Source organism: Vibrio sp. B183 (assembly GCF_000740665.1).
Classification (GTDB): Bacteria; Pseudomonadota; Gammaproteobacteria; order Enterobacterales; family Vibrionaceae; genus Vibrio; species Vibrio coralliilyticus.
In genome coordinates this window covers 115,344-173,014 of record NZ_JPQB01000013.1, presented here as the reverse complement: position 1 = coordinate 173,014, position 57,671 = coordinate 115,344, and the positions used below count along the sequence as shown (strand labels likewise).

Annotated in this window: 52 protein-coding genes (2 of these 52 cut by a window edge); 44 read left to right on the top strand and 8 right to left on the bottom strand. The window is 46.3% G+C overall.

What is annotated here, in order from left to right; genetic code table 11:
* From IX95_RS14500 to flhB, 27 genes are all read left to right on the top strand, one after another.
* Positions 1-164, top strand: the 3' end of a protein-coding gene (locus IX95_RS14500) for a DUF2919 domain-containing protein (protein WP_038161163.1). The gene continues 295 nt to the left of window position 1, outside the view; 164 of the gene's 459 nt are visible here — the last part of the coding sequence; its start codon lies off the left edge, out of view; its stop codon occupies positions 162-164.
* Between the two features lie 82 nt (positions 165-246).
* Complete coding sequence (locus tag IX95_RS14495) at positions 247-1,149, top strand: Dyp-type peroxidase (RefSeq protein ID WP_019274545.1); 903 nt, start codon at positions 247-249, stop codon at positions 1,147-1,149.
* 144 nt (positions 1,150-1,293) lie between these two features.
* A complete protein-coding gene (locus IX95_RS14490; protein WP_038161161.1) occupies positions 1,294-2,427 on the top strand; it encodes a flagellin in 1,134 nt (377 codons plus the stop codon).
* A gap of 247 nt (positions 2,428-2,674) precedes the next feature.
* Complete coding sequence (locus IX95_RS14485; RefSeq protein ID WP_006959527.1) at positions 2,675-3,808, top strand: flagellin; 1,134 nt, start codon at positions 2,675-2,677, stop codon at positions 3,806-3,808.
* Between the two features lie 229 nt (positions 3,809-4,037).
* Positions 4,038-5,171 (top strand): flagellin, encoded by a 1,134-nt coding sequence (locus IX95_RS14480; RefSeq protein WP_006959526.1) that lies wholly within the window; start codon positions 4,038-4,040, stop codon positions 5,169-5,171.
* 70 nt (positions 5,172-5,241) lie between these two features.
* On the top strand, positions 5,242-5,670 hold the full coding sequence (gene flaG / locus IX95_RS14475; protein ID WP_006959525.1) for a flagellar protein FlaG: 429 nt from the start codon (positions 5,242-5,244) through the stop codon (positions 5,668-5,670).
* Between the two features lie 20 nt (positions 5,671-5,690).
* Positions 5,691-7,715: a flagellar filament capping protein FliD gene (gene fliD, locus IX95_RS14470; protein WP_038161158.1), complete on the top strand. Its 2,025-nt coding sequence runs from the start codon at positions 5,691-5,693 to the stop codon at positions 7,713-7,715.
* A complete protein-coding gene (locus tag IX95_RS14465) occupies positions 7,699-8,022 on the top strand; it encodes a flagellar protein FliT (protein ID WP_019274548.1) in 324 nt (107 codons plus the stop codon). The genes fliD and IX95_RS14465 overlap by 17 nt, the downstream gene beginning before the upstream one ends.
* An 11-nt stretch (positions 8,023-8,033) precedes the next feature.
* Positions 8,034-8,444, top strand: a complete 411-nt coding sequence (gene fliS, locus IX95_RS14460; protein WP_019274549.1) for a flagellar export chaperone FliS — start codon at positions 8,034-8,036, stop codon at positions 8,442-8,444.
* Between the two features lie 257 nt (positions 8,445-8,701).
* Positions 8,702-10,168 carry a sigma-54 dependent transcriptional regulator gene (locus IX95_RS14455; RefSeq protein ID WP_006959521.1) on the top strand — a complete coding sequence of 489 codons (1,467 nt, stop codon included), beginning with the start codon at positions 8,702-8,704 and terminating at the stop codon, positions 10,166-10,168.
* A 122-nt stretch (positions 10,169-10,290) separates the two neighbouring features.
* Positions 10,291-11,352, top strand: a complete 1,062-nt coding sequence (locus IX95_RS14450) for a sensor histidine kinase (protein WP_019274550.1) — start codon at positions 10,291-10,293, stop codon at positions 11,350-11,352.
* Positions 11,352-12,752 (top strand): sigma-54-dependent transcriptional regulator, encoded by a 1,401-nt coding sequence (locus IX95_RS14445; protein WP_006959519.1) that lies wholly within the window; start codon positions 11,352-11,354, stop codon positions 12,750-12,752. Before IX95_RS14450 ends, IX95_RS14445 begins: the two co-directional genes overlap by 1 nt.
* A gap of 98 nt (positions 12,753-12,850) precedes the next feature.
* Positions 12,851-13,162, top strand: a complete 312-nt coding sequence (gene fliE / locus IX95_RS14440) for a flagellar hook-basal body complex protein FliE (protein ID WP_006959517.1) — start codon at positions 12,851-12,853, stop codon at positions 13,160-13,162.
* 76 nt (positions 13,163-13,238) lie between these two features.
* Complete coding sequence (fliF, locus tag IX95_RS14435) at positions 13,239-14,927, top strand: flagellar basal-body MS-ring/collar protein FliF (RefSeq protein ID WP_216603155.1); 1,689 nt, start codon at positions 13,239-13,241, stop codon at positions 14,925-14,927.
* Positions 14,920-15,978, top strand: coding sequence for a flagellar motor switch protein FliG (fliG, locus tag IX95_RS14430; RefSeq protein WP_006959513.1), 1,059 nt, complete (start codon positions 14,920-14,922; stop codon positions 15,976-15,978). The genes fliF and fliG overlap by 8 nt, the downstream gene beginning before the upstream one ends.
* 20 nt (positions 15,979-15,998) lie before the next feature.
* Positions 15,999-16,799 carry a flagellar assembly protein FliH gene (gene fliH / locus IX95_RS14425; RefSeq protein ID WP_019274553.1) on the top strand — a complete coding sequence of 267 codons (801 nt, stop codon included), beginning with the start codon at positions 15,999-16,001 and terminating at the stop codon, positions 16,797-16,799.
* Positions 16,799-18,124, top strand: a complete 1,326-nt coding sequence (gene fliI / locus IX95_RS14420) for a flagellar protein export ATPase FliI (protein WP_038161154.1) — start codon at positions 16,799-16,801, stop codon at positions 18,122-18,124. Before fliH ends, fliI begins: the two co-directional genes overlap by 1 nt.
* A gap of 3 nt (positions 18,125-18,127) precedes the next feature.
* Complete coding sequence (gene fliJ / locus IX95_RS14415) at positions 18,128-18,568, top strand: flagellar export protein FliJ (RefSeq protein WP_038161149.1); 441 nt, start codon at positions 18,128-18,130, stop codon at positions 18,566-18,568.
* A gap of 138 nt (positions 18,569-18,706) precedes the next feature.
* Positions 18,707-20,749, top strand: coding sequence for a flagellar hook-length control protein FliK (locus IX95_RS14410; protein WP_038161146.1), 2,043 nt, complete (start codon positions 18,707-18,709; stop codon positions 20,747-20,749).
* 37 nt (positions 20,750-20,786) lie between these two features.
* Entirely contained in the window at positions 20,787-21,284 is a 498-nt protein-coding gene (fliL, locus tag IX95_RS14405; protein ID WP_006959503.1) for a flagellar basal body-associated protein FliL, read from the top strand.
* Positions 21,285-21,291: 7 nt separating this feature from the next.
* A complete protein-coding gene (fliM, locus tag IX95_RS14400) occupies positions 21,292-22,347 on the top strand; it encodes a flagellar motor switch protein FliM (protein WP_006959501.1) in 1,056 nt (351 codons plus the stop codon).
* A 24-nt stretch (positions 22,348-22,371) separates the two neighbouring features.
* The gene (gene fliN / locus IX95_RS14395) at positions 22,372-22,782 is read left to right on the top strand and encodes a flagellar motor switch protein FliN (protein WP_006959499.1); all 411 of its coding nucleotides are present in this window, start codon (positions 22,372-22,374) and stop codon (positions 22,780-22,782) included.
* A 3-nt stretch (positions 22,783-22,785) separates the two neighbouring features.
* Complete coding sequence (fliO, locus tag IX95_RS14390) at positions 22,786-23,205, top strand: flagellar biosynthetic protein FliO (protein ID WP_038161144.1); 420 nt, start codon at positions 22,786-22,788, stop codon at positions 23,203-23,205.
* Complete coding sequence (gene fliP / locus IX95_RS14385; protein WP_021457334.1) at positions 23,192-24,067, top strand: flagellar type III secretion system pore protein FliP; 876 nt, start codon at positions 23,192-23,194, stop codon at positions 24,065-24,067. Before fliO ends, fliP begins: the two co-directional genes overlap by 14 nt.
* A gap of 12 nt (positions 24,068-24,079) precedes the next feature.
* Positions 24,080-24,349, top strand: coding sequence for a flagellar biosynthesis protein FliQ (fliQ, locus tag IX95_RS14380; RefSeq protein WP_019274559.1), 270 nt, complete (start codon positions 24,080-24,082; stop codon positions 24,347-24,349).
* Positions 24,350-24,360: 11 nt separating this feature from the next.
* Complete coding sequence (fliR, locus tag IX95_RS14375) at positions 24,361-25,143, top strand: flagellar biosynthetic protein FliR (protein WP_019274560.1); 783 nt, start codon at positions 24,361-24,363, stop codon at positions 25,141-25,143.
* Between the two features lie 9 nt (positions 25,144-25,152).
* On the top strand, positions 25,153-26,283 hold the full coding sequence (gene flhB / locus IX95_RS14370; RefSeq protein WP_038161138.1) for a flagellar biosynthesis protein FlhB: 1,131 nt from the start codon (positions 25,153-25,155) through the stop codon (positions 26,281-26,283).
* Between the two features lie 28 nt (positions 26,284-26,311).
* Here flhB and smrB read toward each other — a convergent pair whose 3' ends face one another.
* On the bottom strand, positions 26,312-26,842 hold the full coding sequence (gene smrB / locus IX95_RS14365; RefSeq protein WP_038161135.1) for an endonuclease SmrB: 531 nt from the start codon (positions 26,840-26,842) through the stop codon (positions 26,312-26,314).
* A 62-nt stretch (positions 26,843-26,904) separates the two neighbouring features.
* Here smrB and prmB point away from each other — a divergent pair, with 62 nt between their 5' ends.
* Complete coding sequence (prmB, locus tag IX95_RS14360; RefSeq protein WP_019274562.1) at positions 26,905-27,837, top strand: 50S ribosomal protein L3 N(5)-glutamine methyltransferase; 933 nt, start codon at positions 26,905-26,907, stop codon at positions 27,835-27,837.
* Positions 27,838-28,023: 186 nt separating this feature from the next.
* Positions 28,024-29,109: a chorismate synthase gene (aroC, locus tag IX95_RS14355; protein WP_038161131.1), complete on the top strand. Its 1,086-nt coding sequence runs from the start codon at positions 28,024-28,026 to the stop codon at positions 29,107-29,109.
* 38 nt (positions 29,110-29,147) lie between these two features.
* Here the strand turns inward: aroC and IX95_RS14350 are convergent, their stop codons facing one another.
* Both IX95_RS14350 and IX95_RS14345 read right to left on the bottom strand, forming a co-directional pair.
* Complete coding sequence (locus tag IX95_RS14350; protein ID WP_038161129.1) at positions 29,148-31,160, bottom strand: DUF885 domain-containing protein; 2,013 nt, start codon at positions 31,158-31,160, stop codon at positions 29,148-29,150.
* A gap of 430 nt (positions 31,161-31,590) precedes the next feature.
* A complete protein-coding gene (locus tag IX95_RS14345; RefSeq protein WP_006959475.1) occupies positions 31,591-32,214 on the bottom strand; it encodes a trimeric intracellular cation channel family protein in 624 nt (207 codons plus the stop codon).
* A gap of 221 nt (positions 32,215-32,435) precedes the next feature.
* Here IX95_RS14345 and IX95_RS14340 point away from each other — a divergent pair, with 221 nt between their 5' ends.
* Positions 32,436-32,966, top strand: coding sequence for an elongation factor P hydroxylase (locus IX95_RS14340; protein ID WP_006959474.1), 531 nt, complete (start codon positions 32,436-32,438; stop codon positions 32,964-32,966).
* 34 nt (positions 32,967-33,000) lie between these two features.
* On the opposite strand, the gene IX95_RS14335 is transcribed toward IX95_RS14340, so the two are convergent.
* Both IX95_RS14335 and IX95_RS14330 read right to left on the bottom strand, forming a co-directional pair.
* Positions 33,001-33,477: a hypothetical protein gene (locus tag IX95_RS14335; RefSeq protein ID WP_038161126.1), complete on the bottom strand. Its 477-nt coding sequence runs from the start codon at positions 33,475-33,477 to the stop codon at positions 33,001-33,003.
* A 13-nt stretch (positions 33,478-33,490) separates the two neighbouring features.
* Positions 33,491-35,629 (bottom strand): LruC domain-containing protein, encoded by a 2,139-nt coding sequence (locus tag IX95_RS14330; protein ID WP_038161124.1) that lies wholly within the window; start codon positions 35,627-35,629, stop codon positions 33,491-33,493.
* 158 nt (positions 35,630-35,787) lie between these two features.
* On the opposite strand from IX95_RS14330, the gene IX95_RS14325 reads away from it, so the two are divergent.
* Together IX95_RS14325 and IX95_RS14320 are read left to right on the top strand one after the other, a co-directional pair.
* A complete protein-coding gene (locus IX95_RS14325) occupies positions 35,788-36,051 on the top strand; it encodes a YfcL family protein (RefSeq protein ID WP_006959471.1) in 264 nt (87 codons plus the stop codon).
* Between the two features lie 136 nt (positions 36,052-36,187).
* A complete protein-coding gene (locus tag IX95_RS14320) occupies positions 36,188-36,712 on the top strand; it encodes an NADPH-dependent FMN reductase (protein ID WP_038161122.1) in 525 nt (174 codons plus the stop codon).
* A 52-nt stretch (positions 36,713-36,764) separates the two neighbouring features.
* Here IX95_RS14320 and mnmC read toward each other — a convergent pair whose 3' ends face one another.
* Positions 36,765-38,783 carry a bifunctional tRNA (5-methylaminomethyl-2-thiouridine)(34)-methyltransferase MnmD/FAD-dependent 5-carboxymethylaminomethyl-2-thiouridine(34) oxidoreductase MnmC gene (gene mnmC / locus IX95_RS14315; protein ID WP_038161275.1) on the bottom strand — a complete coding sequence of 673 codons (2,019 nt, stop codon included), beginning with the start codon at positions 38,781-38,783 and terminating at the stop codon, positions 36,765-36,767.
* A gap of 128 nt (positions 38,784-38,911) precedes the next feature.
* Here mnmC and fabB point away from each other — a divergent pair, with 128 nt between their 5' ends.
* From fabB to purF, 10 genes are all read left to right on the top strand, one after another.
* Positions 38,912-40,123 (top strand): beta-ketoacyl-ACP synthase I, encoded by a 1,212-nt coding sequence (gene fabB / locus IX95_RS14310; protein ID WP_006959468.1) that lies wholly within the window; start codon positions 38,912-38,914, stop codon positions 40,121-40,123.
* Between the two features lie 231 nt (positions 40,124-40,354).
* Positions 40,355-41,488: a 4-phosphoerythronate dehydrogenase gene (locus IX95_RS14305; RefSeq protein ID WP_038161120.1), complete on the top strand. Its 1,134-nt coding sequence runs from the start codon at positions 40,355-40,357 to the stop codon at positions 41,486-41,488.
* Complete coding sequence (locus IX95_RS14300) at positions 41,485-42,498, top strand: aspartate-semialdehyde dehydrogenase (protein ID WP_038161116.1); 1,014 nt, start codon at positions 41,485-41,487, stop codon at positions 42,496-42,498. The genes IX95_RS14305 and IX95_RS14300 overlap by 4 nt, the downstream gene beginning before the upstream one ends.
* A 201-nt stretch (positions 42,499-42,699) precedes the next feature.
* The gene (locus IX95_RS14295; RefSeq protein WP_038161113.1) at positions 42,700-48,135 is read left to right on the top strand and encodes a FimV/HubP family polar landmark protein; all 5,436 of its coding nucleotides are present in this window, start codon (positions 42,700-42,702) and stop codon (positions 48,133-48,135) included.
* A 91-nt stretch (positions 48,136-48,226) separates the two neighbouring features.
* Positions 48,227-49,021, top strand: a complete 795-nt coding sequence (truA, locus tag IX95_RS14290; protein WP_021458533.1) for a tRNA pseudouridine(38-40) synthase TruA — start codon at positions 48,227-48,229, stop codon at positions 49,019-49,021.
* 176 nt (positions 49,022-49,197) lie between these two features.
* Positions 49,198-50,124, top strand: a complete 927-nt coding sequence (gene accD, locus IX95_RS14285; RefSeq protein WP_019277831.1) for an acetyl-CoA carboxylase, carboxyltransferase subunit beta — start codon at positions 49,198-49,200, stop codon at positions 50,122-50,124.
* 44 nt (positions 50,125-50,168) lie between these two features.
* A complete protein-coding gene (gene folC / locus IX95_RS14280; RefSeq protein ID WP_038161110.1) occupies positions 50,169-51,434 on the top strand; it encodes a bifunctional tetrahydrofolate synthase/dihydrofolate synthase in 1,266 nt (421 codons plus the stop codon).
* A complete protein-coding gene (locus tag IX95_RS14275) occupies positions 51,435-51,989 on the top strand; it encodes an SPOR domain-containing protein (protein WP_019277833.1) in 555 nt (184 codons plus the stop codon).
* Between the two features lie 62 nt (positions 51,990-52,051).
* Positions 52,052-52,543: a CvpA family protein gene (locus tag IX95_RS14270; RefSeq protein ID WP_006959459.1), complete on the top strand. Its 492-nt coding sequence runs from the start codon at positions 52,052-52,054 to the stop codon at positions 52,541-52,543.
* Between the two features lie 33 nt (positions 52,544-52,576).
* Entirely contained in the window at positions 52,577-54,091 is a 1,515-nt protein-coding gene (purF, locus tag IX95_RS14265; RefSeq protein WP_038161107.1) for an amidophosphoribosyltransferase, read from the top strand.
* A 72-nt stretch (positions 54,092-54,163) separates the two neighbouring features.
* Here purF and znuB read toward each other — a convergent pair whose 3' ends face one another.
* Together znuB and znuC are read right to left on the bottom strand one after the other, a co-directional pair.
* Positions 54,164-54,949: a zinc ABC transporter permease subunit ZnuB gene (gene znuB / locus IX95_RS14260; RefSeq protein ID WP_038161105.1), complete on the bottom strand. Its 786-nt coding sequence runs from the start codon at positions 54,947-54,949 to the stop codon at positions 54,164-54,166.
* Positions 54,942-55,727: a zinc ABC transporter ATP-binding protein ZnuC gene (znuC, locus tag IX95_RS14255; protein WP_038161102.1), complete on the bottom strand. Its 786-nt coding sequence runs from the start codon at positions 55,725-55,727 to the stop codon at positions 54,942-54,944. Before znuC ends, znuB begins: the two co-directional genes overlap by 8 nt.
* Before the next feature lie 82 nt (positions 55,728-55,809).
* Here znuC and znuA point away from each other — a divergent pair, with 82 nt between their 5' ends.
* Positions 55,810-56,688 (top strand): zinc ABC transporter substrate-binding protein ZnuA, encoded by an 879-nt coding sequence (gene znuA, locus IX95_RS14250; protein ID WP_038161099.1) that lies wholly within the window; start codon positions 55,810-55,812, stop codon positions 56,686-56,688.
* Between the two features lie 245 nt (positions 56,689-56,933).
* Positions 56,934-57,671 carry the 5' end (the start) of an AraC family transcriptional regulator gene (locus tag IX95_RS14245; RefSeq protein WP_152562030.1) on the top strand. The gene runs 2,592 nt beyond the window's last position, so 738 of the gene's 3,330 nt are visible here — the first part of the coding sequence; its start codon is at positions 56,934-56,936; the stop codon falls past the right edge of the window.

Here is a 57,671-nt window from a genome sequence, read left to right as displayed (position 1 = left end):
CGATTGGCGGCCAGTTTGTTCAAACTCTTTACCACGTCTACCTAGAACATGGCGCTTTCCGCTGGGCGAATGCCGCCACCTTGCTATTTCTGCTGTGGTTTATGCTTTATATCTATAAGAGTCGCAGCGTACGCGATTGTTTTTCTGCGCCGCCATCCGTTTGACGTAACGGGTGATGATCGCTATCAATACTCTTAAAACAGAACACAATACACTGAGAAAATATGTAAATGTGAGGACATAAAAATGACAATCCCTCAAAGTGCCATCCTTCCTGAAGCAGGACCTTTCGCTCAATACACGCTGCTTAAGGTGACACAGGAACATGCTGCCGTACTGGAACAGCTACAGGCTCTACCGACACTTGTAGAAGAGCTTAATCAGCAGCAGCCTGGGGCTGAATTGACTCTTTCCGTTGCGTTCAGCAAATCATTCTGGTCAAAGTGTGACGCCGCGATGCCAGACGAACTGATTGATTTCCCACAGCTTGGTGAAGGCAGCACCTTAGCGCCGAGTTCTGATGTGGATGTGCTTATCCACTGTCATTCGAATCGTCATGATTTGCACTTTTATCTGCTGCGCACATTCTTTGCACAAGCGTCAGATAACGTAGTGGTGGTTGATGAAACCTATGGTTATCGCTATCTCGACTCTCGAGACATGACGGATTTTGTCGATGGGACAGAAAACCCGAAAGATAGTCAGCGCCATGAAGTAGCAATTATTCCTCAAGGAGAGTTGGCTGGTGGCAGTTACGTTATGGTCCAGCGCTTTGTTCATGACCTGCCTTCTTGGAATCGACTGAATGTGTCTGCTCAAGAAAAAGTCATCGGGCGGACTAAACCGGATTCGATTGAGTTAGATAATGTGCCAGCTGCGTCTCACGTTGGTCGTGTGGACATTAAAGAAGAAGGTAAAGGCCTGAAGATTGTTCGCCATAGCTTGCCTTATGGCAGTGTGTCGGGTGAGCATGGTCTGCTGTTTATTGCCTACTGCAATACGTTACACAATTTTAAAGCCATGCTGGAAAGTATGTATGGCGAGACCGACGGTAAAACAGACCAGTTATTGCGCTTTACTAAAGCCGTGACCGGAGCATACTTCTTTGCCCCGTCTGTAGAGATGCTAAAAGGGTTAAAGCTTAAGTAAGTCAATGAAAGCAAACTAAAGCCTGCGGACTATACCGATTTTAAACCGAGCTAATGTGCTCGGTTTTTTGTGCAAAAAGGCTAAAGAAAATTTCCTCAGGCCGATATAACAGATAACCCTGTTGAGGAAACACTACCTATCGTTATGGCAATCACTGTTAATACCAACGTATCAGCAATGACGGCGCAGCGTTATCTTACGAATGCGACGGACATGCTGAATCAATCACTGGAGAGGCTATCTTCAGGGAATCGTATTAATAGTGCCAAAGACGATGCCGCAGGTTTGCAGATCTCGAATCGACTTGAGTCTCAGATGCGTGGTTTGGACGTCGCAATGCGCAATGCGAACGACGGCATATCCATCATGCAGACAGCCGAAGGCGCGATGAATGAGACGACCAACCTTCTTCAACGCATGCGTGATCTTTCATTACAATCGGCGAATGGTTCGAACAGTCGAGCAGAAAGAGATGCATTACAGGAAGAAATGGCGGCTTTGAATGATGAATTGAATAGAATTGCCGAAACCACCTCTTTTGGTGGTCGAAAATTGCTCAATGGTTCATTTGCCAGTTCTTCTTTCCAAATTGGTGGCAGTTCCGGTGAAGCGGTTCAGGTATCTCTGAAGAACATGCGCTCTGATAGTATAGAGATGGGCGGCTTCAGTTATATCGCCGCTGGAAAAGCGGACAATAGCTGGCAGGTTTCTCAGGGCAGCCAGACGTTGGTGATGGAATACACTAATGCCGAGGGGCAGCAGGAATCGATTCAGGTTGAGGCTAAGGCCGGTGATGACATCGAAGAGTTAGCCACTTATATCAACGGTCAAACGGATAAAGTCTCGGCCTCAGTAAATGAAGATGGGCAGCTGCAAGTCTTTATGGCAGGCAAAGAGACATCGGGTACTATTTCCTTTTCTGGCAGCCTTGCAGGTGAACTGCAAATGGGGCTAGCTGGTTATGAAGCGGTTGATAATCTGGACATTTCTAAAGTTGGCGGCGCACAGCGAGCGGTATCTGTAATAGACACCGCGCTTAAGTATGTTGATGGTCATCGCGCTGAATTAGGGGCGATGCAAAATCGCTTTAATCATGCGATTAACAACCTAGGTAATATCAACGAAAACTTGGCCGCGTCGAATAGCCGTATAAAAGACACCGACTATGCCAAAGAAACTACCCAAATGCTTAAGCAACAGATTTTACAGCAAGTTAGTACATCAATCCTAGCACAGGCTAAACAACAACCAAATCTAGCTCTAACCTTATTGGGTTAATTGTCAAAAAAAGAAAATATTATCGACTGAGTGAATTAAAGCTTTAGCAAAAAAATTGCGTTTTTTTAAGTTTTTTCGTATTTGGTCAACTTTCCCTCTCCAAAAGCATTTTTTTCAAAAAAAACTTAAAAAAATACTCAAGGTTCTCGAAATTGAGCCGTTAATAAAAGTAACTTTGAGAGAACTACTTTGGTTTTCCGAGACGTCGGAAACCGGTTACATCGGAAAATCAAACGGAGAAATCACCATGGCAGTGAATGTAAACACTAACGTAGCAGCAATGACAGCACAGCGTTACCTAAATGGCGCTAACAATGCACAACAAACTTCAATGGAACGTCTATCTTCTGGCTTCAAGATTAATAGCGCTAAAGATGACGCAGCAGGTCTACAGATCTCTAACCGTTTGAATGTGCAAAGCCGCGGTCTAGATGTTGCAGTACGTAACGCGAATGACGGTATTTCTATCGCGCAGACTGCTGAAGGTGCGATGAATGAAACGACTAACATCCTGCAACGTATGCGTGACCTTTCGCTACAATCTGCGAACGGCTCTAACTCTAAATCAGAGCGTGTTGCGATTCAGGAAGAAGTTACAGCACTAAATGACGAACTTAACCGTATCGCAGAGACAACCTCTTTTGGTGGTAACAAACTACTGAACGGTACTTACGCGACGAAATCTTTCCAAATTGGTGCAGACAATGGTGAAGCCGTGATGTTGACTTTGAACGACATGCGTTCAGACAACGTTGGCATGGGCGGTACAAGCTACCAAGCAGCAAATGGTAAAGATAAAGATTGGACAGTACAGGCCGGTGCAAACGACTTGGCTATCACACTGACCGATACTGACGGCCAACAACAAACTATTAATATCAATGCAAAAGAAGGCGACGATATTGAAGAGCTAGCGACATACATCAATGGTCAGACTGACATGGTAAAAGCGTCTGTCGACCAAGATGGTCAACTACAGGTATTCGCTGGCACTGATAAAGTTGAAGGCGCAGTAAGCTTTGGTGGTGGTCTTGCTGGTGAACTGAGTATGGGTCAAGGTCAAGCAGTTACTGTTGATACTATTGATGTAACATCTGTGGGTGGTGCTCAGGAATCTGTAGCAATTATTGACTCGGCACTGAAATATGTAGATAGCCACCGTGCTGAGCTGGGTGCATTCCAGAACCGATTCAACCATGCGATTAGCAACTTAGATAACATCAACGAGAATGTGAATGCGTCTAAGAGCCGAATCAAAGATACGGACTTTGCTAAAGAAACAACGGCACTGACTAAGTCGCAAATTCTTTCTCAGGCTTCAAGCTCAATTCTTGCTCAGGCAAAACAAACGCCAAACTCAGCTCTGAATCTTCTAGGCTAAGTTTAAAACCTTCGAAAAAAATCCAGCTTCGGCTGGATTTTTTTCGTTTATATAATCCATTGATTTAAAAGATATTTATAGCTTATTGATACCCATCACAGAAATTTTTTTAAAAATTTTTCTAAAGGATATATTTCTTCCGCCGTTAAAAGACTGAGAGAAATGAGATGCACCAAAGTGAGGTGAGAGACGCTGAGGTGCATCACCCTTAATGCCTAAGGAGATCAATATGGCAATTAACGTAAACACCAATGTGTCTGCGATGACTGCTCAGCGATACCTTAATGGTGCTGCTGACGGCATGCAGAGATCGATGGAGCGTCTATCATCGGGTTACAAAATAAACAGTGCTCGTGATGACGCTGCAGGCCTTCAAATTTCCAACCGTTTAACATCGCAGAGTCGTGGTTTAGACATGGCGGTGAAAAACGCAAACGATGGTATCTCCATTGCACAGACTGCTGAAGGTGCAATGAATGAGACGACCAACATCCTTCAACGTATGCGTGACTTGTCACTGCAATCGTCAAATGGTTCGAACTCCCGTTCAGAGCGTATTGCGATTCAGGAAGAGGTTACGGCTCTTAACGATGAATTAAATCGTATCGCAGAGACTACCTCATTTGGTGGTAACAAACTCCTCAATGGTACGTTTGGTAGCCAATCATTCCAGATCGGTGCGAGTTCAGGTGAGGCAGTAATGCTCACTATGGGCAATATGCGCTCAGATACGTCAGGAATGGGTGGTAAAGCCTATATTGCGCAACAGGGTAAAGATACTGACTGGGCCGTCTCTCAGGGTTCAACAGATCTTACTCTGGACTATACTGATGTACATGGGGAAGCTAAACAGTTAACCATAAATGCTAAGGTTGGTGACGACATCGAGCAGCTTGCGACTTATATCAATGGTCAGAGTGAAGACGTGAAAGCGTCGGTCGGTGAAGAAGGAAAGCTACAGTTGTTCGCTGCGAATAACAAAGTAGCGTCGGACGTAACAATTGGTGGTGCGTTGGGCGGTGATATTGGTTTTGGTGCCGCTGAAAACAAAACGGTTTCCGACGTTGATGTTTCTACCGTAGCAGGGTCTCAGATGGCAGTTTCTGTTATCGATGGTGCTCTGAAAACGGTTGACAGTCAGCGCGCGGAACTGGGTGCATTCCAGAACCGTTTTAGCCATGCGATCAGCAACTTGGATAACATCAACGAGAACGTTAACGCGTCTCGTAGCCGTATCCGAGATACTGACTATGCGAAAGAAACGACTCAGATGACTAAGTCGCAGATTTTGCAGCAGGCAAGTACCTCTGTACTGGCGCAGGCAAAACAATCACCATCGGCAGCTCTTAGCTTATTAGGTTAATCGATAGGTTCGAACGAGCTTATTGGTAGGTAACGTGATTACCAACCTATAAGGTGGAAGGGAGATTGTTATGGAAATACCATCCTACACATCGAACGTCCAGCCTTACGGCTCAGAAAGTGGCACTAAAATTGCTTCAAAATATGATGGTGCACAGCAAGTTTCCTCGCGGAAAGAACAGGTTTCTACAGCCGAAGTGAGAGAGCAAGCTGCTGAAGCTGTTAATCAAGCGATAGAAGCGTCTCAACAACGTGAAAAGCTTAACAGGGAAGAGCGGCAACGTATGGTACAGCAAATGAACGAGTTCATTGCGTCCATCAACACTGGCCTATCTTTTCGGGTCGATGAAGAGTCGGGAAGAGATGTAGTGACCATTTATGAAGCGGATACTGGCGATATAATTCGTCAGATACCCGATGAGGAAATGTTAGAAATACTGCGACGCCTGAGGGATCAAACAGCCCGTTATTCATCGGGGTTGTTGAACCAGACGGTATGATCGTATTTTGAGGTGATTGAATGAGCTTTGGCCCTGTAGGGATGAATTCTGGCATGGATATCAATGCCATGGTCAGCAAAATTGTTGATTCGGAGCGCGTACCTAAGCAGCAACGAATCGACAATGAGCGTGGCAAAATTGATTCCAGTATCAGTGCCTACGGTCGGCTCAGAGAGTCGTTGGATACGATGAAAAACTTGATGACGAGCTTTCGTCAAGAGAAAGCTTTCGCCGCAAGAAAGGTAGAATCTACGGATGATACCGTTGTATCCGCGACGGCAACCACTGAAGCTATCGCTGGTAGATATGCTATCGATGTGTTGCAGCTTGCCCAGAGTCATAAAATTGCGTCTGATGTATTACCGGAAGATGCGAAATTTGGCCCGGGTAAGCTGCAGATTTCTCTCGGTGAAAAAAAGTTCACCGTTGAGGTTCAGGAAAATTCTAAGCTGGTTGATATCGTTCGCGGTATCAATGGCAGCAAAACCAACCCCGGTGTTCGTGCATCAGTCATCAATGATGTCGAAGGCCCACGTCTTATCGTTGCTTCAAGTAATTCAGGTGAACAAAACGCACTCAAACTGAGTGTGGAGTCAGCACCGGATAATCTTCTCAAAAGGCTCGAGTACAAAACACTTGAACAGCGCGTTAAAGATCTTGAGCGAGCTCGTGCGGCTGCGCAAGATCTTCTCAAGCCACTCACTGCTGAAGAACAAGCCGTTGCCGATCGCATTGCAGAGCAAAACATTGAGGCGGCAAAGGTTGTCGATCAGGAGATTGCCGATACGTCCAAACAAGCGGCAATTGCTGCCGATGCCAATGCGGCAAAGGATGCAAGTGCTGGTAATGAACTTTCAGATGCAGCCGCTGCAGCCGCTGCTGCGGCCGGTGCCGAAGCTAATAAGTACTTAAAGCCAGAAGAGCGCATTCCTGGCTGGACCGCGACCGCGTCCGGTACATTGCTTGACTCGTATTGGGAGCCAGAGCCTCAGCTAGATGCAAAAGCGCTGGAAAAAGCCCCTGATGTTCCCGGTTGGAGTGTCACGGCTTCCGGTACACTGACGGATTCTTATGTAACACCAAAAGAAGCGCAGGCCGCGTTAGATGCGAAACAAGCTGCGTTGGAAGATAAGCTAGCTCAGGAAAAAGCATCACTTCAAGCGCGTGTTTTGGCAGGCGAATTAACCCCTGAGCAAGCTAAAGAGCTTGAACGTGCCAAACTGCCAAAAGAAGAAAGGGAATATCTGGAGCGAATAGATCAGGCTCAGGCTGACCTGAAATCGGCGCAGGAGTCATTTGACGCTTATCGTGGTATGAGCCAAGTACAAGCGGCACAGGATTCGAAAGTACTGCTTGATGGTGTTGCTCAGCTTTCCAGTGATAACAACATCATTGAAGATGCCATTGAAGGGGTCGACCTAACCTTAAAAGGTCGCTCCGAGCGCGGCAAAACACCTTCAGAGATTGATATCGAATATGACCGTCAGGGCGTACGAGACGATATTGAGCAGTTCGTTTCGGCATACAACCAGTTTTATCAGGTCTCTCAAGAACTTTCCGGTGTGGATCCACGAACTGGAGCCGCAGGCCCTCTGGCGGGTGACAGTGTGGTTCGCAGTGCCGATTCAAGACTGAAGTCGGTGTTTTCATCAAGAGTTGAACCTGCTCCTGAAGATCTTAAAACATTGACTGAGTTTGGTATTACAACGACACGTCAGGGTACACTGGAAATCAACTACGACATGTTGGATCGCCAGCTCAATAACAACTTCAATAAGTTAGAAGATTTCTTTGGCGGCAACCAAGGGTTTGCAAAAAAAGTTGAAGATGCGATTCAGGGTATCACTGGTGTCACCGGCTCAATTCGTACTCGTGAGCGCAGCATGGTGGAACAAAATTACCGCCTTGATGATGATCAAGCATCTTTGGATCGTCGTATGGATAGCTTAGAGAAACGTACACACGCCAAATTTACGGCGATGCAGGACGCGACGAGCAAGATGCAGTCTCAGCTAGCAGGTATGATGAATGCACTTGGCGGATGATTTTTTGGCACAGATCTCATTTCTTGGTGATCTTGATCACGGTATTGCTAGTAATCTTTCAGCGGATGACATTAATACTGAAGAAATCGTTCAGTTGGTCGATAAAAGGGAACAGTTATTGCTAACCTTGATCAGTACTATTAATGAGCACCAAGAGTTAGCGCAGTTACCAGAATGGCAGAGTGCCATTGAGCGCACTCAGTTGACTGTTGAGTTGATGCAGAAGAAAACCGCTGAACTTGGCAGTAGTTTGCAAAAGTACCGCTACGGCAATAAATCGGTGCAGCAGTACAAGAAATTTATATAAAGAGGATTGTTATGCGTGGTTCATTACAGGCTTACAAGAAGGTATCGGTAGATAGCCAGCTCAGTGCTGCCTCCCCGCATAAAATTGTTCAAATGCTGATGGCGGGTGCTATCGAGCGCTTGATTCAGGGTAAAGCGGCAATGGAGCAGGGCAATATTCCTGTTAAGGGTGAGAGACTGGGTAAAGCTCTAGACATCATCATTAGCTTACGCAGCTGCCTATCAATGGACGATGGCGGTGACATTGCTCAGAACCTGGATCAGTTGTACGAGTTTATGATTACCCAAATTACTGAGGCAAATCACAAGAATGATCCTCAACCTATCGATGACGTGATTGATATTATTCGCGAGATTAAATCAGCATGGGAGCAAATCCCACCTGAATACCACAATCTGACTGCGACTGATGTAGGAATTTAAGATATAAGTTTAATTTATACTGTTGTATTGAAATATCTTGCATAAAAAGCTTTTGGGCAAACGTCACATCGCCTAATTGCTTGGTTGCCTTTATTTTTTTATCAAATAGAATAGAAGCCACTTAGTAGCCTAGTGGCTTATTTTGTTGCTGAAGTTTATAAATTGTCTATCACTAATCCTGTTCTATAGTTAGGTTAGTTGTTAGAAACAGAAATAACAGCCACAATGTTTCAAGATAAAGGCAATAATTCTCACCTATGCAAGGTTTAGCAAAGCTGCTCGTAATTGAAGATGATGCTCAAGCACGCATCAATCTGAGTAATATATTAGAATTTGTCGGAGAACAATGTGAGGCGATCAGTTCCGCACAACTGAGCGACGTTAACTGGTCGGATGTTTGGGCTGGCTGCATTGTGGGTTCGCTTCAGGGCCATAACTTCTCTACTCAGTTGAGTACACAACTCTCCCAAGCTAACCATATTCCTTTACTTATCGCGGGAACGCATTCTTATCCAGTCGAAGAAATGACCAATTATGTTGGTGAACTGGAATATCCTTTAAATTACCCTCAGTTAAGTGAAGCGCTTCGTCATTGTAAAGACTTCCTTGGTCGCAAAGGCGTCAACGTTGTTTCTTCTTCACGAAAAAACACCCTGTTCCGCAGCCTAGTTGGGCAAAGTATCGGTATTAAAGAAGTTCGTCACCTGATAGAGCAAGTCTCCGCTACCGAAGCGAACGTTCTTATTCTTGGCGAGTCGGGAACAGGTAAAGAAGTCGTTGCACGTAACATTCATTACCATTCCGCACGTCGAAATGGTCCATTTGTACCAATCAACTGTGGTGCTATTCCTCCTGACCTTCTCGAAAGCGAATTGTTTGGCCACGAAAAAGGGGCCTTTACTGGGGCGATAACGTCTCGTAAAGGGCGATTTGAACTGGCAGAAGGCGGTACATTATTCCTTGATGAGATCGGTGATATGCCGATGCCAATGCAAGTTAAATTGCTGCGTGTGTTACAAGAACGCTGTTTTGAGCGCGTAGGCGGTAACACCACTATTCGTGTTAATGTTCGCGTGATTGCGGCGACTCACCGTAATTTGGAAACCATGATTGATGATGAGTCTTTCCGTGAAGACTTATACTACCGTCTCAATGTGTTCCCAATCGAAATGCCAGCCCTGCGTGACCGGATTGAAGATACGCCATTGCTGTTGCAAGAGCTGATGACGCGAATGGAAGCGGAAGGCGCTCAGCCAATCTGCTTTACGCCACGGGCTATCAACTCACTGATGGAGCACAACTGGCCGGGCAATGTTCGCGAGTTGGCAAACCTTGTTGAAAGGATGATCATTCTTTATCCAAACAGCTTAGTGGATGTGAACCATCTGCCAACTAAGTATCGTTACAGCGATATCCCTGAGTTTCAGCCAGAGCACAATGTGTTTGCTTCTGTTGAAGAGCAGGAGCGTGACGTGCTGCAGGACATTTTTGCCGAAGATTTCAGTCTTGATGAGACCGATGGCTTGCATGAAAACTCCAATGCACCCCAAGAATTACCGCCTGAGGGCGTTAACCTTAAAGAGATGTTAGCTGAGTTGGAAGTTAATATGATAAACCAAGCATTAGAGGCTCAAGGTGGCGTGGTTGCTCGTGCCGCCGACATGCTTGGAATGCGACGGACCACTCTGGTTGAGAAGATGCGAAAATACAATGTGCAGCGATAAATTGGGTATTTTCGACGCTGTCAAAATATCGACTTCATATTAAGCTATTGAAAAATATATAAAATAGCCTGGCGTGCTTCTTGCATTTCAGGCTATTGTAGTTTTTAAGGCAGAAATACGACATGCAAGCAGCTCAGGCGATCATGAATCAGCAACCACTCGGAACACTCGAAGAACAAGTTGAACGATATAAGCAGGTATTGGACGTTATGCCAGCAGGTGTAATTCTGCTCGATACTCAAGGTGTTGTGCATGAAGCGAATCCAGAAGCACAGCGTTTGTTAGAGATGCCGCTTATTGGGCAGAAATGGTTTGAAGTGATTCAGCAAGCATTTGCCCCACGAGAAGATGATGGTCATGAAATCTCTCTTCGCAACGGCCGCAAAGTGCGCTTGGCAATTTCAGCGTCGACAACAGGCCAGCTGATTCTGATTACCGACCTGACAGAGACACGTTTACTGCAATCTCGTATCAGTGACCTACAGCGTTTATCCTCGTTAGGGCGTATGGTTGCGTCGTTGGCGCACCAGGTCCGAACGCCTCTATCCAGTGCGATGCTTTATGCGTCAAATCTGGCGGCTCCGAACCTACCGCCAGCAACGAAAGATCGATTTCAGAATAAATTGATGGATCGCCTGCATGACTTGGAAAAGCAAGTCAATGATATGTTGTTGTTCGCTAAAGGGGGCGACAACAAGGTGGTGAAGCCATTTACGATTGCTGAATTGGTGAGTGAGTTTTCTCCTATGGTGGAAGCAGCGCTGAAAAACAATCAGATTGATTATCACCTTGAAGTTGAGCGGGAAGAAACGCAACTGTTAGGCAATGCGAACGCGGTGGCGTCAGCGCTGAGCAACTTGGTGATGAACGCAATTCAAATTGCGGGTAAACAATCACAAGTCGATGTCTTTTTCCGCCCGGTAAACAATGAGCTGAAGATTTCCGTTCAAGACAGCGGGCCGGGCGTTCCAAAAGAACTACAAAACCAAATTATGGAACCTTTCTTTACGACACGATCACAGGGAACAGGGCTTGGATTAGCTGTTGTCCAGATGGTATGTCGTGCTCATGATGGAAGGTTAGAATTGATTTCCGAGGAAGGTGATGGTGCTTGTTTCACCATCTGTATTCCTCTTGATCGTGCTCCGCAAGCTAACCACGATGTAATGACTGGAGAAGGATAATGGCACAAAGCAAAGTACTAATCGTAGAAGATGATGAAGGTCTACGCGAAGCCTTAGTCGATACCTTGGCGCTAGCCGGATATGAGTGGTTGGAAGCGGACAGCGCGGAAGATGCGTTAATCAAACTTAAAGCTCATTCAGTCGATATCGTTGTTTCTGATGTACAGATGGCAGGTATGGGTGGCCTCGCTCTACTGCGTAACATCAAACAACATTGGCCCAATCTACCGGTATTGTTAATGACGGCTTACGCTAACATTGAAGATGCTGTCTCTGCCATGAAAGATGGTGCGATTGACTACATGGCTAAACCGTTTGCGCCGGAAGTTTTATTGAATATGGTCAGTCGTTATGCTCCGGTTAAATCCGACGATAACGGTGATGCTGTGGTAGCGGATGAGAAGAGCCTTAAGTTACTTGCTATGGCCGATAAAGTGGCAAAAACTGACGCTAGCGTTATGGTGCTTGGCCCAAGTGGTTCGGGTAAAGAGGTGATGTCTCGTTACATTCATAATGCTTCGAACCGCAAAGATGGGCCTTTTGTCGCGATTAACTGTGCCGCGATTCCTGACAACATGCTGGAAGCGACATTGTTTGGCTACGAAAAAGGCGCCTTTACCGGTGCGGTTCAAGCTTGTCCAGGTAAATTTGAGCAGGCTCAGGGCGGGACAATTCTTCTCGATGAAATCAGTGAGATGGACCTGAACCTTCAAGCTAAGTTGCTTCGTGTTCTGCAAGAGCGTGAAGTCGAGCGATTGGGTAGTCGAAAGAGCATCAAGTTGGATGTTCGTGTATTAGCTACCAGTAACCGTGACTTAAAGCTCTATGTTCAGGAAGGTAACTTCCGTGAAGATTTGTACTACCGCTTGAATGTTTTCCCGCTAGCGTGGCCAGCACTTTGTGACCGTAAAGGTGATATAGAGCCTCTAGCCAACCATTTGATTGAACGTCACTGTAAAAAGCTAGGCCTACCTGTACCGACATTATCTGCCAGTGCCATGAATAAGTTGCTGGCTTATTCATGGCCGGGGAATGTTCGTGAGTTAGACAACGTTGTGCAACGTGCATTAATCCTCAGTGAGAACGGCAATGTGTCGAGTGACCATATTTTGCTGGAAGGATTAGATTGGCAGGATGCGGGCAGTTTGCAACAGGTCGTTGAAACCGGAGAAATCACAGCTCCTAACATTAAACCAATCGCGGAACCTGATAACGCATTTGCGACCAGTGCTGGTTTAGGCGGTGAACTTCGTGAACAGGAATACGCCATTATTCTTGAGACTTTAACTGAGTGTAACGGTCGTCGTAAGGAGATGGCTGAAAAATTAGGTATCAGCCCACGTACATTGCGCTACAAGTTAGCAAAAATGCGTGATGCGGGGATTGATATTCCAAACTAACGTGCTATTTTCGACGCTAAAATTGATATGGCATGTAGATTGCAGCGTCATATTTACAACAAGAATTGTAGTCAAAGAGTTGACGTCCGAGGTATTCAATGAAAATTGATGGTTTTCAAGGCGAAATGCAAGCAATGATGTTCGAAGCAACGAACACAAAACCTGCCGCGACTGGTCATACAGTCGGCGCTGATTTTGGCGATTTGCTCAACAATGCCATCAACAACGTTAATGGGCTGTCAAAAACCTCTAGTAACTTGCAAATGCGATTTGATCGTGGTGATGAAAATGTGTCGTTGTCTGATGTCATGATTGCCCGAAACAAATCGAGTGTTGCATTTGAGGCAACGATTCAAGTACGTAATAAGCTCGTCGAAGCGTACAAAGAATTGATGAACATGCCAGTTTAAGTGATAGGTACAGTCTGTGGCAGAACAAAATCAATCAACGGATCTTGCGGTTTCGGATGGTGGTCCTGACACCGCAATGGTAGCAACATCAGATATGGATACTGATGTTCAAAATCCGGACTTGGATGAACAAAGCACATCCAAATTTGACATGGCAGTCGGTGATTTAGATCTCCTACGTCAGGTTGTCCTCGTTCTCTCCATTTCGATTTGTGTCGCACTGATTGTGATGTTGTTTTTCTGGGTACGTGAACCTGAAATGCGACCTCTTGGTGCCTATGACACCGAAGAGCTTATTCCTGTCTTAGATTATCTCGATCAAGAAAAAGTAGAGTACAAACTGGACGGTAACACAATCTCTGTACCCGCCAGTGACTACAACTCGCTCAAACTGAATATGGTTCGTGCTGGCTTAAACAATGAAAGACAAGCCGGTGATGAAATCTTAATGCAAGATATGGGCTTTGGCGTATCTCAGCGTTTAGAGCAAGAGCGCCTCAAACTGAGCCGTGAGCGCCAGTTGGCCAAAGCTATCGAAGAGATGAAACAAGTGCGCAAAGCTCGTGTACTGCTCGCATTACCGAAGCAAAGTGTCTTTGTCCGTCATAATCAAGAAGCGTCTGCTTCTGTTTTCCTTACTCTCCGTACCGGTACGTCACTTAAGCAAGAAGAAGTTGACTCTGTCGTTGACATGGTTGCCAGTGCTGTTCCGGGGATGAAACCGACCCGAATTACCGTGACAGACCAACACGGTCGACTACTTAGTTCTGGCTCGCAAGACGCAGCGTCAGCCGCGCGTCGTAAAGAGCATGAGTTAGAGCGTAAGCAGGAACAAGCCCTGCGAGACAAAATTGACTCAGTGCTTATCCCTATTCTTGGTTTTGGTAACTATACCGCTCAGGTTGATATTCAACTCGATTTCAGCGCGATAGAGCAAACCCGTAAAAGTTTTGACCCTAATACCCCATCGACACGAAGTGAATACACTTTGGAAGACTATAATAATGGTAATGTCGTTGCTGGTGTACCGGGTGCGTTGAGTAACCAGCCTCCTGCTGACGCTTCTATCCCTCAGGATGTGGCACAGATGAAAGATGGTTCTTTGATGGGGCAGGGTTCAGTGCATAAAGAAGCGACGCGTAACTTCGAACTGGATACCACCATCAGTCATGAACGTCGCCAGTCCGGAATAGTCAACCGTCAAACAGTGGCGGTCGCGATCAAGAATCGTGCGTCGGTCAATCCGGATACTGGTGAAACGACTTATCAACCACTGTCGGATGCAGAGTTGCAGTCGATCCGTCAGGTATTGATTGGTGCCGTTGGTTTCAGTGAAAGCCGCGGTGATTTATTGAATGTACTGAGTATGCAGTTTGCTGAGCCAGAAGTTGAAGTGCTTACTGATGTGCCGATTTGGGAGCATCCGAATTTCAACGACTGGGTTCGTTGGTTTGCAAGTGCATTGGTTATTATCGTTGTCGTATTGGTTCTGGTTCGCCCAGCGATGAAGAAACTGCTCAACCCAGCTTCGGATGACGATGATGATCAACTATACGGACCAGATGGGTTGCCAATTGGTGCTGATGGTGAAACTAGCCTGATTGGTGGAGATATGGATGGCGGTGAGCTGTTTGAGTTTGGCTCGAGCATTGACTTGCCTAACCTCCATAAGGATGAAGATGTGCTGAAAGCAGTTCGAGCTCTTGTTGCTAACGAGCCTGAGCTAGCGGCACAAGTAGTGAAGAACTGGATGGAAGATGCCTAACGAAGTCGTACCTCAGGGAGAAGGCGGTGGTGAAGTTGTCGAGAACACCGTGGATATCGAAACGATACCGGGCGAAGAACGCGCGGCGATCCTTCTACTCAGTCTGAATGAAGAAGACGCTGCGGGAATCATTCGTCACTTAGAGCCGAAACAAGTACAACGCGTTGGTAGTGCTATGGCACGTGCTGCTGACCTAAGCCAGGAAAAAGTCGGTGCGGTACACCGTGCTTTTCTGGAAGACATTCAGAAATACACTAATATCGGTATGGGCAGTGAAGACTTTATGCGTAATGCACTGGTTGCGGCCCTTGGTGAAGATAAAGCTAACAATCTTGTTGATCAAATTTTGTTGGGTACTGGTTCGAAAGGTCTCGATTCACTCAAGTGGATGGATCCTCGTCAGGTTGCCAGCATTATTATCAACGAGCACCCTCAGATTCAAACCATTGTTTTGTCCTACCTCGAACCGGATCAATCTGCAGAAATCTTATCTCAGTTTGCCGAACGTGACCGTCTCGATTTGATGATGCGAATTGCGAACTTAGAAGAAGTACAACCATCGGCACTGGCTGAGTTGAATGAAATCATGGAGAAACAGTTCGCAGGTCAAGCAGGTGCGCAAGCAGCCAAAATTGGCGGCCTGAAGGCAGCAGCAGAAATCATGAACTACATGGACAACAATGTCGAAGGTATCCTGATGGAGCAGATTCGCGATCAGGACGAAGACATGGCAACGCAGATTCAGGATCTTATGTTTGTCTTCGAAAACCTTATCGAAGTCGACGACCAAGGTATTCAGAAGTTGCTGCGTGATGTCCCACAGGATGCATTGCAGCGTGCACTTAAAGGTGCCGACGATGCTCTCCGTGAGAAGATCTTCAAGAACATGTCTAAGCGTGCCGCTGAGATGATGCGTGATGACCTTGAAGCAATGCCGCCAATCAAAGTGTCGGATGTTGAAGCCGCGCAGAAAGAAGTATTGGCAGTGGCTCGTCGTATGGCTGATTCCGGTGAGATTATGCTGGGCGGCGGTGCCGACGAATTCTTGTAAAGTAAAGGGTTAAGGTTTATATGTCTGGGGAAAGAAAGCGTGGTTTTTTGCGCTTAGATAATGATGAGCAAATTCAGAAGCCTGAGCGTTGGGGGATGCCGGACTATACGTCTGACACTCACAAGCACGCAAAAGAAACGGCGATGAATTACGACCCAGGCTGGATGCCGACCTTGTCTGAGCCTGAAGAAGAAGCGCCCAAAGAACTGACTGAAGAAGAAATCGAGCTCATCAAGCAGCAGGCTTATCAGGATGGTCTGCATCAAGGCCAAGAAGCTGGTTTTAAACAAGGCTACGATAAAGGTAAAGAGCAAGGCCAACAAGAAGGTCATCAAGAAGGGCTGGAAGCAGGTAAAGCAGAAGGCATCGAAGCAGGGCAAGAATTTATTCAGCAGCAAGTCCAGACATTTGTTGGACTGGCGAATCAGTTTGCCCAACCTCTTGAGTTGATGAACGCTCAGGTTGAAAAGCAACTAGTCGATATGGTCCTGACTTTGGTTAAAGAAGTCGTCCATGTCGAAGTTCAGACCAACCCTCAGGTTGTTTTGGATACCATCAAACAATCCGTTGAATCTCTGCCAGTATCAGGCCATTCCATTACGCTCAAACTTCATCCAGAGGATGTTGAAATCATTCGTACTGCTTATGGCGAAGAGGAATTGGAATTTCGTAACTGGACACTGATGGCAGAGCCTGCACTGAATCGCGGAGATGTGCAGATCGAAGCGGGTGAATCGAGTGTTAACTATCGCCTTGAAGACAGAATACGTAATGTGTTGCAAAGCTTTTGTGGGGTAAATCGCCACCAAGGTGGTGAGTAATGTTAGCACTGGCTGAACGCCTATCTCAGTACCAAACTCAAGGGTTAACTTGTCGCCCTGTTGCTTCAGGGAAGTTGGTTAGAGTTGTTGGGTTAACTCTTGAAGCCACCGGATGCCGCGCTCCTATCGGCAGTCTCTGCAAAGTTGAAACCATGCATGGTGAGATGGAAGCAGAGGTGGTTGGTTTCTCTGATGATAATCTCTACTTGATGCCCAGTGAGCAAATCACGGGTGTTTTACCTGGCGCTAAAGTTACGCCTTTGACGAGTGAAGCTGGTTTGCCTGTAGGCATGGAGCTACTTGGGCGCGTTATTGATGGCGTTGGTAATCCGTTAGACGGTCTTGGCCCTTTGTATACTGAGAAGCGAGCAGCCTTCAACGCCGATCCTATTAACCCTCTTGCGCGTAAACCTATTTCCGAGCCTCTCGATGTTGGTATCAAAGCCATCAACGGTCTTTTGACGGTTGGTAAAGGTCAGCGTATTGGTCTGTTTGCTGGTTCAGGTGTGGGTAAGTCGGTAACACTAGGCATGATGACTCGAGGAACGACCGCTCAAGTGGTGGTTGTAGGCCTAATTGGTGAGCGTGGACGTGAAGTAAAAGAGTTCATTGAAGAAATCCTTGGAGTGGATGGGCGTCAACGTTCGGTTGTTGTGGCGGCGCCTGCTGACTCTTCACCACTGATGCGCCTCAAAGGTTGTCAGACCGCACTGACGATTGCGGAGTATTTTCGTGACCAAGGGTTAGATGTACTGCTGCTGATGGATTCTCTGACTCGATTTGCGCAGGCTCAGCGTGAAATTGCCCTGTCTGTAGGCGAGCCGCCTGCAACTAAAGGTTACCCACCTTCGGTATTTGCGAAACTTCCAGCCTTGGTAGAGCGAGCGGGGAATGGCGGTCAGGATCAGGGTTCTATCACGGCATTCTTTACCGTATTAACAGAGGGTGACGATCTTCAAGACCCAATTGCAGATGCATCACGAGCGATCCTTGATGGTCATATTGTGTTATCGCGTGAAATGGCTGATGCAGGCCATTATCCTGCCATTGATGTTGAGAAGTCAGTCAGTCGTGTCATGCCACAGATTACCTCTGAAGAGCAGATACTGATGTCCAAAGCGGTACGTCAGGTGCTGTCTGTTTGTCGTAAAAATCAGGATTTGGTATCAATTGGCGCTTATAAGCCGGGATCTGACCCAGCAATCGACAGTGCGTTTACTTTAAAGCCTCGACTGGATGGTTACTTACAGCAGGCTATGAAAGAAACGGTTCCATACGACATGTGTGTCAATATGCTGCGTAATCTTCTCCAGGGAGATTCGTAATTTATGGACAATGCGCTGGATTTTCTATTAAGTCAGGCTCAGGAGCGAGAGAACCAAGCGGTACTTGCACTCAATCAAGCGCGAGTTGAATTGGATGGTTATTATCAGCAACTAGAGCAGATAGAAAACTATCGTTTGGATTACTGTAATCAGCTGGTTGAACGAGGTAAGCAAGGGCTTACAGCCAGCCAATATTCTCATCTTAACCGCTTCCTCACGACATTAGATGAAACTCTGTCTAAGCAGAAACAGGCAGAAGAGCATTTCAAATCTCAAGTAGAAAGCTGTGAGCAAAATTGGCTGGAGTGTCGCAAACAACGTCGCTCTTACGAATGGCTGATTGAGAAAAAGCAGACGGAAAAAGAACGCTTACAGAATATTCGTGAGCAAAAACAGATGGATGAGTTCTCTACCCTTCAATATTCTCGCCGTACTTCGAACTAATATCACGTTAATACCCTCTTCTCCTTTCTGATTGGCGCACTTCTTGCAAAATTTCCCGTTAAATAACGTGTTGCCGCTACTTGCTATTCGAATGATTGGCCGTGACTGTTCTCTCAATTATGCGTGAGTGATCTATTTATGAATGTGAATCTAACTCCGGTTTCCGATACGCCTAAAACATCGAGCTCCGCTTCTCCATCAGTTGAAGCAGGAGACGAAACACAGCAGTCCGAAGGCTTTTTTTCCAAACTGGCGGCTTTAATCAAGGGAGACTCTGGCGAGAAAAAAGTGTCAGAGTCAGACTCTGCAAAAGCTGAGCAAGCGAGTGATGGCGAAGAAAGCACTAAAGTACTTCTAGAACAAGAAGTTAGTGGTGACGAAGAAATTAGTATTGATGATGGTGAAGGCGCTGAATTTGGAAAAGTAGTAGCAGCAGATACAGACGGTGCTGTGGCTGATGAGCTGTTAAAATCTGACGATAGCAAGCAAAAGCATAGTGCAGCGACTGACCTTGAATCTTCGGCAGAAGGTAAGGTCTCTGTTAAGGCTGATGGAGACGCAGAGAAGATAATCTCAGAAAATGAAGAATTGCTCGGGCGATTGAATGAAGCTAATAAAGCCCTGCAACCTAAAGACGGCAACGATTTGCCACAGAAATCTCAATTAGTGGCTGAGGGTGAAAAATCGGCTAATCCGCTTAAGGTAGAGAAAATTGGTGAGCAAGCGCTAAAGAGTGTGACTAAATCTGATGTTGAGGCAGAAACCAATCTGAAGTCTAACACCATTAAAGACGGCGCTATACCTCTTGAACAAAACAAGCTAGCCTCTGAGTCTGTATCGCTAAAGCAGCAAGTGGGTGAAGAAGCTGTCGTCATTCCTGAAAACGCCAAGCGATTCATTGAGCAAGATGGCGGTCAAGAACCAGAGTTGGCATCAGCAGCAAGTAAAATTCAACCAGAGCATGTCGCTGTTGTAGGTGGTGGGGGGGCTGCTGCTGGTCTTACCCAATTAGTCGATAGTAAAGCGGAGATGACCAGCCCTGAGATTGAGCTTCTAAAACAAGAGCTTAAAGCTCAAGGCTTAACCGACAAAGAAATTGAGCAAGTCGTGGAAGCCGCGAAAGCTGAAGCTCAAGCACAATTAGCCGCGACAAAAGGGGCTGAAGTGGTTCAACCCTTGAAAGCGACAGCGGAAAAACCGGTTCAAGCTAAAGCAACTCAAGTTCTGCAAGCAGCTAGTGATGCGACTTCAAACAGTGTTGTTGAGCCTACCGTCGCAGCAGGAGCTGTTGCTGGAGCGGCGGCCATTCCATGGGCTGTTTCTTCAACAGAAACAGGGGTAGAGGAATTACAAATTCAGTCGGATGCCAAACCTAAGGCGCAACAAGCCCATTTAGCTCAGTCTGTACAGCAGGCATTGCACAGCTCTTCAGCTACAACGATGAGCGCCGCTCAAAACAATCTTCAAGCGACTCAGCAGGCTTCGGCTATGCCATTACCTAATGAATTAGCGGCAAGTCAGCTTCAACAAGCGGTCGCTAATCCAGCTGTGAGTGAGCAAGCGATGCTAAAAGCGGTAATGGGGGCAAAAGCGGCGGGAACTTTGGGCAAATTAGCTACAGCGGAAGGCAAGCAGGGGCAGGGCCATGAAGCGGGATTTGCACAACAGCTTTCTCAAGCAGCAGGACAACAAGGTTTGACGGTACAGAATCAGTTACGTGCCGAACAAGCAGCCGCGCAAGCACCAATGCAATTGAATCGTGAGATTGCAGGCGAGCAAGTTGCTGAACGTGTGCAAATGATGATGTCGAAAAACTTGAAAAATATCGATATTCGCCTTGACCCACCGGAGCTGGGGCGTCTACAAATCCGTATGAATATGACTGGAGATGGGGCTACCGTGCACTTTACAGTCGCCAACCAGCAAGCGAGGGATGTTATCGAACAATCTATGCCGCGCTTGAGAGAAATGTTAGCTCAGCAAGGGGTCCAACTGGGGGACTCTTCAGTGCAACAGCAATCTTCTGGTCAGCAACAAAACCGCTATGCGGCTGGAAATGGTCCGGGAACTGGTCAAGGTGACGGCAATCAAGCCTTCTTAGGTGAAGAAAACCTTGAACCAGACGTCAATCTTGATTTGAATGTCGCAACAAAGCGTGATGGAATTAGTTATTACGCTTAAACTGTAGAAAAGTAAGAAAAATAGAGAAAGATCAGATATGGCAGACGAAGAATTAGAAGCAGAAGCACCCAAAGGTAAAAGCAAGCTGTTAATTATCATCATCGCTGTTGTCGTTTTGTTAGTTGGTGGCGGTGGTGCTGCGTTTTTCCTGATGGGATCAAGCGAACCAGAACAGATGGAAGAAACTACTCAACAAGAAGTGGTTGTTTCTACTGACCCCGTTTCTTACGTCAATATTGCGCAGCCGTTTTTGTTCAACGTGACTGGCGACAAAAAAGATCGTTTAGTTCAGATAAAAGTGCAGTTAATGGTGCGTGGAACTGACAATGAAAACCTTGCACGTTATCACTCTCCACTAATTGAAAGCTCGCTACTTGGCACATTCGCATCAGCGACCGTTGATCAACTTCGCAGCGTCAATGGCCGTGTTGAGCTTCGTGATAAAGCGACAGAAGATATTAAAGCGAGCCTGACTCGTGCGGTAGGCCAGCCCGTGATTGAGCGCGTGTTGTTTACCGACTTTGTAATACAGTAGGTGAAGAGTGACCGATCTATTAAGCCAAGACGAGATTGATGCGCTACTCCATGGTGTCGACGATGTTGATGAGGTAGAAGAAGAGAGTGGTGGTGCCGCGGCGGATCCCAGTGCGGTAGACTTTGACTTCTCCTCTCAAGACCGCATTGTTCGTGGTCGAATGCCGACACTGGAGTTGATCAATGAGCGTTTTGCACGTCACATGCGTATCAGCTTGTTCAATATGCTGCGAAAAACCGCTGAAGTGTCGATAAATGGCGTACAAATGATGAAATTTGGTGAGTACCAAAACACTTTGTACGTACCCACCAGTTTGAACATGGTGCGCTTTAGGCCACTGAAAGGGACAGCACTGATCACCATGGAAGCACGGTTGGTGTTTATTTTGGTGGAAAACTTTTTCGGCGGTGACGGTCGTTTCCATGCACGTATCGAAGGTCGAGAATTTACGCCTACCGAGCGTCGAATTGTTCAACTGCTGCTTAAAATCGTTTTTGAAGACTACAAAGAGGCATGGTCGCCAGTGATGGGGGTCGAGTTTGAATACCTCGATTCTGAAGTGAACCCAAGCATGGCGAACATTGTCAGTCCGACGGAAGTGATTGTTGTCAGCTCTTTCCATATCGAAGTCGATGGTGGTGGTGGTGACTTCCACGTGGTGATGCCTTACTCCATGGTTGAACCTATTCGTGAGCTTCTGGATGCAGGTGTCCAGTCAGATAAAATGGAAACGGACGTTCGTTGGAGTACAGCGCTTCGCGAAGAAATTATGGATGTTCCGGTTAACTTCCGAGTTAACTTGCTGGAGCAAGACATCTCACTGAGAGACTTAATGGAGCTTCAACCGGGCGACATTATCCCAATCACTATGCCTGAAAACGCCACTATGTTTGTTGAAGAGCTGCCTACTTTCCGTGTGAAGATGGGACGTTCTGGTGAGCAGCTTGCAGTTCAGGTGTCTGAGAAAATTAAACGCCCGGATGTGGTGAAAACAGATATCGCCTTCCTGGGTAAAGACGTCATCTCTGAATTAGAAGAAGATGACGGTGAAATTGAAGATTAATACAAAAGTAAATAGGTAACAGGTATGGAACCGAGCGACGATCAAAAACTGGCGGACGAATGGGCTGCGGCATTAGGCGAAGACCCTGATGCGCCAGAGGTAGATGTAGATGAGGTTATGGCCGCTCAACTTGACGAGTTGCAAGACACCGGGTCGCCTATTTCAGAAGACGAACGCCGTAAACTCGATACAATTCTGGACATTCCGGTCACGATTTCTATGGAAGTCGGCCGTTCACAAATTAGTATCCGCAACTTATTGCAACTCAACCAGGGTTCAGTTGTAGAACTGGAGCGCTTGGCTGGCGAGTCATTGGACGTTTTGGTTAACGGTACCTTGATTGCACACGGTGAAGTGGTTGTGGTCAACGACAAGTTTGGTATCCGTCTGACTGACGTAATAAGCCAGACTGAGCGAATTAAGAAGCTAAGGTAGGTTATGAGACGACAGTTAAAAGGAGCGTTACTGTGTGTCCTGACACTTCTCTCTCCTGCTGTTTGGGCTGAAACTGCGACAAGTAATCAGTTAGATTGGGCGACCACGTTTGGGTCGCTCTTGTTCGTTGTGGCGTTCATTCTCTTTTTGGCTTGGTTGCTGAAACGCATGCGTGTGCCAGCGATGATTAACCAAAGTGGGCTGAATATCGTGCGCCAGATTCCAGTCGGCACCCGTGAACGAATCATGATTGTGCAGGCAGGTGAAGAGCAGTTTTTAGTTGGAGTGACCGCACAGTCGATACAACTGATTTCCAAATTGGATACCCCTTTGACTCAGGAGGAGCTGAACAAATCTGCATTGGCGGGCAGTCCTTTTGCCACTCAATTGACTCAGCTATTGAAAAAGAATGATAAACACTAGTCGATTCGCTTCACTGATACTGACCCTATGCCTGAGCTTTTTTTCGGTAATTTCATTTGCTGAGGAAAGCATTGCAACGCCTATTCCTGACAATGCTGCTCCATCGCAATCGGTCACCGTGTCTGCCATGGAAAAAGAGCAGGGCGCGGCACGAACTATTTCAACTGGCAGCTTTACTGGTGGTGGGGGAGGCATTCCTGCGTTCACTATGACCACTAACCCAGATGGCAGTGAAGACTATTCGGTTAACTTACAGATTCTAGCGTTAATGACCATGTTGGGTTTCTTGCCCGCCATGGTTATTTTGATGACGTCTTTTACGCGTATTGTCGTGGTGATGTCGATTCTTCGTCAGGCGATGGGTCTGCAACAAACGCCATCCAATCAGGTCATCATAGGCATCGCGATTTTCCTGACCTTCTTCATCATGTCGCCAGTGTTGAACGAAATTAATGACAAGGCGATTCAGCCTTACATCAACGAACAAATTACGGCGCGCCAAGCCTTTGATGTTGCTCAGGTGCCGATGAAAGACTTTATGCTCAAGCAAACGCGAGTCAAAGATCTGGAAACCTTTGTCAATATCTCTGGCTCGGATGCAACTGCTCCTGAAGATGTTTCAATGGCCGTATTGATCCCAGCATTTATCACGTCTGAATTGAAAACGGCTTTCCAGATTGGCTTTATGCTCTTCTTGCCATTCTTGATTATTGATTTGGTGGTTGCTTCGGTTTTGATGGCTATGGGTATGATGATGCTTTCTCCAATGATCGTTTCTCTACCGTTTAAACTGATGCTGTTTGTCCTTGTTGATGGCTGGAACCTGATTTTGTCGACCCTAGCCGGCAGCTTCGCCTTATAGCGGGAGGAAAGCATGACGCCTGAAGTATTTGTCGAGTTATTCAGAGGTGCATTGTGGATGGTGCTTCTGATGGTGTGTGCCATTATCATTCCCAGCCTCCTTATTGGTTTGATTGTCGCGATTTTTCAGGCCGCCACATCGATTAACGAACAGACGTTGAGTTTCTTACCTCGTTTGGTGGTGACTTTGCTGGCGTTGATGTTGTTCGCTCATTGGATGACACAGATGATGATGGAGTACTTTTTCTCGATTGTTGAGCGCCTGCCTCAGGTTCTCTACTAAGGCGGTTTTGCGTGGAGTACCCAACGAGCCTGATACTCGACTGGATAGCCAACTACTTCTGGCCTTATACCCGAATCGCAGCCATGTTGATGGTGATGTCGGTGACAGGGGCTCGTTTTGTTTCTACTCGTGTCAGACTTTACCTTGGTTTGGCCATTACGTTTGCTGTAATGCCAGTCATTCCAGCTGTGCCTGATACTATAGAGTTGCTCTCTTTCCAAGGATTCATGACCCTGTTAGAGCAGATCATCATCGGTGTCGCGATGGGCACTATCACTCAGTTCATGATTCAGACCTTCGTCATTCTCGGCCAGATCCTAGGTATGCAAGCGAGTTTGGGTTTTGCTTCCATGGTGGATCCTGCCAACGGTCAGAATACGCCATTGTTAGGTCAGCTTTTTATGTTCCTTGCCACGATGTTTTTCCTCGCGACCGATGGTCACTTGAAAATGATCATGCTGGTGGTGATGAGCTTCAAGTCGCTACCTATTGGTAGCGGGTCGTTGAACACTGTCGATTTTAGAGAACTAGCCCTTTGGCTAGGGATCATGTTTAAAGTCGCACTGAGTATGTCCTTGTCCGGGATTATTGCGTTGTTGACGATTAACTTATCGTTTGGCGTTATGACTCGTGCGGCACCACAGTTGAATATCTTCTCTCTGGGTTTTGCGTTTGCTTTGATCGTTGGCTTGTTACTCTGTTGGTACATTATTGCCGGGCTCTTCAGTCACTATGAGCTATTCTGGTTGCAAGGGGAGCAGCAAGTTTGCAGCTTCATACGCTTAAATTGTTAGGGGGCTGAATTGGCAGAATCAGACGGTCAAGAACGCACCGAAGACGCCACGCCCAGGCGCTTGCAACAGGCTCGTGAAAAAGGGCAGGTTGCAAGGTCAAAAGAATTAGCGTCGGTATCTGTGCTTGTGATTGGCGCCATTGCCTTGATGTGGTTTGGCGAGTCACTTGCACGTGCGTTGTATACAGTCATGGGGCGTCTGTTCGACCTCTCTCGTGACGAAATTTTTGATCTGCCAAAGTTGTTTGATATTGCTCTTGGCTCGATGGGGAGTTTGCTTGGCCCACTGCTGCTGATTCTTGTTGTCTTGTTTATTGCCGCTTTGATCGGTGCGGCAGGAATCGGCGGTATTAGCTTCTCGGTTGAAGCTGCGATGCCCAAGTGGTCAAAAATGAACCCACTCAGCGGTCTGAAACGAATGGTAGGTCTGCAAAGCTGGGTTGAACTACTTAAGTCGATTCTGAAAGTGACGTTAGTGTCTGGTGTTGCTTTCTATTTGATCGATGCCGCGCAGGAAGATCTGTTCCAGTTGAGTATGGATGTCTATCCGCAGAACATTTTCCACGCGTTAGATATCTTGCTTAACTTTGTATTGTTGATCAGTTGTTCGTTGCTGATTGTTGTCGCGATCGATATCCCTTTCCAGATCTGGCAGCACGCCAATCAATTGAAGATGACCAAACAGGAAGTCAAAGACGAGTACAAGGAGACGGAAGGTAAGCCTGAAGTCAAAGGGCGGATACGTATGTTGCAGCGTGAAGCCGCTCAACGTCGAATGATGTCAGAAGTCCCCCAAGCCGATGTCATTGTCACTAACCCGGAGCACTTCTCTGTGGCTCTGCGCTATAAACAGGATACTGATAAAGCGCCGATTGTGGTGGCGAAAGGTACCGATCACATAGCGCTAAAAATACGAGAAATCGCTCGTGAGCACGACATTTATGTTATTCCAGCGCCTCCGCTTGCACGTGCGTTATATCACTCTACGGAATTAGAGCAAGAGATCCCTGATGGTCTGTTTACAGCGGTGGCGCAAGTACTGGCCTATGTGTTCCAGCTTAAGCAGTACCGCAAACGTGGTGGCCAGCGTCCGCACTTTAAAGCGTCAGATCTGCCGATTCCACCAGACTTAAGGCAATAGAAGCTGGCTTCTATTTATGAGTGTGTTTCTATTTTTCCGGTATCGACAGCAGAACCAACAAAGCGCCGTCACCGCCAAACTCTAATGGCGCTTGGTGAAATGCCATCACATCAGGGTGCTGCGCCAACCAAAGCGGTGTTTTTTGCTTCAGAATATGCTTACCAATGCCGTGTTGAACACACGCACATGAAATTTCATTTTTGATGCAGTAAGCGATCATCGAGCCGAGTTCACGCTTTGCTTCATTTTGCGTCATGCCGTGCATATCTAAGAACACATCCGGGACATATACACCACGGCGAAGGCGCTTCACCTCATATTGAGAAACATCATCGCGGGCATAGCGCGTCGGTCCGTCTTCACTGAGAAGCGGCACGAACTCATCAGAAAAATAAAACTCTGTATCGCTGGCTTCACGCGCGCTACGTTTGATTTCTTTTTGCTTAGTATTTTTTTTTGGCTGCTGGACTATGGTATCCTGTCGCAACTTTTTTACGCCTTGTACTGCATCCCTGAAAAGGGCGAAATCATCATCAATTTCGGTGTCTTTTTTGCTCATTGGGTCATAGATACATAAATAAAATGCTATTGGCAGTATTGTAGCGCTTTTCGGAGGCAATTTTGGATAAGATTTTTGTAGAAGAAGCGGTATCAGAGTTACACACGCTTCAGGATATGATTCGTTGGACTGTGAGTCGTTTCAACGCCGCAAACCTATTTTATGGTCACGGTACTGATAACGCATGGGATGAAGCGGTTCAGCTGATCCTGCCAACGTTGTACTTGCCAATTGATGTGCCTCCGCATGTATTAAACTCTCGTTTAACCAGCAGCGAGCGCCTGCGCATTGTTGAGCGCGTTGTGAAACGAATTAATGAGCGTACTCCAACCGCTTACCTGACCAACCGAGCTTGGTTCTGTGGTTTAGAGTTTTTTGTCGATGAACGTGTTCTCGTGCCTCGTTCTCCAATTGGTGAGCTGATTCAGGCAGAGTTCCAACCTTGGCTAATCGAAGAGCCAACACGCATCATGGACCTGTGTACCGGGAGTGGCTGTATCGCGATCGCCTGTGCACATGCTTTTCCGGATGCAGAAGTTGATGCCATTGATATTTCGACAGATGCACTGCAGGTTGCCGAACAGAATGTTCAGGACCATGGTATGGAGCAGCAGGTATTCCCTATTCGCTCGGATCTGTTCCGTGATCTGCCTAAAGAGAAGTACAACCTGATTGTGTCTAACCCACCTTATGTGGATCAAGAAGACATGAACAGTTTGCCTGATGAGTTTACTCATGAGCCTGAACTTGGCCTCGCTGCGGGTACGGATGGTCTGAAACTTGTGCGTCGTATTCTGGCTAATGCGCCAGATTACCTGACGGATAACGGTATTCTTATCTGTGAGGTGGGTAACTCCATGGTTCATATGATGGAGCAATATCCACATATCCCGTTCACTTGGCTTGAGTTTGAAAATGGTGGCCATGGTGTATTCATGCTGACGCGTGAACAGATGCTGCAACATGCAGAAGAGTTCTCTATCTATAAAGACTGAGTATTATTCAGCTCGCTTGATTTGATAAAACGCCGGACAGCCCTGTCCGGCGTTTTTTATTGGCAAAGAAAAGCAAAATAGATCGGCTTTAGGGGTTTACATCAAATCGCAATAACGCCACTATGAATTTACGAACAATTGTAATGTACAGCTTTGTTTACAGAGCTGAAGAAATTTGAGGAAGTAATGGCAGGAAACAGTATCGGACAACATTTCCGAGTGACGACATTCGGAGAAAGTCACGGTATCGCACTAGGATGTATCGTCGACGGGTGCCCTCCAGGGCTGGAAATAACTGAAGCAGATATTCAGACTGATCTGGACCGTCGTCGTCCGGGTACTTCTCGTTATACCACTCAACGTCGCGAACCAGATGAAGTGAAGATTCTGTCTGGCGTATTCGAAGGTAAAACCACGGGTACTTCGATTGGTCTATTGATTGAAAACACAGACCAACGCTCAAAAGATTATTCGGAGATTAAAGACAAGTTCCGTCCAGGTCACGCTGACTATACCTATCACCAGAAATACGGTGTGCGTGATTACCGAGGCGGAGGCCGCTCTTCCGCACGTGAAACCGCTATGCGTGTAGCTGCGGGTGCTATCGCTAAGAAATACCTGAAGCAAGAGTTTGGTATCGAAATCCGCGCTTACCTATCTCAAATGGGTGATGTGTCGATTGAGAAAGTGGATTGGGACGAGATCGAAAATAACGCGTTTTTCTGCCCAGATGTCGACAAAGTCGATGCGTTAGATCAGCTGATTCGTGATCTTAAAAAGCAAGGCGACTCGATTGGTGCCAAGCTGCAGGTTGTCGCAACCAACGTACCTGTCGGTTTAGGTGAACCTGTGTTTGACCGTCTGGATGCTGATATTGCCCACGCGCTGATGAGCATCAACGCGGTCAAAGGTGTTGAAATTGGCGATGGATTCGATGTTGTTAGCCAAAAGGGCAGTGAGCACCGTGATACTTTGTCTCCAGACGGTTTCGGTAGTAACCATGCTGGTGGCATTTTAGGTGGTATCTCGACTGGTCAGGATATTGTTGCGAACATTGCACTAAAACCGACGTCTAGTATCACCGTTCCGGGTGAAACCATTACTAGAGAAGGCGAACCTACTCAGCTGATCACCAAAGGTCGTCATGACCCATGTGTTGGTATTCGCGCAGTGCCTATTGCAGAAGCCATGCTTGCAATTGTCGTGATGGATCACTTACTTCGCCACCGAGGTCAGAATCAAGGTGTGACGACAGAAACACCTAAGATTTAGTGAATAGAAACGGCTTCCCCAAGGAAGCCGTTTTTTATTTAGGCTTGGTGTTTTGTTGAAATCCAGTTGTCGATGTTGCTTTTCATTACTTCCATCGGTTGCTGCCCGTAGCGTAGCAGTTGATCGTGGAATTCAGCGTATTCAAACTTATCTCCTAGCTCTTGTTGAGCCTTTTCAAGTAATTCTCGGATAACCAGATAACCGGACTTATAAGAAACCGCCTGACCGACATAGGCGGCGTAGCGGAAACTTTCTGACTCTATATCACCTTCGCCGAGCGCGGAATTGGCGTGCATATAATCGCGTGCTTGCTGAATACTCCAGCCGTTAGCGTGAATGCCGGTATCGACCGCCAATCGCATATTCCTCAGCTGTGCTTCGTTTAGACTGCCAAAGTACTGTAGGGCGTTACACTCTTGCTCATCCGTATAGATTCCGCCTTGGAATTGGCTATAGTCAGTGTTGGGAGTGCACATGCCTTTGCCATTAACAAACGTCGGCTGATTCTGCGCGTTAAGCTCTCCATAAATGCTCATTTCTATACCAAGCCACTCGGTATAGAGCGCCCAACCTTCGCCATAAGCGGTGTACCAGATATCCTGCATATAATCGGGCAGATTAGCGGGTGGGTATTCCTGCGCATACGCGTTTTGGAAATGATGACCAGGTGCCGCTTCATGTAACAGCAAGGTCGAGACATTCCATTTTTGCAGGCTGTAATCTGGGTTGGTGTTGAGAGTGAACACATTGCTATCGTAAGAGGCCACACCATCATACATCTCGCTTTCAGCAGGGGTTGGCTTTATGGTGTAGTCGGTTTCGATAGGTTTAAAATAGCTGGCAACGACACCGTTGGCATTGTCTTTAAACACGTAATAATCTGTCAGCGCGTTTTCACAAGCAGAAGGAGAGGACGCGCTGCTGCAGACTGCTGCGTATTGCTTGTTTGTTGTTTGTAGACCATCTCGGCCATAAAAGAATTGCTCGCTGTTGAGGTATTTAAAAAACTCGCCGAGATTGATCTGACCTGAGTCCGTCGCGAGTTCAAACGTCCGAGGTGAAACGTCACCTGTTGCTGGGTCTCGATACGCCGCTTCCACGATAGAACCGCGCTTAGCAACCACCACTTTTGCCACGCGAATCATCTCCGCTTTAGCTTCGGCGACCAGTTGTTCACCCATATTATGTAACTCGGTGGCTGACTTTCCAGTAGTACTGTTTCGGTCTAGGTGCCACTGATACCAGCTCTGCCCATTGGGTAAATCACCCCAGCCAATATTCTTGTCGGTGAGCTGCCCTTCACCGCGAGCGCTCTTAACGTACTGATTATGCAGATACGCCAACAACTCTTGGGTTGCCCGCTGTGCTTTCTCAACTTCCTGCGTGTATTGATTGATAAAAGTTGGCGTATACCCTGACTGAGTTTTTAAGTCGTTTAATCCTACCTTGAGCATGGCAAAATTATTGTAGCTAATCGTGTCCACGCTGTTTTGATATAGGCGCTCAGCAAGAATGGCGGGTAGTTGAATACCATGCTGTGTAGCTTGCAGATATTGGCTGTGTAAGCCCCTTATCCAGGAAGTGTACTCTTTGAGTATGGTTAGTTGATCTTGGTACGTTTGTTCACTGTCGGAATCATCAATCGCAGTACCCGCTTCTTCGGCATTCCACTGGATGTAGTTGTAAAAATGCGTGACTGGGACATCGAAGTTGCCAAAACGAGCGTTAGCGAAGCTTGCGCCGCGAATCGCAATGGTGCGGTCAAAGCGGAACGTGTCGTAATAGACCTTTTCTTCATCGGTTAAAGCGCTTCTTTCTATTTCAAGAAGCTTGTCGAGATAGATACGATCCAAAGACTGACGTGCGGCAGCCATCTGATCATTGACGATACCAAAGTGAGTGCTATCCAGAGATTGTGATTCATGTTGGTAGCTGTCGAGTAGTGCCGTCAGCTGGGTGGAAGCATCATTTGTTTTTGGTGTGGAACTACAGCCAGCCAAGATGACGGCTAGCGTTATTGCCGATAGGGTAATACGTTGTTTGTTTCTCATCTTCAGACCTTTCAGCTTATTTTAAGTGACGGCAAGGAAAAGAATGGAGAGAGATTAACGATAGTGAAGTCGGACTCTTCCTTGCGGGCGACCAGAGTAAAATAAGTCGTCTGCTGTGTTTGTGCAAAAGGTCACAGGACAAATTAACGGATAATTAACCCGTCACGCACTCATAATTGAAAGTTGCATCAATATGTTAGCGATTGGTGAGCAAGTACGTCGTTTTGAAGAGGCATTATTAAACCAATGAAGAGATTTGCAGAATACTTGAATGTACTTTCATCGCATAATCGCGCTTCGATGGCAGGTTTTGGTGGTAAATCCAAGCGGGCTCACAAATGATCCTTAGCGGTAAATATTCGAGCGAATATTATTCATAGATAGGCGACAAGCTAGAGAATAAAACGCCCCGAGAATGGGGCGTTGTGAATTAGTGCAGAGAACCTTCAGTTTCAAGGTGGAATGAAGGCAGACGCCATTTAAAGCGAACCGCAGCCATGCGCAGCATGTAGCCTACGACTAGCGTTGAGATGGTCGCGGTGACGTCATTAATACCAAACTCCAGCAAGGCTAAGTAAAGGCCTGAAGCAATCAGGGCGACAGACGCGTATAACTCTTCGTGCAATACAAGCGGTGTTTGACGACAGATTAAGTCACGTAATAGCCCACCAAAAACGCCTGTTACCAGTGCCGCTACCATACAGATCATTGCATGATGGCCCATTGCTAACGCCACTTTAGTACCGATTATGCTAAACACAATCAGGCCCAGCGCATCGAGGCGAATGAACAACCCTTTAAACTTGATGATCCATTTGGCTAATCCCGTGGTTAGCACGCCCGCAATACAGGTGATCGCGAGAAATTGTGGATTCTCTACCCAGCCGAGCGGGTAGTGGCCGAGGAGGATATCGCGCACTGTTCCACCGCCAATCGCTGTTGCACTCGCAACGAGCATAACCCCAAACCAATCCATTTTTCTTCGACCTGCACTAAGTGCGCCGGTCATGGCTTCTGCCGTGATGCCAATGATATATAAAATGCTCAATAACATTGTTTTGCCCTACGTGACTAGCGGATTGGAAATTTGCCATTCTGTAACTAATAAAAGGCAGTTTAGTGGGAAATGTGATCTGTGACGAATGAGATTTTATGAATGTGAAGGGGGCTTTCGCATAATTATTTCTAATGTCAGTATTTGGTGTAGGGATTTGCAATTGGGATCAAAAATGCGAGAATGCCGAGCGCTGTAATTTAAACCATGATTTTATCCCCATGAGCCACAAATATCAGGACCTGATCAACATTTTTAACGCCACTTTTCTAAGTGAATATAATACGCGTTTGGAGTTAGGGGGCGATGAGCCTATTTACCTACCAGCGGATGATAGTCAGCCTAATCACCGGATTATTTTTGCTCGTGGTTTCTATGCGTCAGCACTTCACGAAATCGCGCATTGGTGTGTCGCAGGGCCAGAGCGTCGCTTATTAGAGGATTTCGGCTATTGGTACGAACCGGATGGACGCACTGAAGCGGTTCAGGCTGAATTTGAGAAAGTTGAAATTCGGCCTCAGGCTTATGAGTGGATCCTCTCTCTTAGCGCAGGTTTTCCGTTTACAGTGAGCTGTGACAACTTAAACGGAGACTTTGAACCTGATCGTTTAGCCTTTATGCACAAAGTTCATACGGAAGTCGGTAAGATATTTGAGCAGGGTATGCCACTACGTGTTCGTATGCTTTCAGATGCATTACGGTCTTTTTATCAGCAGCCTGCTCTGGATTATTCCATGTTTGAAGTAATGTAAAACCAGCCGCAGTATGCGGCTGGTTTGCTTTTTGTTACTGAATGAGCCAAGTCGTTTCGGCTTGATTGTTGTGATTGAGTGTATAGACCAATGGTGCAGTGTTGGGTTCCATGACGGAAACTACCGCAATCAATGATTCGCAATGATTAGGGACTCGTAGTTGATAATTGCCTGTTCCGGATTGCAACGCAGCTTTCAACAGGCACTTGTCATAGTCAACAGACTCCACGTTCCCCCCAGCATTATCACAGACGGAGATATAAACCTGAGAGGCTGAAAGGTGAGGTAGGCTGACATCTATGTCGACCTGATACACCGAAGCAAGATTATTGTCATAATCGATACGCACATCGGCCAAAGTGTTGGAATCTTCATCGGTTGATGCTGCAGCGGCTGAAGAGCCCGTAGATGAACCTGAAGAACCTCCTTCACCACCTCCGCCACCACCACAGCCGGAGAGAGAAACAAGTATTACCATTGCAAATAAGTGCGTCAGTTTGATATTCCACATAATTGTTTCTCCTTTAGTCGATATAAATTTTGCCGTCTACAGAAGTCTCGTACCAGGTAGGTTCAGTTTGACCTGTGGCGTCTTCGGCATAATCGTCAAATTTGGTGTAAGCCTCTAAAATATTGACCTGTTCGTATGGATGCTGCCAGGTTGTAGGGATCTCTATACCCCAAGGTAGACCTTTGTCATCGTGGTAGTGGGTATCACCACTTGATGCATCGACACCGTAAGACTTGTATCTCGTGTCAAACTTACTGGTCGGGGATTGGTTTTTGAGGTGAATTTCTAAACCTCGTCCAGGGAACCCGCCTGTCAACTGATAACCAATATCACCGTAATAATGACCAGGTGCTGCAAATATAAATGGGTCATACGGGAATTCTGGCATGGTTGATGTGTCGACTGCATTTTCAAACGAGAAGGTTAGGCTCCAGCTTGGACGATAACTCGTTCCGCAGTTTTCTTGAGTTCGGAACATAGTGCACTCTTCAGCTTCACCAGGCTCAGTAATATCCCACAAGTCTTCGTGAATGATGAATACCGCGTCAACAGTGTCTGTTTCTAGTACGGTCGCGGTTTGCAACTCGTTATTCACGTAAAGTTGTACTGAATCTGATTTAACGTCTTCTTTTGCCACATTAGGCAATCGAATAGCAAAACCTGAGTGGTAGTTACCGCCGAGAGCGGCGACCTTACCTTCAATCTTCATGCGAATGACTTGGTCGTTGAGCTGGTACTCCGTGTATTTAACGTTCATCAGGACATCATTCATGTCATAGTCGCCGCTTCTTGGGTACTGATCTTCATAGGCGAAAGAAGTGTAACCACCACCGCTGGGGTATAGTTCGGTCACTACACCGCTCTCCGTGATGTCGACCAGGTAGTCTTCCACCTCACCCGCGGGAACACCGCCGCTTGGACCAATGCCCGATGTGTTGGAAATTCTGAATCGAGCCCAAGTCTCTCCGGTGACAGCCCAAGTTGGAACAGTAAAGAAGATGTCGCCAGTGCTATCGCTCATCGATTGGTCGCTGATGATGATTTCGTTAGACTCAAACTCACCATCTCGGTCGAAATCAATCCAAGCATTGAGCACTGAACTGTCAGATGTGCCTGCAGCCGTTGCGATGATTTTACTGGTTTGTCCCACCTGAATTGGAACAGGGAATTGGATACCGTCATCATCGTCCGAACCATCTGAAGTATCATCACTGAGCGGATATGGGCTACCGTCGGTCTCTCCATCAATAACAGAACCTAACTTAAGATCTGACATACCATGACGCGCACCAGAAGAGGCGAAAGTCGTTTTGTAACTGTCTGGTGCATCGCCGAAATCGGTGTATTCACTGGGTTCGACTGGAGCGAGAGCACAGCGAGCACCATCGTTGGAATTACTGGAAGGGCCATAAGCAAAAAATTCTGTGCTGGAGCTGTTTCCATTGATAGTTACTTTGAAGACATACCCATTGCTGTTGTTGCTGGCGTAGAAATTACCATCGACATCGAAATAGACCGCACCAAAAGTAAAGCGATATCCAAGTACATTTTTATCTAACAGTTGGTTTAGTCGATTGGAAGTGCCAGCGTTGACATCAATCTCCCAAAGGTAACCATTTGAATCGATGGAATAAGCCAGGCTATTGTCAGGATGAAAGGCCAAGTCGTATATTGCAGGATTACCGAATTGACTAGGCGGTGATGAAAGCTCCATGACAAGAGTATCTAAATCAATTTTGTAGAGCCCGTAGCTAGGTCTGTAGCCGTACCAGGCGTTCTCATCAAGAGATACGTCACCAACGTAGATAGAAGTAGGGGCATCAGATGGCTTGCTGACATTGAGCAACGTTTTTGTAAAGGTGGAATCAATGCGAGAAAGTGAGGCTGTGCCATAGTCCCAGCCGTAGATGAAGTCGTCATGTTTGCTATAACCTACACCATTTAGCTTTGCAGTATCTAAATTGGAATCCAGTGTGACGTAGCTACCGACGTCGATGTTGACACCATAGGCGACTGGCGTGCCTGTTGGATTCTGAATCAAAAATGCTTGAGTCGGACACGAGGTGAATGGTGTCTCTGCAAAGGCGAATGATGCTTGGAACAAAGCACTGGCTACCACCGATATGTTTAAAGCCGTTTGTTTTCTTTTCATGGGTCCTTCCTCGCTGAACTTCGTTGAATAGTTGAGGAAGTGCACAGCGCGTGCCATGCTGCCAGCCCTTGATATAACTAGGGTTTGCGTTAATTTTCTCAATGTGAGAAGCTCTGCATTCTTTTTGAGAATCAAACTGACCCGGGCAATAGAGCATTATGATTATTGAATTTGAAGAGAAGCTACTAGAAATGATTGATGCGCGTATTGAGACCGCATCTGATGACGAGTTGTTTGCTGGTGGGTACCTACGTGGACATATTTCTCTATCTGCTGCTTCGTGTGAAGAAGAAGGCGTCAATGATATAGAAGAACTGAAAGTACGTATTCAAGGCAGTCTGGATGACGCACGTTCCGAATTGAGTCCTGCCGATCGCACTATCGTCAACGACCTATGGTTAGAGTTAGTCAATCAAGCCTAACCTCTACAGATATCTTTTTATTAAGGGCTTGTTCGAATATTTCGAACAAGCCCTTAAATATTTTATAGTTGTTGGTTTTCTGTTCGCTGGATATGCTCTTCTGTACATAGTAAGGAGAGAGTCAGGAGACAGAATTATGAAAATCGTCGCTTTTGGAGCTTCAACCAGCTCAACGTCTATCAACAAAACGTTAGCAACTTATGCTGCTCATCTAGTTGAAGGAGCAGATGTGACTATCTTGGATCTTAACAGCTACGATGTTCCGCTGTTTAGTGAAGATAAAGAAAAGGAAATTGGTCAGGCTGAGGGAGCAAAAGCGTTTTTGGAGGACATTGCTCAGGCTGATGCGTTGATTATTTCTTTCGCAGAGCACAATGGTTCTTACCCTGCTGCGTATAAAAACCTGTTTGATTGGGCAACACGTATTGAGCGTAACGTATTTGCCAATAAGCCAGCCATTTACCTGTCTACATCACCAGGCCCTGGCGGTGCGTCTAATGTTTTAGCTGCTGCAACAGGTTCTGCTCCATACTTTGGTGCTGAAGTGAAAGCCTCTGTATCTATTCCAAGCTTTTACGACAATTTTGACTTGGAGTCCGGCTCATTTAAAAGTCAGGAAGTGGCTGAGCAAGTCAAAGCCGCAGTATCAACGCTACGCTGATCTTAAGACAGAGAGCTTATAGAGAATGACTCGGTAAGCTCTCTTTGTCACTTTAGAGCTCAGTGATGGCTTTGCCTTTTCTCAATTTTCTTACCCACATACGGCTTGGATGAAGCTCTTCCAATACGTCCACTGGTAGCGGTAGTGGGTCACCACATATCTGTGAAGCTAAGGTTTCTGCTAAGAGCGGTGCGGAGCTTAAGCCGCGCGATCCCAGCCCAAGCATACAGAATAGGTTAGGGTAAGACGGCGCTTTTTCTGCGTCTTCCAGCTTAGTGGTTTGCAGATTGTGGTAAACCTGCTTGGTTTTGTCTAAATCTCCGACACTGCCAATAAATGGCAAGTGGTCTCGGCTCACACAACGAATACCCTGGCGTGATTGGTTACCTGAAGAGTCGACTTGATGGGGCCAGCTTTGTTCTGGGACACATTTACGTAGCTTGTCTCCGTTACCTTGTTGGGCGACGGGGTCAAACTCACGATTCAGATTCTCTCTGTCGTAGCTCGCACCAATGCAATGAAATCCGTTATTCGGGTTTACCGGCGTCATATAGCCGTCGTAGCAAAGCACCGTTTTGAGTTTGCTGAGCTCACTGTTGGTCGGAATATGGCTCACCTGACCTTTAACCTGACCAAGAGGGACGTCTTTCGTCTGAGGTAATTCACTGAACTGATGACCATTGGCTACCACAACAGTATCGTGAGTGAAGGTTTTGTCACCGCTGCTTAATGTCCAGCTAGCGTGTTCTTCATCCCAACGCATATCGTCTATCTTAGTTTGATAACGTACTTCAAACAGTGGAGTTTGGGATAAATGTTCAATCAACTCTTGAGTGAGCTGAGCCGGGCATAGCCATCCGCCAAGTGGGTAATGCACGCTGCCCATATTAACCGGCAAACCAAGTATTTGGTTGGTTTGTTCAACGCCAAGTTGGCGGATAAGACCATTATCAAAATTACCACTCAACATGCGTTCCAGCTTGGCTTGTGATTTTTCATCCCACATCAGTTGAGTCACGCCACACCAATCATGGTCAAAGTTAATTGATTGAGCCGCTTGTTCAATAAACTGGCGAGCAAACAAAAAAGCCGGAGTAAATACGCGAGAGACACCTGTGTGCGAACCATTCAGTAGTGGGTAGACTGCGCCCTGACGATTACCCGACGCTCCTTGCGCGGCTTCGGAGTCCTGGCAATATAGGGTTACTTTTATTCCTCGGCGTATGAGCGTTGTTGCTAAAGTGGCACTGGCAATACCGCCGCCAATAATCGCTACGGACTGAGTCGAGTCACTACTATCACGATGGAACCAAGGCTTATGGTTAGTGTGAGGCTCTCGCTGGGCTAGGTGTCCAGCAATCATGTCACGTTTGGTGCCAAAGCCTTTGACTTTTTTCATTTCGAAACCGGCTTCAATCAAACCACGTCGCACGAAACCTGCCGCAGTGAAAGTGGCACAGGTACAATCTTGCTTAGCGAGTTTGGCCATGCCATCGAATAGTTCTTGATTCCACATTTCAGGATTCTTGCTGGGAGCAAAACCATCAAGAAACCATGCATCAATCAACCCTTGTTCACCAACAGGGACTTTTGGCATGCAATCTTTTATATCACCAAACCATAGGTCTAGGGTTATCGTGCCGTCTTCAAGGACAATTCGGTGGCACTCTGGAACCGCAATTGGATAATATTGCTGTAATTTTCTTGCGTATTCAGCCAGTTCCGGCCAAGCTTGGTGAGCTTTAATCAGGTCATCTTTACTCAGAGGGTACTTTTCGAAACTCACAAAATGCAGCTCTTTTAGTGGCGCATCCGGGTTTTGACGCCTAAATTCTTCAAACCATTGCCAAACTGCGAGGAAATTCAGACCTGTACCAAAGCCTGTTTCTCCGATGACAAAACGACGCTGGTCATAATCTTGCCATCTTTGTGGCAGATGATTTTGATGAAGAAAGACGTAGCGGGTCTCTTCAAGGCCGTTTACGTTGGAAAAATAAACGTCATCAAACTGGTCTGATACTGGGGTTCCGGCATCGTTCCAGCCCAGCTGAGCATTGGTAATTGAGGTCATAATGTCTGAATTTTTGTGATGAAGACGATAAAGTTGTGGCGATTGTACGGTTTTCTGGGAAAGCTGACCACTTTTCACAGGTAACTTAGTTATCATCTAGCAGATTTTTGAATTATAGGAATGTCATAATGAAACGAGTCGTAATCACCGGTATGGGTATTGTTTCAAGTATCGGTAACAACGTCGAAGAAGTTTTAGCGTCTCTAAAAGCAGGTAAATCTGGCATTACTGCCTCTGAGCAGTTTAAAGAACAAGGTCTACGTTCACAGGTTTGGGGTGATCTGAAAATCAACCCATCAGAGCATATTGACCGTAAACAGATGCGCTTTATGGGTGATGCGGCTGCGTATGCATACCTATCAATGCAGCAGGCAATCGAAGATGCTGGCCTGACTGAAGAACAGGTTTCTAATGACCGCACAGGTATCGTAGCTGGCTCTGGTGGTGCTTCTGCACTGAACCAAGCATTGGCAGTAGATACTATGCGTGCAAAAGGCGTGAAACGTGTGGGCCCTTACATGGTTCCTCGTACTATGTCTTCTACGGTTTCTGCGTGTCTTGCAACGCCATTTAAAATCCGTGGCGTAAACTACTCAATGAGTTCAGCGTGTGCCACTTCTGCACACTGTGTTGGCCACGCAATGGAGCTTATCCAGCTTGGTAAGCAAGACATCGTATTCGCTGGTGGTGGTGAAGAGCTAGATTGGTCTCAAACTATGATGTTTGACGCGATGGGCGCACTATCTACTAAGTACAACGAAACGCCAGATAAAGCTTCTCGTACTTACGATGCTGATCGTGATGGTTTCGTTATCTCTGGTGGCGGCGGCATGCTGGTTATCGAAGAGCTCGAACACGCTCTGGCTCGTGGCGCGAAAATCTACGGTGAGATCGTTGGTTATGGCGCGACGTCTGATGGCTACGACATGGTTGCTCCATCAGGTGAAGGTGCAGTGCGTTGTATGAAGATGGCGATGCAAGACGTAGATGCAATTGACTACGTGAACACGCACGGTACATCAACACCAGTTGGTGACGTAAAAGAGCTAGGCGCTATTCAAGAACTGTTTGGTGACAACAGCCCAGCAATTTCTGCGACTAAAGCGATGACAGGTCATGCTCTTGGTGCGGCTGGCGTACATGAAGCGATTTACTCTACGCTAATGCTAGACAACAACTTCATCGCACCAAGCGTTAACGTTGAAAATCTGGACGAAGCGGCTCAAGGCCTAGACATCGTGACTGAAACACGTGATGCAGAATTGACAACAGTAATGTCAAACAGCTTTGGCTTTGGTGGTACAAACGCAACATTGGTTATCAAAAAATACCAAGGCTAACTGAACGGCTGGGGTTTCCCAGTACACAGGTTTCCAGAGCTTGACTACGCTTTGATACAAAACGTAGTTGAACAGACGCAGACTCTGACCCATGGAGAGCGGGTCGGGATCCTTTTGTTCTGGAACTTTGCCCGGCTTATGCCGGGCATTTTTCTTTCTGCCGCTAGTGCTCGACAGAGACAGCGCTTTTCTGCACAATCACTGCAATTCCCAAATCAAATCTCTTAAGCCATGATAATCCTAATTGATGAAAATATGCCTTATGCTGAGCAACTTTTTAGCCAGCTGGGCGAGGTTGTTTTAAAATCCGGACGTACTCTGAACGCCGATGACTTAGTCGATGTAGATGCGTTGATGATTCGCTCTGTTACCAAAGTGAATGCTGAGCTTATTTCTAAAGCGAATCGACTTAAGTTTGTTGGAACAGCAACCGCTGGTATGGATCATGTTGATCAGGTGTTACTTAAAGAGAAAGGCATCTTTTTCACCGCAGCCCCTGGGTGCAACAAAGTCGGTGTAGCTGAGTACGCGTTCAGCGTTATGATGGTACTTGCGCAGCAACAAGGCTTTTCAGTATTTGATAAAACCGTTGGAATCATTGGCGCAGGTGAGGTGGGTAGTTATCTACAGCAATGTTTGGAAGGCATTGGTATTAAGGTGCTTATCAATGATCCACCTAAGCAAGCGGCGGGAGATGAGCGTAATTTCACCCCGTTAGATGCATTGCTTGAGCAAGCGGATATCATTACGACTCATACTCCAATCACCCGTGATGGTGATTTTCCGACTCATCATCTAATCAATGAAACAGTGTTGAATAAGTTACGTGGTGACCAAATTTTAATCAATGCGGCGCGCGGGCCTGTTGTTGACAATACTGAGTTGAAAGCTCGTTTGAGAAAACAAGATGGCTTTATTGCTGCGTTAGATGTGTTCGAATTCGAGCCAGAGGTTGATATGGAGCTTCTGCCTCTGCTAGCATTCGCAACCCCCCATGTCGCCGGTTATGGTTTAGAGGGGAAAGCTCGCGGGACAACGATGATTTTTAATAGCTTCTGCGAGTTTCTGAATAACGATTTACGTGCACATGCCAATGAACTTCTGCCTACAGCTCCAGTGCCGGAGTTAGTATTGGACAGAGCTTGGGAAGAAGCCACGCTGCACAATCTGACGCAACTTGTCTATGATGTGCGTAAAGACGATGCATTGTTCCGTCGTGAAATCAGTCAACCCGGTGCGTTTGACTTGATGCGTAAGAACTACTGGGATCGCCGTGAATACAGTGCAGTCACGCTAAGAGGAAATGCAGAGGCTAACCTGCAACCACTAGCGAAATTAGGTTTTCAAATTGAGGTAAGTCAATGAGCCAGCAATATAACGTTGCCATTTTAGGTGCGACCGGCGCAGTCGGTGAAACAATTCTCGAAGTACTTCAGGAACGTAAGTTTCCTGTTGGTGACCTTTTTCTGCTAGCCAGTGAACGCAGTGAAGGCAAGACTTACCGTTTTAACGGCAAAACCATCAAAGTCGAAAACGTTGAGAACTTTGATTGGTCTCAGGTACACATCGGCCTGTTTTCCGCTGGAGGAGAACTATCGGCTAAGTGGGCGCCAATCGCCGCTGATGAAGGGGTGATTGTCATCGATAATACCTCTAACTTCCGTTATGAGTATGACATTCCTTTGGTTGTGCCTGAGGTTAACCCTGAAGCGATTGCTGAGTTCCGTAACCGCAATATCATCGCTAACCCGAACTGCTCGACGATTCAAATGTTGGTAGCACTTAAGCCGATTCATGATGCCGTGGGTATTGATCGTATTAATGTCTCGACTTACCAATCCGTTTCTGGCGCTGGTAAATCTGGTATCGATGAGTTGGCAGGCCAAACTGCTAAGCTGCTTAATGGCATGCCGGCTGAAAATGAGCAGTTCTCACAGCAAATTGCGTTTAACTGTCTGCCGCAAATTGACCAGTTTATGGAAAATGGCTACACCAAAGAAGAGATGAAAATGGTGTGGGAAACGCAGAAAATCTTTAATGACTCGTCAATAACGGTCAACCCGACTTGTGTGAGAGTGCCTGTTTTCTATGGTCATGCGGAAGCACTTCATATCGAAACTCGTGCACCTATTGATGCTCAGGAAGTGGCTAACTTATTAGAGCAGACCGAGGGTGTTGAAGTGTTCCATGGTGAAGATTTCCCGACACAGGTGCGTGATGCGGGTGGTAAAGATCACGTGATGGTTGGTCGTATTCGCAACGATATCAGCCACCATAGTGGTATCAACTTGTGGGTTGTAGCAGATAACGTTCGCAAAGGCGCAGCAACCAATGCGGTTCAGATTGCAGAAGTTCTGATTCGCGATTACTACTGAGCGTATTATTAACACCTATAGCAAAGCCTCACCATCGTGTGAGGCTTTTTTAATCAGATTCCTAAATTTAGTGTGAGATTAGTGCGAATATGGCGGCAGCCACACATTTTTTAGCTATGCACCTATAGTTTTAGCGTGTTTATCCGATATATTTAATAGATCATTACATTAAAATTTATTGAGCACATAGCTGAGCCTTCTATGCTTCGAATTTTTAAGCGTCTGCTGCTGCCTGTTGCATTAGTAGCCGTGACTCAGACATCGATTGTTAGTGCAGAAACTATTCGCCTTAAGGGACCTGACGGCGAGATCCAAGCATCGCCGCAATATTCTGATTTTGTCCCCCAAGATCTGCGTAACAACGAGCCTTCTCGCTTTTATGGACCAACTACTTCTCAAGAAACACTTTGGGCTATTGCCAGCCGTTTGCGTCCATCAGCTAGCGTTTCTGTACAACAAACGTTACTTGCTGTGTATCAGCTCAACCCTCAAGCGTTTGAAAATCAAAACATCCACGAGCTTATTCCAGGCAGTACACTACGAATTCCTTCGTTGGCTCAAGTTCAAAGCGTTTCGACACAAGAAGCTGTCAATGTTATGGCGGCCCATCAAGCACGCTTGACGGATATTCCTGCGGTTTCTCGCCCAACCCCGCAAACCTCGCCTCAGCAACAACCTGAAGAAATGAAACCATCTGACGCTGAAAAGCCAATGATGGATGATACCAAACCGGCAATGCAGCCAAATGCGGATTTAGCAAAAATAGCCAAGCAAGAGCAAAAAGCGCAAGTTTCGACTTTGGAGAAACAACTCGAAAGTTCAGAAGGCGAGTTGATGGCTCTGGAAGAGAAAAATCATAAGTTGCGCTTGATGTTGGCTGATGTTCAGTCCGAAGTGGATGTGCTGAAAGATGAGCTGGGTGATGAGTCTCGCATTCGCAATGAGGTAGAAAAATTACTCGAAGCGGAACGTCTGCGACTTGCCGAAGAGCAGAAAATGCAACCCTCTCCGCTCGATGAACTGCTCTCTAATACTTGGCTTGTCGCTGCGCTGGCTATCATCCCAGGCTTGCTGATTGGCTTGCTGCTCATGATGTTGCTGGGTCGCCGTAAGAAAGAAGATTCAGAAGCACAAACCGCGACCGAACAAACCGCTGAACCTGTTGCGCCAATTGCTCCGGATTCTCTTAATGAAGAAGTGGATGATGATTTACTGCTTGATGATGACTTGTTTGGTGAATCAACCGACGATGAAGAAGAGTTGTTCTCGGATGATTCTGGTTTAGATGAAGGTAAAGAAGATGGTGAAGTAGATGTCTTTGCCGACTTAGAAGATAACGATCTCGATTTCAATCTTGAAGGTGAAGATGGCGAAGACCCATTCGCGGGCATCGGGGACGATGGCGAGCTAGACGAAGCGCTTGCTGATATGGATATGAGCTCCAATGGCATCAGTGTGAATAGCGAAGATAAAGCACTGGGCCTTGAAGAAATGGAGCGAGCCCTGGATGAAGTTGTTATTGAGGATGAGTCACCAGAAGGTGAATTTGATTTATCAGATGATGACGATGAGATTTCTCAAGACGAGCTAGACTCACTGCTGGCATCAGATGGAGACTCGGAAGATCTTGGCACCGATGAGTTGGATCAGTCACTGTTAGACGACTTGTTCAATGAAAGTGACACTGATGATGCGAGTGACGATCTGGACTTTGACTCGTTGCTTGATGAGGCTGATGGTGGCTTTGATCTGAGTGATGATGATGCTGGGAGCACCGATACAGATGAGCCTAGTCTAGCGTCAGATAGCGAAATTGATGACCTCTTTGCTCAAGTGGAAGCTCAGGCAGACCTAGAAAAGCTTGAAGCTGAAGCACTTGATGAGACTGCGCTTCTGGATGAAATGGTGGAAGAGCCAACACCAGAAGTCAGTGAAAACAGTACAGACTTACTCGATGAGCTGATTGATGATGGTGAGGAGACAGATCCTAGTTCAGATAAGGCGCTAGATGACTTCTTAAGCGACGATCTAGATCTTAGCGATGATAATGCCTTCGATGAACTGATCACCGATGACAGCAATGAGCTTGATGCAGAGTCAACCGAAACACTTGATGAGTTTTTGTCTGATGATCATACCCAAGATGTAAGCTCACTTGAAGATAGTACAGAGTTACTGGATGACTTGTTTGAGACACAATCTGAGCAACAACAGCAAGTTACTGAAGAACTCGGTGATGAAGGCACCGACCTGTTTGAAGAGTTGCTGGAGATTGAAAAGCAGAGCGATGAATCGGTAGATGAAGAGAATGAAGATCTCACTCTGAGCAATGAGTTGAACCAAGATGTTGCGCTTGATGACGCTGTTGAGTCTTTGGATGACGCTGCTGGTACAGATAAATTCTCCAGTGAAGATTTTATCGATGACATGTTGAGCGCTGCGCCCGAAGGTGATCCATTGCTCGATGAGCTTGATTTGGATGAGCCCGATTTAAGTGAAGCTGTATCTGAGGAAGCTGTTGCACCGCAACCTGAAGATGATTCAAACTTTGCAGAGCCAGAGCCAGAGCCAGAAGAGGATGATTGGCTGACTTCAGCGATTGATGAGGTGGAAAACCCTGAATTAGCCGAAGAGTCTGAGTTTGATTTGGCTGAGGACGAAAATCAGGATGCTCTTTCAAGCGATGTAGAACCACTTGAACTCGATGAGCCGGAAGCTACGGGCTCGGAGTCTGAGCACGAAGATGAAGATGATTGGTTGACGTCTGCTATTGATGAAGTCGAAAACCCAAGTTCTGAATTGGAAGAGAGTCATGAAGTTCCGGTTACTTCTTCAACGCAGTTAGATGAGAGTACAGCCGTTGCTGCTGAAGAAAATGCGCCTGTTGAGGAAGATTTACTTGCTCAGCAGGAGCAAACGGACACACCATCTGAAGAGACTCCAGAGACTCCAGAGACTCCAGAGACTCCAGAGACTCCAGAGACTCCAGAGACTCCAGAGACTCCAGAACCAGCAATAGAACAATCAGCGGCCCCAATGCCTGAAGCTATTCCAAATGAATTTGGGGTTCCGGAAGATGATGATTGGCTGATTGAAGATGAAGCGTCCGAAGCAATATCTGATGATCTCATGGCTGATACGCCTGCTGCTGAAGAGCCAGAGCTTGAAGCACCTGCCGCTGAGTCAGAAGAGTCGCTAGCGCTGGATGATTTAGATCTTCCAGAATACAGCGAAGAAGATGCGCTGGCCGATGTTGCCGAAGAGCCGGAGCTTGAAACTCCTGCTGTTGAATCTGAAGAATCATTAGAACTGGATGATATAGAACTTCCAGAATACAGCGAAGAAGACGCACTAGCGGATGTTGCAGAAGAGCCGGAGCTTGAAGCGCCTGTTGCTGAGTTAGAAGATTCATTGGAACTGGATGACATAGAGCTTCCAGAGTACAGCGAAGAAGATGCACTAGCAGACGTTGCCGAAGAGCCAGAACTTGAAGCACTTGTCGCTGAACCTGAAGCACCTGTCGCTGAACCTGAAGAGTCGTTAGCCTTAGACGATTTAGATCTTCCAGAATACAGCGAAGAAGACGCACTAGCGGATGTTGCCGAAGAGCCAGAGCTTGAAGCATCTGTCGTTGAATCTGAAGAATCGTTAGAACTGGATGATATAGAACTTCCAGAATACAGCGAAGAAGACGCACTGGCAGACTTTGCCGAAGAGCCAGAGCTTGAAGCACCTGTCGCTGAACCTGAAGAGTCGTTAGCCTTAGACGATTTAGATCTTCCAGAATACAGCGAAGAAGACGCACTAGCAGACGTTGCCGAAGAGCCTGAACTTGAAGCACCTATCGCTGAGCCTGAAGAGTCGTTAGCCTTAGACGATTTAGATCTTCCAGAATACAGTGAAGAAGATGCGCTAGCGGATGTTGCCGAAGAGCCAGAGCATGAAGCGCCTGTCGCTGAATCTGAGGAGTCGTTAGCGCTGGATGATTTAGATCTTCCAGAATACAGCGAAGAAGACGCACTAGCGGATGTTGCACAAGAGCTTGAACTTGAAGCACCTGTTGCTGAGTCAGAAGAGTCATTGGAACTGGATGACATAGAGCTTCCAGAGTTCAGCGAAGAAGACGCACTAGCGGATGTTGCAGAAGAGCCTGAACTTGAAGCACCTGCTGTTGAGTCTGAAGAATCGTTAGAACTGGATGATTTAGATCTTCCAGAATACAGCGAAGAAGACGCACTAGCGGATGTTGCACAAGAGCTTGAACTTGAAGCACCTGTTGCTGAGTCAGAAGAGTCATTGGAACTGGATGACATAGAGCTTCCAGAGTACAGCGAAGAAGACGCACTAGCGGATGTTGCAGAAGAGCCTGAATTTGAAGTACCTGTTGCTGAATCTGAAGAGTCGTTAGCGCTGGATGATTTAGAACTTCCAGAATACAGCGAAGACGATGCACTAGCCGATGTTGCAGAGGAGCTAGAGCTTGAAGCACCTGTCGCTAAGCCTGAAGAGTCATTAGCCCTAGACGATTTAGATCTTCCAGAATACAGCGAAGAAGATGCGCTTACGGATGTTGCAGAAGAGTCAGAGCTTGAAGTGCCTGCTATTGAATCTGAAGAATCGTTAGAACTGGATGATTTAGATCTCCCAGAATACAGCGAAGAAAACGCACTAGCAGATGTTACTGAAGAAGCTGAGCTCGAAGCTTCTCCTTCCGAGTCAACGGGCTCGCTAGAGCTCGATGACTTAGACATTCCAGGATATATAGAACAAGGAGTGTCGGCGGACGCAGTTGAGGAACTAGACCCTGAAGTAAATACTGTTCAACAAGAGGAATCTCTTGAAGTCAACGAGCGGGACTTGCCTGAATTTGACGAACAAGATGCGCTAGCCGAAGCGTTCGATAGTGGTTCTGATGATGTTGACTTCAAACTTGATGAGCTCGAACTACCATCTCTTGAAGAGATTCCATCTGAGGCCATGGATCGTTCTGATGAAGCCGAGGAATTGGCGCATCACGCTTTCAATGAAGCTGCATTTAATGAATTGCTTTCTGAAAGTGAACCAGAACAAACTGCTAGCTTTGACTTTGATAAACCTGTCGATTCAGTCACTTCTGATAGTGCAGGGATGGATATTGAAGCCATGCTGGAAGTGGGGGGAGAAGACTGGAACGGCTTTAGCTTATCCCCTGAACAACAAGCTCAAATTCCTAATGATATTCCAGAAGATCAACAGGGTGTATGGGATGATGGTAATCGCCCTGAACAAGCTCAAATCTTAGATGAAAACTGGGAAGACCAAGAAGAGTTGGGTGATTTCAATCCACAAGAAGGCGAGTTCCGCACCATTGATGAGCTGATGGCTGAGGTTGAAAAAGAAGAGCAGCAAAGCTTTGAAGAAGAAGAGTTGAAGCTTGATGTCGGGTTAAGTGACTTCCCAGACGTTATCGGGGATACCGGAGATATTGATGTTGACAACAATTCAGAGGCGTCTGGCAAACTTGATTTAGCTAAAATCTACATTGAGATGAATGATGCTCAAGGCGCAATTAAGTTGCTAGAAGAGGCTATTGTGGATGGTAGCGACGAGATTCGCCGAGAGGCGAAAAACTTAATCGATGCGATCAACGGTCGATGAATGAGTAATCTACAAGGGGGCGCTGAGCCCCCTTATCTTTTTTTGCAAAAATGTTTATACTTCCCGCCCCATTTTCAAAGAGAACACCCTGATGAGAATTGCGTTAGGTATTGAGTATAACGGTACTCATTACTATGGCTGGCAGCGACAAAAAGAAGTTAAAAGCGTACAAGAGAAACTTGAGCGTGCTCTGAGTATCGTTGCAAACCATCCTGTAGAAGTGCAGTGTGCAGGGCGCACTGATGCGGGCGTTCATGGAACGGGTCAAGTGGTCCATTTTGACACTAGCGCCAGCCGCAAAATGGTTGCGTGGACAATGGGTGTCAATGCCAATCTGCCGAATGATATTGCAGTTCGTTGGGCAAAAGAGGTACCTGAAGAGTTCCATGCTCGTTTTTCCGCAACAGCACGGCGTTATCGATACATCATTTTTAATAGCGCATTCCGACCAGGTATTATGTCCTCTGGTGTTAGCCACTATCACGGCGAGTTAGATGTTGAGAAGATGCACCAAGCTGGTCAATATTTGTTGGGTGAGAACGACTTCACGTCGTTCAGAGCGGTACACTGCCAGTCCCGTAGCCCTTGGCGTAACATCATGCACTTGGATGTGACTCGTCACGGACAATACGTAGTGATTGATATCAAGGCAAATGCCTTTGTTCATCATATGGTGCGTAATATTACCGGAAGCCTTATCTGTGTTGGCCGTGGGGAACAGAAACCAGAGTGGATAAAGTGGTTGCTCGAAGTGAAAGATCGCAAGCTTGCGGGAGCAACAGCGAAGGCAGCCGGCCTCTATCTGGTTGATGTTGATTATCCAGCAGAATTTGAATTGCCAAGAGTGCCAATTGGGCCACTATTTTTGCCAGACAATTTGAACTAATTCGTGATAAATTGTCCAACTAATCAGTTCTTTAGGGCGTGAGACATTAGTGTAATAAATAGGTACAACCAGTTTTTTGTCTACACTTGGCATTTTATATGCTTTAATCCTCTCGCGTAAATTCAGAATTTTTGTCCTTCGCAAAGTGCGGAGGCGATGAGAGAAAAAGGTCTTCCATGAGTTGGCTTGAAAAGATTTTAGAAAAAAGCAACATTGTTAGTTCACGTAAAGCGTCCATCCCTGAAGGTGTGTGGACCAAGTGTACGTCTTGTGAACAGGTGCTTTATCACGCTGAACTAGAGCGTAACCTAGAAGTATGTCCGAAATGTGACCATCACATGCGTATGAAGGCGCGTCGTCGTCTGGAAACATTTTTGGATGAAAACAACCGCGTTGAACTAGCGGATGAACTTGAGCCACAAGACAAGCTTAAGTTTAAAGATTCAAAGAAATACAAAGATCGTATCTCGGCTGCCCAAAAGAGCAGTGGAGAGAAAGATGCCCTTGTTGTAATGAAAGGTGAGCTATTAGGCCTTCCTATTGTTGCTTGTGCATTTGAATTCTCTTTCATGGGCGGTTCAATGGGTTCTGTAGTTGGCGCTCGTTTTGTCCGCGCTGTAGAAGCGGCTATTGAGAACAACACAGGTCTTGTTTGTTTCTCTGCAAGTGGTGGTGCACGTATGCAAGAGGCTTTGATGTCTCTAATGCAAATGGCGAAAACCAGTGCTGCACTTGAGCGCCTGTCTCAAAAAGGCCTGCCGTTTATCTCAGTCATGACTGATCCGACGATGGGTGGTGTTTCTGCAAGTTTGGCAATGCTAGGTGACGTAAATATCGGTGAGCCTAAAGCATTGATCGGTTTCGCTGGTCGTCGTGTTATCGAACAGACGGTACGTGAAGATCTTCCGGAAGGTTTCCAGCGCAGTGAGTTCCTACTTGAGCATGGTGCTATCGACATGATCGTTGATCGTCGCGAAATGCGTCAGCGTGTTGGTAGCCTGATTGCGAAAATGACTAACCAACCTTCGCCTCTGGTGGTTTCTGTGAACGATTCACAAAATGAAGCTGCTTATTCTGTACCAGAAGCGGACGAAAAAGGGTAAAGTAACATACTAACAAACAACCACAATTACTTGGTTAGAGTTAGATGAGTCAAACCCAAATTCCTCAAGCCACATCCCCTCTTGCGATGTGGCTTGATTATTTAACAAACATACACACCTCTGCTATCGATCTCGGTCTAGATCGTGTCCAGGCTGTCGCCGAGAAAACTAATCTAGTTAAACCTGCTCCTACCGTGATTACTGTCGCGGGGACCAATGGAAAAGGTTCCACTTGTGCACTTATGGAAGCCATATTGCTTGATGCAGGCTACTCCGTTGGTGTTTATAGTTCCCCCCACCTAATTCGCTATAACGAACGTGTCCGTATTAATGGCCAAGATCTAGCTGATGAGAAGCACACCGAAGCGTTTGATTTTATTGAAAAGCAACGTGGTGATATTAGCCTAAGCTTTTTTGAATATGGGACTTTAGCGGCATTGCGCCTTTTCCAAACTGAAAAAGTGGATGTCGTATTGCTAGAAGTCGGGCTAGGAGGACGATTGGATGCCACTAATGTGGTTGACCATGATGTTTCAGTGATTACTAGCCTCGCTATCGACCATGTTGACTGGCTCGGTGATGACATTAATGTGATTGGCTATGAGAAAGCAGGCATCTACCGAAGTGGTAAGCCTGCCATTTGTGGTCAGCCCAAGGCGCCTTCTACTGTAGCAGCGCATGCTGATGATATTGGTGCAGAATTATATCAAGTGGAAATTCAGTACAACTATCAAGTTGTCGATGAGCATACTTGGCGTTGGACGCATGGCCCATACGAGTTAGAAGCTCTTCCTATCCCTGGTTTACCTTTGCAAAATGCAGCAACCTCTTTAATGGCACTCGCGACAGCAAATTTGGACTTGTCGGACATCAACATCGTTAAAGGCCTCAATAGCGCTAAGCTACCTGGTCGAATGCAGGTGGTGAGTACGGAGCCTACAATCATCCTCGATGTGGCACACAACCCGCATTCTGCTGAGTATTTGGTTGAACGCATTCAACAGAAGTACTTGGATAAAAAAATCCACGCTGTGGTTGCGATGCTGCACGACAAAGATATTAAGGCCACGCTTGAAGTGTTGGCTCCGGTTGCCAGCCATTGGTATCCAGCGTCGTTACAAGGGCCAAGAGCTGCAAGTGCAGCGGAACTTTGTGAGTATCTTCCTGATGGCAATGACCGCTTTGAAGCTCCTGTCGACGCATTTAAAGCGGCGTTGACAAAGGCTGAAGCGGAAGATGTCATTCTGGTTGTGGGTTCTTTCCATACGGTTGGTGAAGTACTCGAACACTGGCAGAGTCAAGGAGAGTAAATGGCAAGTAAGTTTCAAAATCGTCTGGTCGGCACCATCATTTTGGTGGCGATCGGCGTCATCGTATTACCAGATGTCCTTGATGGTAAAAAAACGCATTACAAGGAAGAAATCGCCAGTATTCCGATTAAGCCAGAGCTTGATAGCGATGTAGAAAGCTTCGAAGTTTTGGAGCCCATTGATGATTCTGCAAGCCTACCTGAAACACCAGTTGAAGTTGTTGTGCAAGAACCTGAGGCTCCTGCCTCTGCTGAAAAGGTGAATGATGAACCTCTGCCTGTCGTAGTTAAAGAGGTTCCTGAGCGCAATGAATATCAGGACAGTGCTTGGATTATTCAGTTGATGGCGTTGAAGAACGCAGAGAATGCGAAAAACGTTGTTAAAGACCTACAAAAACGCGGTTACCAAGCACACACTAAACTCGAAAATGGTTTTACTCGTGTGATTATTGGCCCAGATGTGTCAAAGAGTAAGCTAGAGCGACAAGTGACTGAGTTGGAAAAAATTACTGGCTCAAAAGGTCGATTGCTCAAATTTAAGCCATTAAATCCATAAGAAAACGTTTGCGTCAGCGTTTTTTCTGTTAAAATGCGCGCCAACTTAAGATGTAAGAACAGATGAATTCGTTAGATATTGTCATTTTAAGTGTGATCGGCCTGTCGGCAGTGATCAGTTTAATTCGCGGCTTCGCAAAAGAAGCGTTGTCTCTGGTTATTTGGTTTGGGGCGTTTTTTATCGCCAGCCAGTATTACGCAAAATTGGCGGTGTACTTTTCCAATATTCAGGACGACATGTTTCGAAATGGAGCAGCGATAGCAGCCCTGTTTGTTTCGACACTTATCGTAGGTGCGATCGTGAATTACGTTATCGCCCAATTAGTACAGAAAACAGGCTTGTCAGGAACAGATAGAGTACTAGGAGTCGTCTTTGGTGGCTTACGAGGTGTTCTGATTGTTTCAGCTGCACTATTTTTTATGGATGCGTTTACATCGTTTCCAGACTCAGAGTGGTGGAGAAGTTCGCAACTGGTACCGGAGTTTAGCCGTATCATTGCCCCTTTCTTCGAACACTTACAAGCAACATCGAGTTTCTTATCTGGCGCGTTATAGCGCCAGCCATTGTCGCAAATCGAGGGTTAGGACATGTGTGGTATTGTTGGAATCGTGGGTACAACGCCTGTAAACCAGTCTATCTATGACGCACTGACTGTGTTGCAGCATCGTGGCCAAGATGCCGCGGGTATTTGTACCATAGAAAGCAATCGTTTTCGTCTGAGAAAGGCGAACGGTTTAGTTAAGGATGTGTTTGAAGCAAAACACATGCAACGCCTTCAGGGAACGGTGGGTATTGGCCATGTTCGCTACCCAACAGCGGGTAGTTCTAGCGCATCTGAAGCTCAGCCCTTCTATGTTAACTCTCCTTTTGGTATTACTCTTGCTCACAACGGTAACTTAACCAATGCAGCGGAAGTTCGTGAAAAACTGTTTGAGAAAGACCGCCGTCACGTAAACACCACATCGGATTCCGAAGTTTTACTGAATGTTCTTGCCCACGAAATTGATACAGTGAAAGGCAATGTAGTCGCAGAAGATGTATTTCGTGCTGTGACTAATGTTCATCGTACGATTCGCGGTGCTTACGCTGTGTCAGCAATGATCATAGGTCACGGTATGATTGCTTTCCGCGACCCAAATGGTATTCGTCCTCTGTGTCTTGGTAAGCGCGAAGTCGGAGACTCGGTTGAGTATATGGTTGCTTCTGAATCTGTTGCATTGGATGCCGTTGGCTTTGATTTCATCCGTGATGTAGCACCAGGTGAGGCGATATATGCGACTTTTGATGGTCAGCTACACACTAAACAGTGTGCGGATAACCCTACCTTAAACCCTTGTATCTTCGAGTTTGTTTACTTCTCTCGTCCAGACTCCTTCATTGATAAAATCTCTGTTTACAGTGCACGTGTAGAAATGGGTAAGAAGCTTGGCGAGCGCATCCGTGATGACTACAGTCATCTAGATATCGATGTGGTTATTCCGATCCCTGAAACGTCATGTGATATTGCGTTGCAGATTGCTCAAGCTATTGATAAGCCATACCGCCAAGGGTTTGTTAAGAACCGCTATGTGGGCCGTACATTTATTATGCCGGGTCAGCAGCAACGCAAGAAATCCGTTCGCCGTAAGCTCAATGCTATCCGCTCTGAGTTCAAAGACAAAAACGTTTTGCTGGTTGATGACTCTATCGTTCGTGGTACCACATCTGAGCAAATCATTGAAATGGCGCGCGACTCTGGTGCGAAAAAAGTATTTATGGTCTCTGCAGCACCGGAAATTCGTTTCCCGAACGTTTACGGCATCGACATGCCAAGCGCGAATGAGCTGATAGCACATGGTCGCGATAACGACGCTATTTGTAAGCAAATCGGTGCCGATGAGCTAATTTTCCAAACATTAGATGATCTTGTGGCAGCGGTGGGCATGGGTAACACTGATATCACTAAGTTCGAAACGTCCGTCTTTAATGGCGAGTACGTGACAGGAGATATCGATCAGAAGTACCTCGATTTCCTAGAGTCATTGCGTAGTGATGATGCAAAAGTACAGCGCGATATTCAGCAAGAGCTGGCTAACCTCGAACTGCACAATGAAGGTGCTTAATCTAAGATTCTCGTTCAGGTAACAAAAAGGGTTGGCATGTGTGGCCAACCCTTTTTCATTTTAGCTTCTAGCTTAAGCCTTTACTCGATATAGCTGTGACAACATAAACATAGCAGTAGCACTGATGACCACAGAAGGCCCCGCTGGAGTATCGTAATGCCATGAGAGGCTAAGGCCTAAGAGCACAGCGACTGCACCAATAAAAGAGGCAGTTATGGCCATCTGCTCTGGAGTTCTAGAGAATCGCCGCGCAGTAGCCGCAGGAATAATCAACAGTGAAGTCATGATCAAAGCGCCTACGAATTTCATACCGATAGCAATCACAAGGCCTACCATAATCATCAGTACTAAACGCATTAAGTCGACATTATGGCCTTCTACAGCGGCGAGATCTTCGTTAACCGTTGTTGCCAGCAGAGAACGCCAAAAGTAGACCAGTATTGCAAAAACGAGCGCTGCACCTGCGTAGATATAAACGAGGTCCGTTGGGTTAACAGCGAGTAAATCACCAAACAAGTAACTCATCAGGTCGATTCGTACATTGTCTAGAAAGCTGACCGCCACTAAGCCAAGAGATAAGGCACTGTGTGCCAGAATACCCAGCAGCGTATCGGTTGCGACCAATTGTTGTCTCTGGAGGGCGACAAGAATAAAGGCGAGAGCCAAGCAGCAGACAATCAGGGCAAAATACAGGTTGACGTCAAGAAGGAAGCCTAATGCAAGCCCCATCAAGGACGCGTGAGCCAAAGTGTCGCCAAAGTAAGCCATTCTTCGCCATACAACAAATGACCCCAGCGGCCCCGCGATGGATGCAATCCCCAAGCCTGCGAGGATAGAAGGTAATAGAAACTCAATCATGATGGTGACCATGTGAATACTGTGAACAGGTAGACGCTTCGCCAGATACAGGATCACCCGCTAAATCATGGTGATGATGTTGATGCTGGTGGTGGTAAAACGCAAGAGACTCATTTCTCGTTTCGCCAAACAGAGCAATGTAACTTGGGTGTTTGGTGATATCGGCTGGCGCGCCTGAACAACAGATATGGTGATTGAGGCAGATAACGTCGTCAGTTTTCGCCATTACCAAGTGTAAGTCGTGGGATACCATGAACACCGCGCAGCTGAAACGATGGCGAATAGTATCAATTAACTCATATAAATCAATCTGCCCTTGGACGTCAACACCTTGAGCAGGTTCATCAAGAACCAGCAAGTCTGGTCGTTGGAGTAGTGCTCTTGCTAAGAGAACACGTTGGCTCTCTCCACCAGAGAGAGAATGCATGTTCGCTCGCATTAAGTGTTGTGCACCGACAAGTTTCAACGCATCTTGCAGTTCTTGCTCACTAAATTTACCCGCGAGCTTCATGAAACGTTTCACATCCAGAGGTAATGAGTCATTCAGCCTAAGTTTTTGAGGGACATAACCAATTTTTAGGTTCGGCGTCTTATTGACTGTCCCGCTGAATTGTTTTTGGAGACCTAACAACACCTTTACTAGAGTGGATTTACCCGCTCCGTTAGGGCCTATCAATGTTGTTATTTCTCCTCGCTTAAGGGTAAGACTAATATTATCAAGGACTTTGCGTTCTCCAAATTGAACACAGACTTGTTGAAGTTCGACCAGTGCCGACATGAATGGAACTCATTTGCAAATAACTATTGTTATAATGTAACATTTGAAAAACTTTAACGCCAGAGACTAGTGGTATTGATTTATGAAACACCTTATTCCTTTGCTATCCATTTTTGCTATAGGTAGTGCAAACGCCAGTGAAATACTGACCAGTATCAAACCCATTCAGATGATTACCTATGAAATTACGCAAGGTGTTTCTGAGCCAGATTTATTGCTTGAGTCCAACACTTCCCCACATGATTACGCGCTGAAACCATCTGATGTGAAGCGAGTTAGAAAAGCCGATTTAGTCGTTTGGTTCGGTAATGACCTAGAACCTTTTTTAACTAAAGTTCTTGAGGGTCAGAAGAATGTTTTGACCATCAGTGAAGTGGATGGTTTGAACCTTCGCGAGTTTTCAGAAGACGGACACAATCACGATCATGACGGGCATAATCATGGCTCGCACGATCCGCATTTCTGGTTAGGACATGAACAAAGTATTAAGGCTGCTGAAGCGATTAGCCAGAAACTTTCTGAGTTAGACCCGAGCAACAAAGATGTTTATCTAGCGAATTATCAGGCATTTGTGAAAAATGCTAATCAGTACGATGAAAAGTGGCGAGCGTCGCTAGAGCCAGTAAAAGAGGTGGGTTACTACGTATTTCATGATGCCTATGGTTATTTCGAGCAGGATTATGGCTTGAATCATTTGGGTGAATTTACGGTTAGCCCTGAGAGAAAACCTGGGGCTAAGACACTCATTAAAATCAAGAAAGCGTTGGCAAAAGGGGATGCTAAATGTGTCTTTTCTGAACCTCAGTTTACTCCAGCTGTTGTTGAGTCTGTGACGCGTGGTAGTCAAGCCAAGCAAGGGGTACTTGATCCTATTGGTACTAATGTTCAAGTTGGACCAGGCAGCTACTTTACTTTTATTCAGTCCATCACAGACAGCTTCACTGAATGTCTTAGTAACTAAATATTTGTTTGATATGCTATCAAAGGGAAGCACTGCGCTTCCCTTTTTTGATTGATCCAGATAAGAAAACGCCGATTTTTTGAAGCAGCATCTTGTTTATGGTTGGAAATCCAAGATAATTATTATCACAAAATAATTTGATGACTCAGTTCAATTAGCTTTGAGTCTTGATCTGGGTGGATCATTCGAAACGCTTAGATTTGGAATATTATTGACTGTCCAATTTTGCTGCAAGGGAATCGCTAGTGAAACAAGCCGTTTGTTTTCTGTCGTTTTTATTTTTGACTCGTGTCGCGATGGCAATGGATCTCCCTTTGTCAGTCTTCTACCCCTTGCCAACGCAATCTCAGGGCAAAGCGTTTGCCGCTAAAGAGCTTTTTCTCGCTGACAGTGGTGGTATCTGGTTTCAAGATGTTAGAAATCAGGTGCTGTTTTTTGATGGGCAAAACATTTTGCCGAAGTCAGGTTCTGCACTCGATTTTGAATCAGAGCAAGTTGCCTTTCTCGGCAGTGCTTTTTGGTCATTTGCGGGCAATGAGATTTATCGCACCATTCCAGGTAAAAGTCGTGAACTGATATTCAGTCTCACGCCGGGTACTGAGATTTTACGAATAGGGGTATCGAACCGTTACGTTTGGGTCTCTGATGCTTCAAATTTTTACACCTATCATGTTGATAGTGGTGAGTTTTCTTCTTACTCCTTAATGGAGTTGTATCAATACAACCAGTCAGCTCAAATCAACATTACCGATGCCAAACTGATTCAGTCAAAGTGGGTACTGGCGACAAACTCCGGAGTGTATTTGTCAGATGGTAGCCATTTCGAACATGCCCCTCGCTCCGGCACGAGCCATATAGAAATCCTCTATTTTTCCGAAAAACGTCAAGAGTTGGTCGTCGGAACTCGACACGGGGCAATTCTTTTCAATTTTAACCATCCTGACGCTCCACTTAAACGAATCCCGGGTGGACATGTTTTGAGT

What these genes read in the sequence shown, in the direction of transcription:
- fliJ (WP_038161149.1), top strand. Translation starts at nt 18,128, where the DNA reads ATGGACAATGCGCTGGATTTTCTATTAAGTCAGGCTCAGGAGCGAGAG.
- IX95_RS14330 (WP_038161124.1), bottom strand. Translation starts at nt 35,629, where the DNA reads ATGAAAAGAAAACAAACGGCTTTAAACATATCGGTGGTAGCCAGTGCT.
- IX95_RS14410 (WP_038161146.1), top strand. Translation starts at nt 18,707, where the DNA reads ATGAATGTGAATCTAACTCCGGTTTCCGATACGCCTAAAACATCGAGC.
- fliN (WP_006959499.1), top strand. Translation starts at nt 22,372, where the DNA reads ATGGAACCGAGCGACGATCAAAAACTGGCGGACGAATGGGCTGCGGCA.
- fliF (WP_216603155.1), top strand. Translation starts at nt 13,239, where the DNA reads ATGGTAGCAACATCAGATATGGATACTGATGTTCAAAATCCGGACTTG.
- znuB (WP_038161105.1), bottom strand. Translation starts at nt 54,949, where the DNA reads ATGATTGAGTTTCTATTACCTTCTATCCTCGCAGGCTTGGGGATTGCA.
- fabB (WP_006959468.1), top strand. Translation starts at nt 38,912, where the DNA reads ATGAAACGAGTCGTAATCACCGGTATGGGTATTGTTTCAAGTATCGGT.
- IX95_RS14450 (WP_019274550.1), top strand. Translation starts at nt 10,291, where the DNA reads ATGCAAGCAGCTCAGGCGATCATGAATCAGCAACCACTCGGAACACTC.
- IX95_RS14465 (WP_019274548.1), top strand. Translation starts at nt 7,699, where the DNA reads ATGCACTTGGCGGATGATTTTTTGGCACAGATCTCATTTCTTGGTGAT.
- IX95_RS14275 (WP_019277833.1), top strand. Translation starts at nt 51,435, where the DNA reads ATGGCAAGTAAGTTTCAAAATCGTCTGGTCGGCACCATCATTTTGGTG.
- IX95_RS14305 (WP_038161120.1), top strand. Translation starts at nt 40,355, where the DNA reads ATGATAATCCTAATTGATGAAAATATGCCTTATGCTGAGCAACTTTTT.
- fliE (WP_006959517.1), top strand. Translation starts at nt 12,851, where the DNA reads ATGAAAATTGATGGTTTTCAAGGCGAAATGCAAGCAATGATGTTCGAA.
- IX95_RS14325 (WP_006959471.1), top strand. Translation starts at nt 35,788, where the DNA reads ATGATTATTGAATTTGAAGAGAAGCTACTAGAAATGATTGATGCGCGT.
- fliQ (WP_019274559.1), top strand. Translation starts at nt 24,080, where the DNA reads ATGACGCCTGAAGTATTTGTCGAGTTATTCAGAGGTGCATTGTGGATG.
- aroC (WP_038161131.1), top strand. Translation starts at nt 28,024, where the DNA reads ATGGCAGGAAACAGTATCGGACAACATTTCCGAGTGACGACATTCGGA.
- IX95_RS14320 (WP_038161122.1), top strand. Translation starts at nt 36,188, where the DNA reads ATGAAAATCGTCGCTTTTGGAGCTTCAACCAGCTCAACGTCTATCAAC.
- znuA (WP_038161099.1), top strand. Translation starts at nt 55,810, where the DNA reads ATGAAACACCTTATTCCTTTGCTATCCATTTTTGCTATAGGTAGTGCA.
- fliD (WP_038161158.1), top strand. Translation starts at nt 5,691, where the DNA reads ATGAGCTTTGGCCCTGTAGGGATGAATTCTGGCATGGATATCAATGCC.
- flaG (WP_006959525.1), top strand. Translation starts at nt 5,242, where the DNA reads ATGGAAATACCATCCTACACATCGAACGTCCAGCCTTACGGCTCAGAA.
- accD (WP_019277831.1), top strand. Translation starts at nt 49,198, where the DNA reads ATGAGTTGGCTTGAAAAGATTTTAGAAAAAAGCAACATTGTTAGTTCA.
- mnmC (WP_038161275.1), bottom strand. Translation starts at nt 38,783, where the DNA reads ATGACCTCAATTACCAATGCTCAGCTGGGCTGGAACGATGCCGGAACC.
- IX95_RS14455 (WP_006959521.1), top strand. Translation starts at nt 8,702, where the DNA reads ATGCAAGGTTTAGCAAAGCTGCTCGTAATTGAAGATGATGCTCAAGCA.
- IX95_RS14335 (WP_038161126.1), bottom strand. Translation starts at nt 33,477, where the DNA reads ATGTGGAATATCAAACTGACGCACTTATTTGCAATGGTAATACTTGTT.
- fliG (WP_006959513.1), top strand. Translation starts at nt 14,920, where the DNA reads ATGCCTAACGAAGTCGTACCTCAGGGAGAAGGCGGTGGTGAAGTTGTC.
- fliL (WP_006959503.1), top strand. Translation starts at nt 20,787, where the DNA reads ATGGCAGACGAAGAATTAGAAGCAGAAGCACCCAAAGGTAAAAGCAAG.
- fliI (WP_038161154.1), top strand. Translation starts at nt 16,799, where the DNA reads ATGTTAGCACTGGCTGAACGCCTATCTCAGTACCAAACTCAAGGGTTA.
- fliP (WP_021457334.1), top strand. Translation starts at nt 23,192, where the DNA reads ATGATAAACACTAGTCGATTCGCTTCACTGATACTGACCCTATGCCTG.
- IX95_RS14490 (WP_038161161.1), top strand. Translation starts at nt 1,294, where the DNA reads ATGGCAATCACTGTTAATACCAACGTATCAGCAATGACGGCGCAGCGT.
- IX95_RS14300 (WP_038161116.1), top strand. Translation starts at nt 41,485, where the DNA reads ATGAGCCAGCAATATAACGTTGCCATTTTAGGTGCGACCGGCGCAGTC.
- IX95_RS14340 (WP_006959474.1), top strand. Translation starts at nt 32,436, where the DNA reads ATGAGCCACAAATATCAGGACCTGATCAACATTTTTAACGCCACTTTT.
- IX95_RS14485 (WP_006959527.1), top strand. Translation starts at nt 2,675, where the DNA reads ATGGCAGTGAATGTAAACACTAACGTAGCAGCAATGACAGCACAGCGT.
- folC (WP_038161110.1), top strand. Translation starts at nt 50,169, where the DNA reads ATGAGTCAAACCCAAATTCCTCAAGCCACATCCCCTCTTGCGATGTGG.
- IX95_RS14480 (WP_006959526.1), top strand. Translation starts at nt 4,038, where the DNA reads ATGGCAATTAACGTAAACACCAATGTGTCTGCGATGACTGCTCAGCGA.
- smrB (WP_038161135.1), bottom strand. Translation starts at nt 26,842, where the DNA reads ATGAGCAAAAAAGACACCGAAATTGATGATGATTTCGCCCTTTTCAGG.
- fliS (WP_019274549.1), top strand. Translation starts at nt 8,034, where the DNA reads ATGCGTGGTTCATTACAGGCTTACAAGAAGGTATCGGTAGATAGCCAG.
- IX95_RS14350 (WP_038161129.1), bottom strand. Translation starts at nt 31,160, where the DNA reads ATGAGAAACAAACAACGTATTACCCTATCGGCAATAACGCTAGCCGTC.
- IX95_RS14495 (WP_019274545.1), top strand. Translation starts at nt 247, where the DNA reads ATGACAATCCCTCAAAGTGCCATCCTTCCTGAAGCAGGACCTTTCGCT.
- truA (WP_021458533.1), top strand. Translation starts at nt 48,227, where the DNA reads ATGAGAATTGCGTTAGGTATTGAGTATAACGGTACTCATTACTATGGC.
- IX95_RS14445 (WP_006959519.1), top strand. Translation starts at nt 11,352, where the DNA reads ATGGCACAAAGCAAAGTACTAATCGTAGAAGATGATGAAGGTCTACGC.
- fliH (WP_019274553.1), top strand. Translation starts at nt 15,999, where the DNA reads ATGTCTGGGGAAAGAAAGCGTGGTTTTTTGCGCTTAGATAATGATGAG.
- fliO (WP_038161144.1), top strand. Translation starts at nt 22,786, where the DNA reads ATGAGACGACAGTTAAAAGGAGCGTTACTGTGTGTCCTGACACTTCTC.
- znuC (WP_038161102.1), bottom strand. Translation starts at nt 55,727, where the DNA reads ATGTCGGCACTGGTCGAACTTCAACAAGTCTGTGTTCAATTTGGAGAA.
- IX95_RS14295 (WP_038161113.1), top strand. Translation starts at nt 42,700, where the DNA reads ATGCTTCGAATTTTTAAGCGTCTGCTGCTGCCTGTTGCATTAGTAGCC.
- IX95_RS14345 (WP_006959475.1), bottom strand. Translation starts at nt 32,214, where the DNA reads ATGTTATTGAGCATTTTATATATCATTGGCATCACGGCAGAAGCCATG.
- IX95_RS14270 (WP_006959459.1), top strand. Translation starts at nt 52,052, where the DNA reads ATGAATTCGTTAGATATTGTCATTTTAAGTGTGATCGGCCTGTCGGCA.
- purF (WP_038161107.1), top strand. Translation starts at nt 52,577, where the DNA reads ATGTGTGGTATTGTTGGAATCGTGGGTACAACGCCTGTAAACCAGTCT.